Here is a 57,671-nt window from a genome sequence, read left to right as displayed (position 1 = left end):
CTAAAGTTTAAATTGTAATGTTGTGTAAAACGTTCTGGGTTCAGAAGGTATAATACCTGGACCAGGATACCCAGTAGCTCTGCGTGTAAAATAACTGTTGTTAAGTACATTATTTATACCTGCTTCAAGTTTCCAATTCTTGTATGTATATGCCAATGAAAAATCAAGAATATCATAGGCAGGTATTTCACCCTCAATACCTCTTTGGTTATCATTTATATCTTGTAGAGCATTGGTAGCATCTGTAAACTGACTTGACAAATACGTATATTGTAAACTTCCCAGTAAGTTACCATAACCAAAATTTAGACCTGTTTTTAAGTTTACAGCTGGTATAAACTCTACTTTATTACCTTCAACATTTGTCTCTTCGGAAGACAAATATTCAGATTCTGTAAGGGCGAGGTTTAAAAAGTAGTTCAATTTTAATTTATCATTTCCACTAAAAAAGGTTTCTTTAATACTCCAGTTTCCAAAACTTTCTAAACCATACATAAAAGCGGTACCAATATTTCCACGAAAGCGAATAATGCTTCCAGTCTCTACTTCTACCCCAGCTGCATTTATCTGCGTTTCACTTTTAAGGATTTCCCCAAGTCTATTATCATACAACAAACCAAAGGCACTTACATCATAAGAAAAGACATTTTTATGTCTTCCTCGCAAACCGATATCTGCAGTAAAACCATCTTCATCACTAATGTTCTCATCTACCTGAAAAGAAGGATTGACGACACGAATATCACTAAAAGTCACCGACCTGTAGTTTTGAGAAAAATTGCCGTAAAATTCTACACTTGATTTTAATTTATACGTAGCACCCAGACCTAGCAATAAAAATGTTCTATCGAAAGCCCTGTTATCTTCTACATCTTCATTTAACAATGAGTTACCCGCCAAATCTAAAACGATGTTCTTATAACTGCCTATACTTTCTGTATTAATATGCTCTAGCCTAAAACCTGGAGTTAATGTCAATTTAGAATTTATATTGAAAATATTCTCTCCAAAAAAAGCAAGGTTAGCGTTAGGAAAATTAAATTGAGACTGCCTTTCGTAATTAGGAAATTCATCATTAGCAAAATTAAAATCGGCATTTGCAGCTGTAGTACCAGGACCCTGTCTTTGGTCATTATCTGTTCTATAAATTTTAGAGCCAACCAATAATGCTGATTCAGTATCACCCAGTTTATATCTGGTAAGCAATCTTGCCTCTGCACCCCAATTTTGAAAGTTATCTATGAGTAATTCTCTTGGTTCTTCTATATCATCTGGTTGCGAAACCCTGTTGGTTCTAAACCCAAGTGCACTTCTTGATGCGTCTAAGCCAAACACATTTAAGCTAAAATCTGTTTTAGAAGAGAACTTGTGATCTAAACGTAATGAAAACAATTTCCAATCGACATCAAACCAGTTTCTATCTCGATTACTAAAGGTAGGATCTTCAATAAATTGAGCATCTGTTAAACCACCAGGTTGCTTGGCTAAATAATTTAGAAACGTTGCTTCTAATGTTACCTTAGTTTTATCTGAAAACTGATAACCTACATGAGCAAAATAATTTCTACTATTATAATCTGAATTTGGTCTAAAACCATTGCCCTCTTTATAATTAAAGTAGGTGTAGTAACTTACCTTACCTACCGTACCGCTTAAACTATTGAACGAAGTATTTAGATTGTAAGATCCTAATGTTTGTCTGGTAATCAGCTCTATTTTCTTATTAGGATTTGGTTGTTTGAATTTAAAATTTACCAAGCCACCGAATTGGGTACCATACTGTAATGAAGCAGCTCCCCTAACTACTTGTATTTCTTCTAAAGCCTCTGCCGGAGGCGTGTAATAACTCTCTGGATACCCTAAAACATCTGCACTAATGTCATACCCGTTTTGCCTTGTATTAAAATTTGCAGTTCTATTTGGATCTAAACCTCTACCACCAATATTAAGTTGCAAACCAGCATCACCATTATCATAAATATTTAGCCCAACTACTTGACTATATATTTGTCTTGGGTTGTTAGCTGCCAAATTTCCTGTGATGCCCTCTAACAAGACAACCTCAGTTTTTTTACCAGCATATATTGCAGTACCGTCTACTTTCTTTAATTGTTTTAAAGCAAAAACTTCTTCTCTTTTCTGCGTTAGAACAACTTCTGATAGGTTTTGAGTTTTTAATTGCTGTAAAACTATATTGAAGGTCGTATTACCATTGACAACGAGATCTTGTTCTAAAATTTCAAATTCATATGCAAATACGACAAGCGTATATGTGCCAAAACTTAAGTCATTAAAAATATAATTTCCTTGAGAATTGGCAGTCTCTACACGCTCTAGCTCTTTAATATATAATTCTGCATCTGAAATTGGTGCACTATCTTTATCCACTACCTGTCCAGTAATGCTAAACTGTCCTAATACGGGGAACGACAATAATACTAACAATAGTAAAAAACTAAATTCCTTTAATCTCATCTTTAAATGGTGTTATCCAATTCTTATGTGAAAAAGACTCTTTCTCCTTTGTTAAATCAATGGTAGAGTCTATATATTTTGTACTTAACCTTCCGTTTAAACTTACTTGGCAATCTACATATACTTGCACATTTTTATGCCCATCATTTTCAAAATGTTCTTTCAAAAAGTGAGCATATTCCAATATAAAGTCTGGCTGAAAAGCCATTTGTTTTTCTTGTATAGGAGATAAAAAATCTGAATTATCTACATAAAACCATCGCCCCGTATCTCCATTAACTATCTTAAATTGAGCGTAACCCGATTTTTCCATTAACATAACACGCCATGAAAAACGATAGCCCTCTTCTGTCCAAAACAACTCACCTGGATACAATACATATCTAAATGGTAACAAAAGCTGTAAACAAAAGAAAATTGTAATTACTCCATATTTAATTTTGATTTTAAAAGTCGGTATTTGCTTGAAAACTTTCGCTGTATTGAAACTATTAAGATCAATCTTTAAACGATTGGAAAAGAACCTTAATATTTTTGAATGAATATTGGCATCGAAAAATATTAAGGCAGAGATTATCATTACAAAAGGAAAAACGCCAATTGGGAACAATACTCTGGTAAGAACATGAAATATTACAACCATTACGAATGCAAAAGTTCTCGTCTTTTTATTGAGCAGTAAAAAAGGAATACACAGATCAAACAAAGCCCCGGTCCAACTAAAAGCATAGTGCACCCACTCTTCGCCAAGAAAGCTACCAATTAAAGGAGTATCAAATTTAGATGGTAACCATATTTTTAAAGGCATGGCTTTTAGTAACCAATCTGAATTTAATTTTGCCAAACCAGCATAAAAGTAGACTATGCCCAATAACAACTTTATGCTGTTTATTGTCCACCCTGGTATATACTGAAAAGCTTTTTTGGGATTTTTATAGGCATCTAAAGAGTAGTAAACATTCGCCGGTAAAAAAATCATTAAAAAACTTAAGAGACTAATAAAGTAATAATGATTTAAATACGTGGTTTTATCCATAAGCTCTATATAGGTAAAGCTTAAAAAGAATACTATAATAGCCATTTTATAACGATAACCAAGCACTACTAGAATAGCAGAAATTGCGCACACTATAAAAATCAAATAGGTAAATTGGCCTACTGGTTTCACCCATTCAAATCCATAATAGGAGAAAAAGAATTTGGGTTGAAGATAAAATTTATCTATCCACCCATAGGCCCAAAATCTTATAATGCTTAAAAGCATCATTAGGCCAAATAAAATACGAAAGACCGCCAATGGGGCGGCCTCTACAGGAGCTTTTATATATGTATCTATTATCGATTTCATTAATCACCATCGGCATCAACAAAGTCAATACTAATACTCATGGCAGAAACCATATCTACCTTTAACATTGGCACCGCTTTTTGCACTTCGTCATATGCCAAAAACATAGCCGTAGGCGGATTATTATTTTCAATTTCTTCTCTAAAGGATGCCAAATCTTGAACCATATCTCTTGCCGTATTAAATTGGCCATTTATCAAGGCAGATAAATCTTCGCCATCTTTTACTGTATTCAATGCATCTAAATAAGAAGCCAAGCTTTCCCCTTCTGTTTCGGAATTAAAATGCTTACCGTTAAAAAAATCATGGACAGCACTTAAACCCTCTAAAAACAAATCGGCTGAAATAGTACCGTCATAATATGCCTCAACATTTTGAGGTAAGGTACTACCCGAAAATACACCTAACGGGATACCCATTTTACCAGCTCTCAAATACTTTTCGTAATAAAAGATATAATCGTTTACCATTCGATCAACCGATGACGTAGAAGAAGCACCATCATTAGCAACAAATGTATCTCTATAGCCCTCTTTCCAATCAGACAGAACAGTACCTATCAAAGATTTCATATCTAATAGTACATCTTCAGTATATGTAAACACTGTATTATTTGTTCCGTTATTATAGAAAGCTAAAATTTCAGCATCATTCTCTCCTAACCCGTTCAACAAATAATCTAGTGCCGGAAAACCTTTAGAGCTTCTATTTGAAGAAAGCGACAAATCGTAAGTACCTGTAGTAATGAATTCATCTATATTATCAGTATTAGTAGGATAAATATTCATATTCAACTGAAAGCCAACCGTCTCTGCAGGTCCTATTTCAAACATGGCTACATGTTGCCAAGAACTATAAGCACTTATCCAAGAAGAACGAAACTTAACCAAGTTATCTTCATTTGGATTTTCTTTAAATGCATCGAATGAATCTATTAGCAAATCTAAATCAGTAGAAAATGCCTCATAAGATGGTATAATAATATTATCGGCCCAATTTATTAGCATAGCGCTACGCTCAAAAGAAACTTCATTAATCGGGTCTACAACCACAGTACCTTCAGTATCACTATCACTGGAACATGCCCATCCCAAGATCAAAACAATGAAAAATCCAATAATTCTCTTCATCTCTTATTTTTATTTATTCTAATTAAATGCAAAAATAAAAAAAGCTATTCATACTTTTCAGCATGAACAGCTTTTTTTTACGCTATTATTCAGCTGCTTGCGCCACCGTAAAATCAAATCGAGATGCAATTTCTTCTGAAATAGAATCTAATGTAATTTCCTCTACATTCCAAAGACCATTATCACCATCATCTAATAAATCTATTAAGAAAGCATCAACCTCATCTTTTGTGAAATAAGGATCTGTAGAATTTGGCTTTCTTGTAAATTGCAAACTATAGATAAAGCCATAAGCCTCTGAAAGGGCGTGAAAAGCACTACCGTAATTAGGAGTCTCACCTGCTAAACCTAACTTTCCATTTTGCAAGTAGAAAATAGCTCTTATTGCAATTAACTTAGAGATATTTTCTTTTATTATTTCTGCCTGCTGATCCCTTACTTCGTAATTTTTAGCAACAATTGCAGCACGACCTAATTTAAAGGCATTAAAAACGTCATCAGCCAAACCTTCAAAATCAGTATCTGAATTTGCACGTTCAATATACTCGTTCAAGAAACTGTCTGCTCCTAAATCTGCATTTGGGTTTGCTTGATCTGCATTTAAACCATAGGCATAACCATAAGCTTCATCCCATTTGTGTTCCATTGTAGTGTAACTTGATCCTTCTTCTACTACATCACCATCGTTATTAGCAATATTATCTGCCTCATCCAACACTGCCGTACTTAGATAGTTGTTCAACATTTGATCCGTCATTAAACCACCGATCAAAGATTTAGCAAATAGTTGGTTGTACTCAAGACCGTTTGCGCTTACATAACGAGTTCTATCACCATCGGCTAATTGTCCAGCGACACCTGCCTCGGCAGCAACTTCCCAATTTGGATAAACCTCTTCAACCTGAGCATTTATAAATCCCTCTAAATCAGCACGAATTAGTGCTTGATTTGTTGCGTTTGTCGAAAAATAATCGGCAGATGCAGCTACTTTGCTTCGTAGATTCTTATCTGAAACATTTAAAGCATCTTCTTCAAAATCAATACCACCCTCAACATGAGCGAACATTCCAATTAAATCATCAATAGTATTTGTTGGTGTAGTAAAGTTAGCCAAAAGCTCTTGCCCCATTTTTAATCTTATTGTTTGACCGCTAAAACTAACCGTACTAGCATCATCTCTGGTAAACACATATGTATCTGGTGCAACAACTCCACTTTCACAAGACTCACAGCTACCACCACAATCAACACCGGTCTCATCACCATTCATTACACCATCTACACAAGTAGAAAGCGCTAAACCGTCATCATCAGAACTACAAGAAGCAAACAATAAACCCGTAACCGCTATTAAAGCACCAAAATATTTTTTCATTCTATTATCCATTTTTATTTAGACTTGATTTAAATTACAATGCAAACGTATAACAAGTTTCAATGCGAAACAAGCTTATTTGTAATAAATCTAAATAAACTTAACCTTAAATTAAAGTTTGGAATGGGTACGGTATCTTGCGTACTAATGATAGGCTGTAAATAATTCTAAAGCCTTGTTATAAGAAGCTTCAAAAGCCATCCAATTAACACCAGTCTCTATTTTTTCTGATGTAAAATAGGATAACATTTTCTCTGTCGGCATATTGCCCGTTAGCTCATCTTTAGCCATAGGACAGCCGCCAAAACCTTGAATAGCACCATCAAATCGTCTACAGCCCGCAACATGAGCCGCTTCTATTTTCTCATGCCATTTGGTTGGTGTAGTATGTAAATGAGCACCAAATTCTATAGTTGGGTATTTAGGGATTAAATTTGAAAATAGATAAGAAATAGTATCTGGATCAGAAGTACCCACAGTATCTGATAAGGATAATATTTTAGCACCCATTTTCGCCAACCTTTCTGTCCACTCTCCAACGATTTCAACATTCCAAGGATCCCCATATGGGTTACCGAACCCCATCGAAATATAAGTTACCACCTCTTTATTTGCGGCATCTGCCAAATTAAAAATCTCTTGTAACGTTTCTATAGATTGCGATATGGTTTTATGGGTATTTCGCATTTGAAAATTTTCTGATATGGAAAAAGGAAATCCTAAATACTCTATTTCTGGATGTAATACTGCATCCTCAGCACCTCTAACATTCGCAACTATAGCAAGTAATTTCGTCTTTGTCTTCGATAGGTCTAGGTTAGACAGAACCTCTGCGGTATCGACCATTTGGGGTATCGCTTTGGGAGATACAAAACTTCCAAAATCTAAGGTATCAAAGCCACAACCCAATAATGACTGCAAATACCTTACTTTTTCATTTGTAGGTATAAAATCCTTTATGCCTTGCATAGCATCTCTAGGGCATTCTACTATTTTAATTTTTGAATCGGACATTACGTAAAAATACGAACTCAAATTAAGTAAGACTTAATTAAACAAGAAATAAGCTATCCGAAAAACAAAAATATAGCTATCCCTAAAAAGACGATAATTTGAACCCATTTAAGAACAAATCCTGTTTTTTTATTCCCAATTAAAAAAGTTGAAATACTACCCGATAAAAAGGCAATTCCGCTAAATACAATAGATGAAATCACAATAAACAATAGTCCCAAAACATAGAATTGAATAATAGTACTAATACCATTTGAGAATAAAAATCCTGGAAAAAAAGCTAGAAAAAAAATGGTCACCTTAGGGTTTAAAACATTCATAATAAACCCTTGTCGGAATAAACTACCTAAACTTTTAACCGGTTTATTTTCAGTTTTAATTGAAATAGAATCTCCTCCCCTATAAACTGAAATTGCCAAATACACCAGGTAAATCGCACCAAAAATTTTAATTATAGTAAAGATGGTCGGATTATTTTTTATAACCGCCGAAACCCCAAACGCCAATAATGTAGTATGCACCAAACACCCTGTCATTAGACCAGCTACGACAGCAAGACCAAATTTGCGACCATTAGTAATACTTTGTATGAGAACAAAAATATTATCAGGGCCTGGTGACAGTGCCAAAGCAAACGTAGCTATTGAGAATGCTAACAAGATTTCGTAGTTCAAATGTGAAATAAGTTGGTTAAGGACGTAAAGTACAAATTATCATAATTTACACCTATATTTAACATCTTGTTTAAAAATAATATAATCATGAAAATTAAAGCACTCGTTTTTTTAATCAGTATTTCATTTATGGCAAATGCTTTTGCCGTAACAAATGAAACTAATAATTCACCAACAATGATAAAGACAGATAGCCTTTTAAGGCACGTCGTTCTTTTTAAGTTCAAAGAAGGAACCACCAAATCACAAATAAAAGAAGTCGAAGATGCTTTTAGCGCTTTACCTTCTAAAATTGAACAAATAAAAGGATATGAATGGGGATTGAACAATAGCCCTGAAGGATTAGACAAAGGTTTCACTCATGCGTTTTTTCTAACTTTTGAAAGCGAAGAAGACCGTGCTATTTATCTACCTCACCCAGACCACAAAGCGTTTGGTGCAGTATTAACCCCACATTTAGACGATGTTTTAGTAATTGATTACTGGACCAATCAATAAGTACAAAAAGAGTTTGATAATAAAAAAGCCATTGCACATTTAAGATGTACGAAGGCTTTTTTTTACTTGCAAATTCAAGTTTATAGATTAACAATCACTTGATAACATGAATCCACTTTTAAGTATTTGCTTTTTCTAATAGTGCTTTATTAATTTTCTTCACCAATCCTGGTCCTTCATATACAAATCCTGTCCATAATTGAATTAAGTCTGCACCTGCCTCTAATTTCTCCAAAGCATCTTCTGCAGAATGAATACCACCTACCCCAATAATAGGAAACGACTTATTACTTTTTTCTGCTAAAAACCGAATTACCTCGGTACTTCTATCTTTTAAAGGCGCACCACTTAGCCCGCCAACTTCTTCAGTTAAAAGCACATGAGATTTTAAATTTTCTCTTGAGATAGTTGTGTTTGTTGCTATAACTCCATCTATCTTGGTCGTATTCACAATTTCAATAATGTCATACAGTTGGCTATCGGTAAGGTCTGGCGCTATCTTTAATAGAATAGGTTTGCGAATTGTATTTTTTCGTTTACTTAATTTCGAATTTTCCAATTGCAATTCGTTCAATAATGCCATTAAGGGCTCTTTATCTTGCAACTCTCGTAAACCAGGGGTATTCGGTGAACTAACATTAACCACAAAATAATCTACATGGTCAAACAAAGCATCAAAACAGATTAAGTAATCTTTAATGGCCTCGTTATTTGGAGTGACCTTATTCTTACCAATATTACCACCAATTAATACCCTATGTTCTTTTTTTAGTTTTTCGACTGCCTCAAAAACTCCATTATTATTAAAGCCCATGCGGTTAATAATAGCATGGTCAGCTTTTAGGCGAAATAATCTTTTCTTCGGATTACCTTCTTGAGGTTTAGGTGTCAGAGTCCCTATCTCTACAAAACCAAATCCGAAATCTGACAATTCGTTATAGAGCACCGCATTTTTATCGAACCCGGCTGCTAACCCGACTGGGTTTTTAAATTTTAGACCAAATAGCTCACGCTCTAAACTTTTATCTTCTATCAGGAATATCGATTTAAAAAGACCAGACAATCCAATCTTTGATAAAAATTTAATAGTTGAAAAACTTATATGATGAACTCTTTCTGGGTCGAAAAGAAACAAAATAGGTCTAATAAGAAGCCTGTACATTTATATATTTTAGATACCCAAAAATACAAAAGTGTATTTGAAAAAAGCGTGAAATATATTATCTGTTTTCGTTGTTGATGCTATCAGAGTAAACAGTAGGGATTACAATGAATGGAGAGCGGGAAGCTTCTTTACACAGATTACGATATAATTCATATTGCTTCGAATTAAACAAGGTCAACATTCTTTTGTCAATCATGGTTTGAACTTGAGTCATACTATCCATCACACTTTTATATTTATCCGCTAATTGACTCAACTCTTTAACATTACTTTGCGGATGTCGACTCTTTACATTCTGTAATTCATTATTCAATAAATCGTTACGATACTTCAATTCTGCGCTGAAACTTACCAATTTTTCATGTTGCATCTTATTTAACTGAAACACATCAGAAATTATCGAATCACTAGTTAAACCTACACCAAGTATACAATCTGCTTGTGCGTAAGTTTTGTTAAGAAGTAAAAAGGAACAAAACACTACCAACAATCTAAATATCTTCATCATCTAATTTATCAAATCTTACATTTACTAAATTACGATATATAACCCTATTTTTGATAAAATCATTTTTACCATGCAGGATATCATTGACCGTTTTATAAGTTATGTTACTATTGACACACAAAGCGATTCATCATCAGAGACCACACCGAGTACTAAAAAACAATGGAATTTGGCAAATAAATTGGTAGAAGAACTCCGTTCAATTGGTTTAGAAGATGTATCTATTGATCAGAATGCATACATCATGGCAACTTTGCCTTCAAACGTAAAATACGAAGTACCCACAATAGGATTTATTTCTCATTTTGATACTTCTCCCGATTTCTCAGGAACAAATGTAAAACCGAAAATTATTGAGAATTATGATGGCAATGATATCGTCTTGAACGAAGAAAAGAATATTATTTTATCTTCCTCATACTTTCACGATCTATTACAATATATAGGGCAAACATTGATTACTACGGATGGAAATACCTTACTAGGTGCTGATGACAAAGCAGGTATAACTGAAATAGTTACCGCTATGGAGTATTTGGTGAAACACCCAGAAATAAAACACGGCCCAGTTAGAATAGGGTTTACGCCAGATGAAGAAATTGGCAGAGGGGCTCATAAATTCGACATAGAAAAATTCGGTGCCCAATGGGCCTACACTATGGATGGAAGCCAAATCGGAGAATTGGAATATGAAAATTTCAATGCAGCCAGTGCAAAAATCACTATTAATGGAAAAAGTGTACACCCGGGTTATGCCAAAAACAAAATGGTGAATGCCATTCTTATTGCAAATCATATAATAGCTGAGTTACCACGACATGAAATACCAGAGGAAACTGATGGAAGGGATGGCTTTTTTCATGTACATACTATAAATGGTGATATTGAAAATACTTCTATAGAATTAATCATTAGAGATCACGACCTACAACGATTTAATGAGCGAAAAGAATTATTAAAAGTATTAGTCAAAAAATACAATCTGAAATATGATGATTGCATTTCTTTAGAAATAAAGGACCAGTATTTTAACATGAAAGAGAAAATAGAACCCGTATACCACATTGTAGAAATAGCAAAAAAGGCGATGGAAGATATTGGCATTACCCCTATCATAAAACCCATTAGAGGAGGAACAGATGGTTCGCAATTAAGCTATATGGGTCTACCATGCCCTAATATATTTGCCGGTGGCCATAACTTTCATGGTAAATATGAATATGTGCCTGTTGAGAGTATGCAAAAAGCCGTGGAAGTTATTGTTAGAATTTGTGAATTAACCGCAGAGCAATAATACTATGGAAAAGTTAGAAAAGTTAGAGGAATTCTACAACGAAACACATCATTTTAAAAGTAGTGTCGCAGAGCTAAGAAAACTTGCTTTAGATTGTGGGTTAAAAGAAACCTATAAATGGAGCTTTCCAACATACACCTTTGAAGATTAGAATATTATTGCCATTTGTAAGTTCAAGGCAGATTTTGGTGTTTGGTTCTTTAACGGTGTATTTTTAAAAGATTCTAAAAAATGCTCAAGAAGGAAAAACTAAAGCGATGAGGCAATGGAAATTTTTATCTCAGGAAGAAATTGATAAAAAAGGAATAATAGTATACATAAACGAAGCTATTGAAAATCAAAAAAAAGGACTAGAGCTAAAAATTGCAAAAAAGTCTAAAGGGAAGATTATTCTACCAACTCATTTGCTGTCTGAATTCAATAAGAACAAAGTACTCAAAGATGTCTTTTACAATCTCACCTACTCAAAACAAAAAGAATATACCGAGTATATAGATACCGCTAAACAAGAGAAAACAAAACAGTCTCGCCTCAATAAAATTCTCCCTTTAATTTTAGAAAGTAAAGGTCTTAACGACCTTTACCGAAAATAAATATATTTAAGTTTACAGGGTAGGTATATTCCAACCGTTGTTGTAATTGGCTTTTAGAAATTGATTTGCCTTCTCATTTTTGAATTTGCCTGAAATTTCATCCCAATAGATTCTATCACCCGTTTTAAAGGCTACGTTACCCATATGTGATACTAAAGCAGCATCATATCCCACTTTAATAGGTGCGTTCAATGAAGAACTATCTCTACTCTTAACTGCCTCAATAAAATTATTGGTGTGTAGGTCTAATCCACTTAATCCACCGTTATCATATGAAACAGCCTGCATTTTTGGAATACCTTCTTGTCCCCATCCTTGAAATTCCTTTTCTGGTATAACTTCCCATCCGCCTCTATCTAAGACTAGGGTTCCATTGTTTCCTATAAAGGCAATACCATGATTTCTACCGTAATTACCACCATCAATACCAGTTGCATGTTCCCAAAGAATAGAGAAGCCATCATACTCATAAACAGTCTGTAAGGTATCCGGAGTTTCCGACGCATCATTGGGGTATGCGAATTTACCACCTAAGGCCATCACAGATTTCGGGGTTTCTGCTTTCATCCCATAAAGGGCATAATCCATTAAATGAACACCCCAATCGGTCATCAATCCACCAGCATAATCCCAAAACCATCTAAAATTAAAATGAAATCTATTAGCATTAAAAGCTCTTTCTGGCGCAGGGCCTAACCACATTTTATAATCTACACCCTTGGGTGCAGCAGAATCTGCTACAATTGGCACTGGTTTCATCCAACCTTGGTATGCCCAAGCTTTTGCCAATCTAATTTCACCTAATGCACCCGAGTGCACAAATTTAATGGCATCTACAAAATGTGGCTGACTACGTTGCCATTGCCCAATTTGAACCATTCTATCTCTCGATTGCACAAAATCTAACATAATATTAGCCTCTTGTACAGAGTTCGCAATGGGTTTTTCACAATAAACATCTTTACCGGCCAGCAAAGCATCGGTCAATTGCAAACAATGCCAATGATCCGGTGTACCAATTATTACAATATCAATATCTTTATTTTCAAGTAATTTTCGATAATCGCCATACCATTTTGGCTTCTTAATGCCAGCTTTTTCTAAATCTGCGGTTCTAGCTTGCAAAACATTTTCGTCTACATCGCATAAAGCAATAACATTGATTTCACTCATCTTAAGAAAAGAAGATAAATCAGAAAAACCCATTCCATTGCACCCTAATAAGCCAACATTAATGGTATCATTTGCTCCCACTCTTTTCCGCATCATAGATAATAGCTCCATTGGAAAAACAAATGAAGCTCCTGTCATTACTAATCCGGCTGTACCTTTTCTAATAAAACTTCTTCTATTTTGTAGCATGGCAATAATTTAGTTTTACTAAATATACTGCTTTTAAGCAAAAAAAAACACCGATGTGTCCATCGGTGTTTTTATATGAAATGTAAAAATTTATTTTTCTGGAGCGTTTAATTTAGCGCTCATTTCCATGGATATGGCAGATCTATCAAATTTTAATTTACCTGCCATTGTTTCCAACACACAAGAAGAATCTTTTTCATTTAAATCTACTACCTTTCCGTGCAGACCACTTTTGGTAATTACACGATCACCACGTTTTAACTCTGCCGAAAATTTCTTTTCATCCTTCTGTCTTTTCATTTGAGGTCTAATCATGAAAAAGTACGCGACCACAAAAATCAAAATCATCGGAAGAAACTGCCCTATATCACCCATTTTTGGTATATCTGTATTTATATTTATTTAACAGGTCCTAATGGAGCTGCACCTTTTGGATTAACAAAAGCTTTAATTCTCAAAATTTCAGAACCTTTTTCAGTATTCGCTGTAACCGTAATTGTTTTAGTTACTTGATTTTGACCTGAACCATTGAAGTTCACTTTCAATTCACCAGTCTCACCAGGAGCAATAGGATCTTTTGGTGGGTTAGGTACAGTACAACCACAGCTACTTTTTGCATCTGTAATAATAAGAGGTGCATTACCTGTATTTGTAAACATGAAAACTGTTTCTTGTGGTGTTCCTTGCTCAATTGTACCAAAATCGTGTTCTGCCTTTTCAAAAGACATTACAGGCACTGCTTTTGCAGCCTCATCTCTTACTGCAGCTTCTGCTACGTTATCTGTTTTTATTTTACTCGATGCATTATCCTTACAAGAAGTAAAAGCTACCATTGATACTAGACCAACAATTAGAACTATTTTTTTCATACTATTATGATTTATCAATTAAATGTAAAATTATAAAATATTTTTATAACAGACCCCTACCTATTTTGTTAAGCTTTCCTTCTGCTTTATATTCCTTAGTAAGTTTATCTAAAATACCATTTATAAATATGCTGCTTTTTGGGGTTGAGTACTCTTTTGCTATCTCTAAATACTCATTTATAGTAACTCTTTCTGGTATTGATGGGAAATGTAATAACTCACAGATTGCCATTTTCAAAAGTATACTATCTATCTCAGCAATACGATCTTTATCCCAATTTGGTGTTTTACCCTCAATTTCCTTTTCTAAAGCTTCATTTTTCAATAAAGTTCTAGAAAGAAGTTGCAATGCATATTGCATGTCATCATCATCTTTCATTAAACTTGGCAGAAAATATGACTCTGGATGCACCTGTTTTGCTTTTTTCAAATGCTTTAACACAAAGGTATTTACGATAGGAATATCGTCTACCCATGTTAATTTATCGTCCTCAAAATAGTCGTAAATTTTTTCGTTAGGCGCAAAAATGGTCTTAAACAAGGTCAACACCAATTCCTTATCGGAAGCATAATCACTTTCTGGCTTAGACATGTATTTTTGATATGCATCACTCTCTATGATCTCTTTATAGATAAGTTTCACATATTCTTCATTCAAGTACCAATGATCAAGCTTTCTATGGTTAATTTCTTCAGCCAACATTGTATTGTCTACCATTTGTAGCAACAATCTGTTTTGAATAAACTTGTTAGGGTTAGGAAATTCTTGTTTCTTATCGCTAATGTATTTATTAGCTGAGAGAGAAATTTGGTCTGCAGCCCTTTTTTGTATTTCCACAAAAAGACTTAACCACAATAAATAAAGCGTATAGGTATTCTCTATGCTTACTTTTAAAAACTTCTCTTGTTTTTGCAAGGAATCATCCTTGGATTGAATTAGGGCGTATATGCTCTGCATTACTTTAACCCTAATATGCCTTCTTGTAAGCATTTTAAAGAACTTTTTTAAATAAATTAATTAATTAAAGCCGCAAAGGTAAGTATCTATTTAAAGGGTCACAATAGCAATCGCATTTATCTTAGCTTATTTATAACATATGGTTTTAGGGCAAAAAACTATCTTTGATCAAAGAATAGATATAATCTTCTTTTTTTAACAACCTATGAAAGAACTTAAGCACCTAAATAAATACTTCAAGAAATATCGGCTTAAACTTTTTCTAGGAATCATTATCACTGTGGTAGCAAGGCTATTTCAGTTGGTATTGCCGACGTATGTGAATAAATCAATTTCTGCGGTACAGAGTTTTCTTAATGGTGAAATAGTTAAAAATGAAGCCAAAGAATTATTATTAGAATTTATTTTTATAATAATTGGAGCTGCATTGTTATCTGCATTTTTTACCTTCTTAATGAGGCAAACTATTATCAATATTTCGAGATACATTGAGTATGACCTTAAAAATGAAATTTTCGACCACTATCAAAAGTTAAGTCTCAACTTCTACAAGAAAAATAGAACTGGCGATTTAATGAATAGAATAAGTGAAGATGTCAACGAGGTACGAATGTATGCAGGCCCAGCAATAATGTATGGTATACAAACACTTACTTTATTCGCATGTTTAATTCCTTTAATGTTTATAAAAGCTCCGACTTTAGCTGCGTACACCCTATTACCACTACCTATATTATCTGTATTAATTTATCAAATCAGTAAGGTGATACATAGAAGAAGCACCATAGTACAGCAATATTTATCAACCTTATCTACGTTTACGCAAGAAGTGTTTTCAGGCGTATCTGTAATTAAAGCTTATGCCTTAGAACCGCAGACAAATGATGAATTAGTAACTCTTGCAATAGATGGAAAAGAAAAGAGTGTAAATCTTGCAAAAGTAAATGCATGGTTTTTTCCTCTTATGATTTTGTTGATAGGTATCAGTAATATTTTGGTGATTTATATTGGTGGCAAGCAGTATTTAGCGGGTGAAATAAGTGTAGGCCTTATTGCAGAATTCATTCTATATGTGAATATGCTTACTTGGCCAGTTGCTATTGTGGGATGGTTAACATCTATTGTTCAACGGGCTGCTGCTAGCCAAGAAAGAATTAATGAATTTTTGAACGTTGCACCAGAATTAAAAAACACCCCAACTTACAATCATAAAGTTAAAGGAAAAATAGAATTTAAAAATGTTGGCTTCACCTATGAAGATACAGAGATTACTGCGTTAAGCAATTTATCTTTCACTATCGAAGAAGGAGAAACTACAGCTATTCTTGGTAAAACCGGATCTGGAAAATCGACAATTTTAGATTTAGTTGCTCGACTTTATGACACCACTTCAGGAGAAATTTTAATAGACAATGAACCAATAAAACACTTTGACCTTACTAATTTAAGAGAATCAATAGGAGCCGTTCCACAAGATGCTTTTCTGTTTTCTGATAGTATTAAGAACAATATAAAATTTGGCAAAGAAGATGCAACTGATGAAGAAATTATCAATATTGCCAAAGAAGCCGTCGTTCATGAAAATATTATAGGGTTCTCAAAAAAATATGATACCGTATTAGGCGAACGAGGAATTACGCTTAGTGGTGGTCAAAAACAACGAGTTTCAATTGCTCGTGCATTAATTAAAAAACCTAAAATATATTTGTTCGATGACTGTCTTTCGGCTGTTGATACTGAAACCGAAGAGGAAATATTGAACAATTTAAAAAAAGCTTCTAAGAATAGAACTACACTAATTGTAAGTCACCGAGTCTCATCTGCCAAAAATGCTGACAAAATATTAGTTTTAGAAGATGGAAGATTAATTCAAGAAGGTACACATGAAGAATTAAATAGCATGCCTGGCTATTACAAAGAGCTTTACCACAAACAACTTTCAGAGAAAGAAAATTAGAAAATTGTTGTCGGATAGGGTTTTTTTTTCCATTTTTGATAGTATAACGACACTAAACATAAGAAATGAGCGAAAGAGATTTATCAGATCAGGAAGAAATTCACTCCAAAGTTTTACGCGCTGGCAGAAGGACTTATTTTTTTGATGTAAGAAGTACTAAAGCTGGTGATTATTACCTTACGATAACTGAAAGCAAAAAATTTACACACGATGATGGATCTTTCCATTATAAAAAACACAAGATTTATCTATATAAAGAAGATTTTGAAGCCTTTAAGGAAAATGTGGAAGAAATGATGGATTTCATCATTAATGAAAAAGGTTCTGAAGTAATATCTGAAAGACATCAAAAAGATTTCAAAAAAGAGGAATCAGAGGTTGAACAAGAAACAGAGAACACTTCAACAGGCACCTCTAGTTTTACTGATGTAAGCTTTGAGGACATCTAATTAAAAGTATATTTTTAATAACTACCAAAACGACTTTTAGTGATAAGGGTCGTTTTTTTATTTTCTTAGTGGTACAAACTTTTTTTTAAAAACATTGTAATTACATATACTTAACGTAGACCAAATTTCACGAGTAATATATTAAAAACTGTGAGCGACCCTATACTCAAAACAGCTATTTCCATATTTTGTAAAAAAGAGATGGATAAAAAAAGAGTTAGCAAATAGATTGGAAAAAGAATAAAACTAAAAGCAAACCTAAAAGTGCCCATAAATTCAGCTTCAGGTACTTTTGGTTTTAGCCATAAACGCCATAGCAAAACAACAGGAAAATTCAATATACTAAACACCAATTTTGACAGATTGATTTTTTGTCTTTCGCTAGGAGCCTCACTCTTAGTATTTGTTACTGATTTTGAATATGATTGAACTGTTTCGTTTACCAACATAGGATCAAGAAAGCTCACATTTTCATTCATTAACCTACTAACCGTAGCCTCATAAAGTTCATCATTTGGAATATGACTTGTTAATTTTTTTAAACTCGAAGAAACTATATCTTTTATTGATTCACTAGATTTATTGACATCATTTAAATCAAAGAGGCTTTTGGTAGAAATAGATTTACCATAATGAACTGCAACTTCATCAGGAAAATGAGCCGCATTTTTATAATTTAATCCTACCGGTACTAATTGTATATCCAATTGCGGATTAAGTTCAAAGCTTCTTAAAATTATTCTTGTAAAACCTTTACTTAAAGGCCTAACCCTTCGTTGAAGGTTATGATTAGCTTCTGGGAAAATAACCAGTGCTTCTCCCCTATTTAAGATTTCAGAACAGGTGTCGAAAATTAAATTATTATTGGCCAAAGTTTCTCTTCCATCTCTCATTCTGTAAATAGGTAACATTCTGAAGTATGAAAAAATACGATTCAACCAAGAACTTGAGAATACATCTGCACGTGTTAAAAAGAAAGGCTTTCGTTGGCAGTCTGTCGCTATCAGTAAAACATCAATTAAAGCACTTTGATGATTCGGTAGAAATAACACTGGTTTATCCGTTGGTATATTGTCAAGTCCTGTAATTTCTATTTTCTTATGATAGGTATAAAGTCCGGTCTTCACCGCAAACTTAACTATTGAATATATATAACCGCTCACGCTATAGTTTCTTTAGTAATAGGTTTACCATTCCATAAAGCAGCCAAAATCAGTCCGGAAACGATATGCCAAATTCCCCAAAAAGCAGCAAGTAATGCCATTCCTCCTAATCCTTCAAAAAATGTAAATATCAATAATAAACCTAAACCCGAATTCTGTATTCCCGTTTCAATAGTAATTGACCTGATACTATCTTCTGGTAATCGAAATATCTTACCAACACTGTAACCTGTTAAAAAAGCAATAAGATTATGGATTAAAACAATCCAAAAAACATATATACTATAATCCTTGAAAATATCGAGATTATTATATAATGCGATAAAAACTAAACATATAAAAAAAAGCAGCGAAACCACTTTTAATTTTTTCGCTAATTTCAGCGCTAAATTAGGATAACGATAGTTGACATACATACCTAAAACTAGAGGTAAACCTAATAGTAGCGATACTAGTTTGAACATTTCAAAAGTTGATATAGAAATCTCTTGAATCAAATTCGAACTTGGCGCATAGAGTATTGACCAGAAATGAAAATTTAATGGCGTCAACACTACAGCTAAAAGCGTTGCCATAGAAGTAAGGCTAACAGATAACGCTATATTTGCTTTAGAAAGATATGAGATAAAATTAGAAATATTACCACCAGGGCAAGCAGCTACCATGAACATACCTAAAGCGATACTTGGTAATGGTTCTATAAAAAGAATTAAAAGATAGGTTACTGCCGGAAGTAAAACAAACTGACTAAAAAGACCTAAAATTATCGCTTTTGGCTTTAACAATAATGACTTAAAATCTTTAATCGATATCTCTAAAGCGACACCGAACATTACCAAACCCAATACTAGGTTCAAAACCCATAGGGAACCAGCATCAAAATTAATATGAACGTTATTTAAAAGGTTTTCAGTCAATAAACTAAGAAATTTTTAATCCGTTAGGCACTTTCATTTGTGGCTTAATTAAAACCACTGATTTGTTTTCAACAGCACCCAATATAAGACATTCACTCATAAAATTGACTATTTGCTTAACTGGAAAATTAACTACTGCAACAACCTGTATTCCTAAAAGTTCATCTTTTAAGTATTTAGCAGTAATCTGAGCAGAAGTTTTCTTTATACCTATTTCATCTCCAAAATCAATATGTAATTTATAGGAAGGATTTCGAGCTTCAGGAAAATCAAAAACGGCCACAACTGTTCCTGTTCTCATATCTATTTTACTAAACTCGGCCCAAGAAATGGTATCGCTCATTTAATGATTTTAAGTTTTTTAATTAAATCTCTAGGAACATTACCAGCATACATACCATATGCGTCAACCAATAATCCTTTCTCACCAGTAGTAGTTTCAATAACATACAATATGGTATTATCGTCTGGGTTACTCATACCTTCAAATCGATAAACTTTGATTACCTCTAATTCAGTTGCCTTATGAATACGTTTTTTATGTTTATGTTCAACACCAGCATTACATAAATTAAAATCTGCCGTGTACCCTTCCTTTTGTAAATCTTGTATAGCAATAGAAAGAGATGAATATGAATTTTTCATATAATTGATTTTAAGAGTCTATTGAAATTAGCAATTGTAATAACCAATTACAAGGCTTTTTAATTTCTTAACTTAGTAACATTAAATTTAAAACTATATGTCAAGAACCGAAAGCAATATGTTGGCTTTAGGCACCACAGCACCAGAATTCAGTTTATTAGATACAGTAAGTCAAAAAACGATGAATCTGCACGCTCTAAATGGAGAGAAAGGAACGGTAATTATGTTTATCTGTAACCATTGCCCTTTTGTCGTTCATGTTAATCCGGAGATTACAAAATTGGCAAGTGAATATCAGAAAAGAGGAATAAAGTTTATTGCCATTTCAAGTAACGATATTGAAAATTATCCTGAAGATGCGCCACATTTCATGAGAATTAAAGCAAAAGCCGAAAATTATACATTTCCTTATTTATATGATGAACACCAAGAAGTTGCAAAAAAATATGATGCTGCATGTACGCCAGACTTCTATCTTTTCAATGCTGAATTAAAGCTCGTTTACAGAGGTCAATTAGATGATTCTAGACCGGGTAACGGACTCCCTTTAAATGGAAAAGACCTTAGAGATGCTTTAGAAAATTTATTATCTGGAAAGGAAATCAACCCTCTTCAAAAGCCCAGTATAGGTTGTAATATTAAATGGAAACCTCAAGTTTGATTTAAATTCATTTAGCAAAAAAATATATTTCGAATAAAAGAATGAAAAGCACTATTACATTTGAACCATTAGTTGCATCACGCTACAATGACTATATAATCATAGGCACTAAGGCGTATAATCAGCATTATAGGCACCTTTGGCCAAATGGTGATACTTCGACCTATATTCAAAATAGCTTCACCAAAGAGATACTATTAAAGGAAGAGCAAGATGAAAACACTACTCTTTATCTACTAAAAATGGAAAATGTTTATGTAGGTATTTTAAAAATCACCTTAGACATGGCCATTGCCAAATTAAATAAATCAGAAGCTCTTTATTTAGATAAAATTTACATTCAAAAAGAATTTACAGGACTGGGTATCGGAAGAGAAACACTTAAATTCATAGAAACCAAGGCAAGAAAGCTTTCTAAAAAAGCGATATTTTTAGGCGCTATGCAAAATGGCCTTGCCCTATCATTCTATTTAGCAAATAATTTTTCTATTATAGACACCTCCAAAGTTCCATTTGAAAATGTCATTGAGGAAGAAAAGCCAATGTACATTTTACTTAAGGAAATTTAATTCTGTATACTATTACCAACCATTTCTAACGGCCAAATTCTTTATATGTGCAAAATGATGGTTACTATGCCAAGCGTATTTACCCAAATTCTCTGCTACTGACACATTAATATTACCTTCTGGATGAATGTAATATTTTTTGAAATCCTCTGATGAAATACCCTTTAATAGATATACTAGTTTTGCGTGCAATGCGGTAAGATAATTTAAAGATAATTCTATCGGAGCAGTTTTGGCATCGAACATTTCGCTCCAATCCTTTTCATAATAGGCTTTAATTAAAGGTCTATTTTCTGTTAAGGCCCATTTAAAACGCGTGTAGCTGTGATGGTGACTATCAGCTAAGTGATGAATTACCTGTCTTACTGTCCATCCTCCATCCCTATAAGGTGTTTCCAATTGCATTTCAGAAAATCCGCCAACAAGGTTCGACAACCTAGATGGTAGCGTTTCTAATACATTAATCCAATCTTTTATATTTTCTTCTGAAATCTCAACCGGACAATTAAAATGACCAATCGGATATCTTAACTTTTCTAATTCTTCCATGAACTAAAAGTAAAAATTTTAATAGACTTTTAACCAAAAACCTTTACACAAGTACTTATAATCTAGTAATTTTATAGGATATAACTTTTATTAAAAATCAATACACATGGCAACAATACGATTAGGGGATAAGGCTCCAGATTTTACTGCAGATAGTTCAATGGGAACCATCAATTTATATGATTATTTAGGAGACAGTTGGGGAATTTTGTTCTCACATCCTGCTGATTTCACACCTGTTTGTACAACAGAATTAGGAACAGCCTCTAAATTCAAAGATGAATTCGATAAAAGAAACGTAAAAATGCTAGCCCTTAGTGTTGATGGTGCGGCTTCTCATGCAGAGTGGATCAAGGATATTAATGAAGTTCAAAATACTACCGTTAATTTTCCTATTATAGCCGATGAAGATAAAAAAGTGTCTTATTTGTATGATATGATTCACCCAAATGCGGACAACAATTTAACGGTTCGTTCGGTATTTATCATTGCTCCAGATAAAAGCGTAAAACTTACATTGACCTACCCAGCTTCGACAGGTAGAAATTTTTATGAATTATTGAGAGTTATAGATTCTTTGCAACTTACTGCAAACCATAAAGTTGCTACACCAGCAAACTGGGAGCATGGCAAAGATGTTGTGGTTAGCCCAGCGATATCAACTGCCGATGCAAAAGAAATGTTTTCTAAAGGGGTAACCGAGGTAAAACCTTACCTGAGAATGACTCCAGACCCTACTGCATAGGCCCAAAAATGAGTTCATTCTCAACATGTTAGAATCTAATTCTTAACAATAATATAACCTGTAAGAATTTAAGATATTAAATAAAAAAAAACTATCTTCGCGCTTTAATTAATATTTAATTTTTCTATTATGAGTAAAGGAACAGTAAAATTCTTCAATGATTCCAAAGGTTATGGTTTTATCACTGAAGATGGTTCAAACGAAGATCATTTTGTACACATTTCTGGCTTAATCGATGAAGTTCGAGAAGGTGATGTTGTGGAATTTGAACTACAACAAGGTAAAAAAGGATTAAACGCCGTTAATGTGAAGGTAATTGACTAGGTAACGATTTAACTTTTTTATAGTATGAAACCCGAACCAATGGTTCGGGTTTTTTTGTGCTTTATCTTAAAATAAAAAAAATGTTCAACGAATACGCAACCATTTAGATGATTCGTTATCTAATGGTTAAACAGTTTAAAGTTCCCCGACTTTATACGTACAACCTATGAACACATTTTTTACCGTATTTCTAATTTTAATTATCGTGAATATTGCATTACTATTAGCTGGCTTCACAGCTCGTAAAAAGTAATAATAGAGAATATCAATTACGAAAGCTAAAATAAATTTACATAAAAAAACACCCCTATCATTACGATAAAGGTGTTACTCATTTATTAGAATAAATTACTATTTATCCTACTTTCATTAATTCTACATCAAAAATCAATGTAGCATTTGGTGGAATTACTCCGCCCGCCCCTGCTGAACCATATGCTAAATCAGATGGAATTACAAAACGTGCTTTATCACCAACTTTTAAAAGTGAAATTCCTTCATCCCAACCTGGAATAACTTGACCAATACCTAATTGAAAATCAATTGGTGAGTTACGCTTGTAAGAAGAGTCAAATACATCTCCTGACAAAAGTGAACCTTCATAATGAACAGATACTTGTTTACCCTTTTCAGCTTTAGCACCATTACCTTTCTGAATCATCTTATAACGAAGACCAGATGCGGTAGATTCAAAACCAGCAGCAACTTTATCTAATTCAGCATCTTGCTTTGCTTTTTCAGCAGATAAACGGGCTTCACCAGAAGAATTAAAATTCTCAAATGCTTTTACTGCATCCCAATTTTTGGCTTCCTCACCTACTCTTACTATCTCCAAAGATTCAATTATATCGTCTTGTTCTATGGCATCAATTACATCTTGGCCAGCTTCTACTTTACCAAAAACAGTATGTTTATTATCTAACCACGGAGTTGGTACATGAGTAATGAAAAATTGACTCCCATTGGTGCCAGGACCAGAATTTGCCATTGAAAGTACACCAGGTGCATCATGTTTCAAATCTGGATGAAATTCATCATCAAATTTATATCCTGCATCTCCAGTTCCTCTTCCTTGTGGACAACCACCTTGAACCATAAAATCTGGAATTACTCTATGAAATTTCAATCCATTATAAAATGGCTCTCCTTTACTTTTTGCACTATTCTCTTTATTCCCTTCTGCAAGAGCCACGAAATTACCTACCGTACCTGGAGTTTTTTCATGGGTTAATTTTACTAATATTTCACCTTTGTTTGTATTAAACTTGGCGTAAATTCCTTCTTCCATTTTACTATTTTTAAATATCTGACAAAGGTAAAGAAATTTAACGATTTGAGTGTTTCCCCTATTTTAATATACTCATAATTACTTACTAAAAGGAGATGAGCCAATTTACAAACACTTCTATCGATTAGAATAATTTATCCTTAAGAATATAGCGTTTTATGTTTACTGACATAATACATTTAATTTTTTATGCCTGTTAAACAACGAATTTACCAAATAGATTTACTATGATTTGTTGCAGCTTTCGGCATAATGTTAGATCACTATCTTTACAGAGGATTTTAAGCCGACAATTTAACAAACTTGAGTTTCTTGGAACTTGCCGGTGGATGGATAAAATATTGCGCTGTTTTTATCGATTTATTTTTCATCATCAGTGGATTTGTAACTACGCTTTCAGTATCAAATAAATCCGTTACTTACTTTTTTTAAATCTAGATTAGTACGATTATTTTCTGTGTATTGGTTTTGTGTATTCATCACCTATATGGTTACAGTTTTCTACCGAGCTCCAAGATTTCATGCCACCTTTGATCAGTTTTTATTTAATTTGACCTAACTACAAGACTTTTTCGATGTAAAACGTGTGGATGGAGCCTACTATATCGGTAGAATTACGATTTTATGCACTTGCTACTTGGCTATCGTTATCAGTAATATATCCTTTTGTTCAAGGCCATATCATCGTAAAAGTAATCGACTTATTCCTTATGTTCGAATGGTCAACTCCTTTTATTGCCGGTATGTTAATAGCAGATATTTATAAGAGTAAAAAAATCAACATTAAAAATGGTACCGCTATCTTTATCTGTTTTATTCTATCTACACTACATCGAATGATTTATGCCAAAATGGCAATGATTATTTATCAAGAAACTTTCTCAAAACCAATTATCGCAGCGGTAATATTCCCTTTATACGCGATACTGCTATTGGTAGTTTTAGGTCGTCTAAAATGGTTGAACAAATCCTATTTTCTTTACTTGGGCATTATGACATATCCACTGTATTAACTGCATCAAAGAATAGGCTATATAATTATTAATAATTTAATGGGGGATTATAATAAATACTTGATTTTGTCAAGAACTATTACGTTAATGATTACAGTTTCTTTCATTATATTGAAATATATTGCGGGACCATTATCTAATTACCTCGAAAAGTATCTGGGATTAATCATTGACTTCTTTTTGAATCTACAATATAACTCTGCCTCCTTAGATACTAAAAAGATTGAAAAAATGAGTAATAGTATATCTGATAAATAATAGCGCACCTCAAATTTATAAGGTATAACAATATGCAATTTATAATTTCATATTAAAAGCCGTAGGTGTCTACCAAATAAATTAAACTTGCCATAGAAGCTGAACCTAATTCAAGCTCTCGTTTGTTGACATGTTCGAAGGTATCATTTTCAGCATGATGATAGTCAAAGTACCTTTGAGAATCTGGTCGAAGCCCCGCTAATATTAAACCTTCTTTTTTCAACGGACCGATATCAGCACCGCTTTCACCTTTCTCAAAATAATGAACAAGGTAAGGTTCAAATAATGGTTTCCAGCTTTTAATTTTATCAAAGTCTTTATTAGAGCTGTCAAAAGTAAAACCTCTTGGGGTAAAGCCTCCTGAATCACTTTCCAATGCGAATATGTGCTTCTCATTAGTAGCATTGGCAACTTCTGCATACTTTGTGCCACCTCTTAAACCATTTTCCTCATTCATAAATAGAACTACCCTAATAGTTCTCTTAGGCTTATACCCAATCTTTTTAAATAGATTAAGAACTTCCATGCTTTGCACACAACCAGCACCATCATCATGAGAACCATCGCCTAAATCCCAAGAATCTAAATGTCCGCCAACCACTATAATTTCTTCAGGCTTAGAACTACCTCTAATCTCTCCGATTACATTATACGATTCTACATCTTCAAATTGTTTACAATTTTGTTTAAAGTAAAAATTGATTTCAGGGTTTAATAGTAAAGACGTACTCAACAAATCTGCAGCGTTTGTACTTATTGCCGCTGCAGGTATTCTATTATCAATAGGTTGTTCACCATACCCCATGGAACCTGTATGTGGAAAATCATCTAGTCGTAAATTCATTGATCTTACAATTACACCTAATGCTCCATATTTAGAAGCTTCTAACGCACCTGAATAACGCTGATCTACACAATTGGAATACGCATTAAATGTATTAATCTGAGTAGGGTCCATAGGCTTATTGAAAAAAACAATTTTACCTTGAATTTTACCCTTACCCAAAGTAGCCAATTCTTCAACACCGTTTACTTCTATAATATTTGCCTTAATACCATTAGATGGCGTCGCAACCGAGCCACCTAATGCGCAAATCGCCACATTAGTAGTTGTACCAGGTGTAGTTTCAAAATAAGCAAACTCTGGTGTGCCTCTTACCCATTTTGGCACCATAACGGGCTGCAACCAGACTTTATCGAGACCTAATGAATCTAATTGAGATTTCGTGTAATTTACTGCCTGCTGAGCTTGCACTGACCCTGAAAGCCGACCACCAATTTGATTTGATAAATAATTTAACCAATCATACCCTTTACCTTGAGTTAAGGCAGCATCGTATAACTTTTTAATTTGTTCTTGATCATTGTTTTGAGAAAACCCAAAATAGGTAAAGAAAATAACGACTAATAGTGCTAGTTTACTTTTCACGCTGTAACTGTTCTTCATAGGTGCCTAAATTAGCTAATATTTTATCGCTTAACATAGGCTCTTTAATATCTTTGTATTTTTTTAACGATTGAAGTAATATAGAAGCAATGATTATTCGAGTTGCTTTTTTATTATCTGCAGGTACAACGAACCACGGCGCATGATCATTAGTTGTTTTTGATATTGCTTCTTCGTAACAATTTTGATAAGTCTGCCATAATTTACGCTCCTTTAAATCGCCTGGAGAAAATTTCCAATGTTTATCCTTAACAGCTAACCGTCTTAAAAGGCGTTGACGTTGTTCCTCTTTAGATAGATTTAGAAAAAATTTGAATATTAACGTGCCATTTTCAGCAAGATGACGCTCAAAATCATTGATTTGTTCAAACCTTTTATCCCAAAATTTTTCATCTATATCTTCAACAGTGTGAATACCCGGAATATGTTCATTAAGTATATATTCAGGATGAACTCTGGTAACTAAAACATTCTCGTAATGGGTTCGATTAAAAACTCCGAATTTCCCCTTTGCAGGTAATACCAAATAATGACGCCATAAATAATTATGGCTTAATTCTAATTCAGTAGGTACTTTAAAACTATGCACTTCTACTCCACTGACATTAAAGTCTTTAAATATCTCACGTATTAAACTGTCTTTTCCTGCAGTGTCCATTCCTTGTAAACAAACCAGAATACTATATTTACCATGTGCATATATAGTATCTTGAAACTCCCCAAGTTCTCTTCTAATTACCGATAATTCTTTTTTTAAAATCTTTTCTGATTTACCGAAATCTTCATATGTTTTCGTTTCAGATATCTTAAAGTCATCATATGCCCTGTATTGCTGTATTTCTATCTTATTCATGCTGAAATATAAAATTTTAATTCTGTTTTTAATAGAATGAGTTATTTATCCTATAATATTCCGTTTATCGAAATTCAAACGTATTGTATCGAAAATAATATTTTCCGCTGAACAAAGCACCTAGATTTATAATTGTAAAATCCCAAATTTTACAATTTAAATAACCTACAAATGAAGAAAGCGACCTACATTTTCTGTACTCTTGCTATTTTAGTACTATCATCTTTTCGAACAAATTTAGAATGTGAATACGCGAATTCAAATATGGGATTTGCAAAATCCCAAATAAGCGCTGGACTTCTTACAGATGACATAAACCAAGCTAGGTTCTATGCATACAAGGCTGTAAACGCTTTGGAAAAATCTAAAAACCAATTAGAAGTTTGTGGTTGTACTTTTGCAAAAGCAAGTATGTATGAAAATTTAAATGCACTTGTTCTCGCCACCAAATCCACAACATTAGAAGGCACCAAAACCTATTTAGATGAATCTATTGAGCTTATCAATAACACCATTTTTGTTCTTAATTCTCACGAGAGCCATAAGAGCACATACGCTAATGACGTATTATCTATGAACACGAACACTGCTACAAAAACCGTAATTAATACCAAGGATAGTAAAACCCTAAGTTTAAATGAAAAAATCGACCTTTCATTAGCAAAGTATACGATTTCACTTGAAAAAGTTGTTGCCACTGTAAATTGCAAAGAAGCAAAGGCATTCGCACAGCGAATATTTGATGAATGTGAAAATCAATTACTGAAACCAAATTTATCTGAAGGCAGTAAATATTATAGTTTACGCACTAAAGAAATTACTGAAAATGCCATAAATAAAATAGGCGACTGCTCAGACAAAAAATAGAAAGTTCTTAATTTTAATTACTTGCTGGCAAATAATTTCACATCATCCTCAGAAACATTTTGACCACCAAGTATAATTAAACGCTCAACTACGTTTCTGAGCTCTCTAATATTTCCTGTCCAATCATATGCTTTTAAAAGCTTAATCGCGGAATCTGAAAAAGTCTTAGCCGCCATACCTTGTTCTTCGGTTATTTTATTCGAAAAATGTTCAATCAACAATGGAATATCATTCCTTCTATCGTTTAAACTAGGTACTTGAATAAGAATTACAGCTAATCGATGATATAAATCTTCTCTAAAGTTGCCTTCTTCAATTTCTTTCTTTAAATCTTTGTTAGTCGCTGCAATAACACGAACATCAACTTTTATGTCTTTGTCAGAACCTACTCTTGATATTTTACTTTCTTGTAGTGCACGTAAAACCTTAGCTTGAGCAGAAAGGCTCATATCACCAATTTCATCTAAAAATATTGTACCCTTGTTAGCAGCTTCAAACTTACCTGCTCTATCTTTTACGGCAGATGTAAAAGCACCTTTTACATGCCCGAATAATTCACTTTCAATTAATTCAGACGGTATTGCGGCACAATTAACTTCAATAAATGGTTCTGCACTTCTTGCGCTTTTCTCATGAAGCCAATGAGCTACTAATTCTTTCCCTGTACCATTAGAACCAGTTATTAACACACGAGCATCGGTTGGCGCAACTTTTTCTATCATATCTTTGATAAGGCTTATTTCATTGCTTTCCCCTATCATCTCATAGTTCTTGCTTACTTTCTTTTTTAGGTTCTTATTCTCTACAACTAAAACCTTTCTATCTAAAGCATTTCTTACGGTTGTTAATAATCTATTTAAATCTGGCGGTTTTGAAATGTAGTCGAAGGCACCTAAGCGCATTGTATTTACAGCAGTATCTAAATCACCATGACCAGAAATCATTATAAAAGGTATTTCTGGTTTTATTTTTCGTGCAGCTTCCAGAACTTCTACACCATCCATTTTAGGCATTTTTATGTCACAGAGAACCAAATCGTAATCATTGTTTTTAATTGTTTCGATTCCTTTTAATCCGTCTTCGGCTTCTTCAACAGAGTATGCATCATTCTCTTCAGATAAGATTTTGACCAATACTCTTCTAATTGCCGCTTCATCTTCTATTACTAATATTTTTGACATAATAACTTTTTAAATTCCTATTCTAAATCCTGTTCTGAAATAAAGGCCCGCTTCATCATTTAAGGTGAAAATATCATTTCGCTCCTCGTCCCTTAATACCCCATTCTGAAATAAGGAGTGACCACCTATTAAGTAAACGGACATATCCTTTGTTATTTTATATTGATAACCTAAAGTCAATAATAATGCAGTAGAAGACACATCCGTAGATAAATTATTACCAGGGAGTAATATATTGTTTTGAATATTTACATAATAACCATCTAAAAATAATTCTGTTTGAAAGAAATGTCCTTTTTTGGTGAAATATTTCATTCCAGATTTAGGCGCCCCTAAAACGTAAGACCAATTAGGGTGAAATCGCTTTTCATAATACACAAAAGGTAATGGAACATCAATAGGTGAAGTACCATTATATGAAATTCCTAAAACTAAAATAAAAGGCTTCTCTACATCTTTAATATTCTTATAGGCACCCACTGTATAATTCATGTTAAAATCATCTTGCTGTAATTCTTCCACAAAATTGGAAGACCACCTTGGGGTAACCACCCCTATCAAGCGCCATTTGTCACTTAATTTATACATGTAAGCCATGTTGACATCTACCACATGAAACTTACTTAAATCATTAGAATTGGGAAAAAGGTCATCGGGCACTTCAAAATTATACCGGTTATATTCCCCCCCTAGAATTAAGTAATCTTTTTTTTCTCGTAACGCAATCGGTACATTTAACACCAACTTTATACGCGAAGTTTCTACATCACCACTATTATCTGGCATCAGCATATACTCTACCCTAAATACATCTGGTGTTTGAGCTAAAATTGGATTGATCGCTAAGGTGAGTAATAATACCCATAAAAAGTATCCGTTAGCCTTTTTCATTATTCCCTGCATTTGAAACATCGCTATGTTGAAAAGGTGCCTGTTGAAATAAATGTACATCTCTTTGAGGGAAAGGTATCGTAACATTATTATTTCTAAACTCTGCATCGATTTTGTATCGTAATTCACTTTTTATTCTAGGATCTGAAAAACTATCAGTGATATAAAAATTCAAAGAAAACATTAATGCCGAGTCTCCAAAATCTTCAAAAAGCACAAAAGGTTTAGGACTTTTTAATATATTTCTATGTGTCTTAATTACGTCTAATAATATTTTAGTCACGAGCTGTACATCACTACCATAAGCCACTCCTAATTTTATAGACTCCCTTGTTGTTTTATGGTTTTGGGTATAATTATAAACGATATCACTAATAAACTTATGATTAGGAATAATTATAACCTTATCGTCTCTAGTAATTGCTCGCGTTGTACGTAATTTAATTTCGAAAACCTTACCGACTTTACTATCGATTTCTACAATATCACCAACTCGTAAAGACTTATCAACTATAATAAATATACCACCGATGATATCTTGAAAAATCTCTTGTAATGCAAGACCAAGACCAACAAACAAAGCGGCAGATGCTGTTATTAGAATGGTAATATTAATACCAGCAGCACTCATAGTAAATAGTATTACTACAACGTAAACTAGATACTTAATAAACTTGAAAATGCTAATAAACTTCAATTTATCATCCACTTCCATTTTCCTGGTGAAAAACCTTCTTATGCCCTGTAAAATTGTACTTGTAAGTAAAAAAGCCAATGTTAGAAGCAGAAGTAAACCTACGGTAATGTGAATAGATTTTTCACCTTCACCAAACTGAAAACCTAGGTCTAAAAATTTCTTAATAGTTCCCCAGACATCATCTTCAATTATTTCTTTAATCTTTTCTGTACTCTCTTGGATCATGATGAATATTTAAGCCACTTGTACAATTCTTTATAACTAGGTTTTTTACCGTACATAAGAATACCGACACGATAAATTTTAGCTGCCACCCAAACAATACCAATAAAAGTAGCTATTAATATCAAAATAGAACTTATCAATTGCCATACCGGCACACCACCTTCACCAATACCCCATGGTAAGCGCATTAACATAACAATAGGTGATGTTAACGGAAATAGCGAAAAGGCAACGGCTATAGGACCATTAGGATTACTGAATACAGAAAAGAAGCCAACGTAAATAGCTAACATTAATGGTAAAATAACCGGAAATATAAATTGTTGAGTATCAGTTTCATTATCAACAGCAGCTCCGATTGCCGCATATATTGAACTATAAATCAAATAACCCAAAACAAAATATATGATGAAAAAAATCAACATTGCAAAAATGGGTATTTCAAAAATTTCTTGGGCATACAATTGAATGTTCTGAGTTACAGCATCTACATCTACACTTGTATTACCTTCCATTCCTGGTGCCATTCCTCCTTTGGTTAAACTAGCGGGGTCAATATCGAAAATAGTTAAACCAATAAATAACAATAAAGCTCCAGATACTATCCAAATTGCGAATTGTGTAATACCAGCCAACGATGTGCCTATAATCTTACCCATCATTAAGTGAAAAGGTTTTACCGATGATATAATAACCTCTATAATGCGACTTGTTTTCTCTTCTATTACACTTCGCATAACGAAACCGCCGTAAATAATAATAAACATCATTATTAGGTAACCAAAAGCTCCACCTATGATAGCCTTTATTTCATTTATCCCTTTTATGTTTTGAAGTCCGTCGAAAGTTTCAATATTCATATTATAACTACGATCCATTTCAGCGTATTCTTTCGGCGATAATCCAAGTTCCCGCAATCTTTCTTGTCGTAATCTACTCGTAATGGTATTTTCAAGTTTGTCTAATACTGTTGAGCTTGGCGCTTCTTTACTATAAAAAAAAGCTCGCTGCGCAACTTGTTCCAAATTAGGCTCACTTGGTAAATAAACTAGACCATAATAACCCAAGCTTAATGTAGAATCTTTAGCTTCTGCCAAGGTTAAATCTTTAAAATTGACATATGATGTTGCCTCTGAAGCAATAAACTCATTAGAAAAATAACCACTGTCGTTTAATACGGCGATAACCCTTTTTTCATTGTCGTTAAGTTGCGTTAAATAAGCAATTAAAAGAATCATGCCTACCATTAGAATTGGGCTCAAAAAAGTCATGATTACAAACGACTTGTTTCTCACCTTTGCCAAATATTCTCTCTTGATGATTAACGGTAACTTATTCATGTGCTATATTCTTATTTTGAATAGTCTTAATAAAAATATCATTGGCAGAGGGTATAGTTTCAACAAAGCCATTTACATTGGCTCTAGTGCTTAAAAAGTCCAATATTGCTCTAGATTCTTTTGAAGGAAGTTGTAAAGTTAAATTCAACTGTTTTTCTGTGATATCATAATCATGTGACAAAAGTTGAAATTTATCTTTCACTTCACTTATCAATACATCTTGATTAGCCGTTTCTAAACCTACTTTAAAGATGTTATTCTTGTAGGCTTTTTTTATATCGGATAATTTACCATCAAGTATTTTTTCAGATTTATGTATTAAAGCGATATACTCACAAAGTTCCTCTACTGATTCCATTCTATGAGTAGAAAATATTATGGATGTACCATTATCCTTTAAACTTAATATTTGTTCTTTTATAAGATTTGCGTTTATAGGATCAAAACCACTAAAAGGCTCATCGAAAATTAAAAGTTTAGGCTCATGCAGAACGGTAACCACAAATTGTATTTTTTGCGCCATACCCTTAGAAAGCTCTTGTATTTTCTTATTCCACCAATCACCAATTTCTAATTTTTCGAACCAATATTTCAAACGTTTTTTTGCCTCAACCTTTGAAAGTCCTTTCAACTGTGCCAAATATAAAGCTTGTTCGCCAACCTTCATACTTTTATAAAGTCCGCGTTCTTCTGGCAAATAACCAATTTGAGAAATATGTTCAGGTTTTAGAAGTTTACCATCAAAATATACAGAACCTTTATCTGGAAAAGTAATTTGATTTATAATACGAATTAATGTTGTTTTACCAGCACCATTAGGACCTAGTAAACCATATATACTGTTTTTTGGAATTTCGAGGGAAACGTTCTTTAAAGCCGTATGGTTTCCAAATTGTTTGGTGACCTCATTAGCTACCAAAATATGATTCATGTACGCAATTTATTCAAAGATATTGAATTGTTTTGACTAGCTACATTCTTTATGATTCCTTTATGGAATACGCTATTTCATCAATAAATTTAACGTTCGGCATTGGCCTAAAAAGCAAAACCCACCCTTAATAAATTAAGGATGGGAAAAAATTGCTATGAAAAAGAAAATTAATATTGGTTGCCCAATATTATCTCAAATATACGTTTTTTATTTAAAAACCAAAGATTTTGACATTAAGAGAACATATCTTTTACTTTTTCAAAAAATGACTTGTCTGATTTCTCAGGTTTGGGCTCAAAATTGTCATTGCCTTGCATTTTTTCAAAAAATTCCCTTTGCTCTTTGTTCAACTCTTTTGGTGTCCAAACATTAACATGTACCAATATATCACCAGCACCATAACCATTTAAACTGGTTATTCCTTTTCCACGTAGTCTTAATATTTTACCTGATTGAATACCAGGCTCCAATTTTATACGCACCTTACCACCAACTGAATCAATTTCTTTTGAAGTACCCAATACAGCTTCAGAAATACTTACATAAAGATCATAGTGTAAATTATCACCTTCTCTTTTTAAAGTACTATGTTCTTGCGTTTCAATAGCAACTAACAAATCACCAGGAATTCCGTTTCCAGGAGCATCGTTACCTTTATTTGGTACTTTTAATTGCATGCCTTCTTCAACACCTGCGGGTATATTTATCGAGACAGTCTCTTCTACTACTTTAAGTCCCTGTGCATCCGCATCACCAGGCTTACCGTCTAAAATCTGACCGCTACCTCCACAAGAAGTACAAACTGCAGCAGTTTGCATTCTACCTAATATGGTATTCTGAATTTTTGTCACTTGACCCCTACCACCACAAGTGCTACAAGTTTTATAAGTAACACCTTCAGCTTGAACCTTTCTTCTTACTTTAACTTTCTTCTCAACACCGTTGGCTATTTCCTCTAGAGTCAATGTAACCCTAATTCTTAGGTTGCTACCTTTTACTCTTCTTTGACCGCCGCCACCGCCAAAGCCACCAAAACCGCCGCCACCAAATGCGCCACCAAAAATATCACCGAATTGGCTGAAAATATCATCCATATTCATACCGCCACCACCGAAGCCGCCTGAGCCACCTTCGAATGCAGCATGACCGAATTGATCATAACGCGCTTTCTTATCTGCGTCACTCAATACTTCATATGCTTCCGCAGATTTTTTGAACAACTCCTCAGCAGAACTATCCCCCGGATTTTTATCAGGGTGATATTTTAATGCCTTTTTTCGATATGCTTTTTTTATTTCTGCAGCAGATGCACTTTTACTGATGCCTAAAACCTCGTAATAATCTTCCTTCATTCCAACTTTTTAATTTCCTACTACAACTTTTGGATGCCTAATAATACGATCACCTAATTTAAATCCCTTTTCGATGACGTCTATAACCTTACCTTTCATCTTTTTATCTGGAGCAGGTATTTGAGTAATTGCTTCGTGAATATCCGCATTAAAAACATCACCGGCCCTAACTTCTAGAATCTCCAGCCCTTTTGACTTCAAAGTCTCATTCAACTTTACATTTATTAATTCAATACCCTTGAAAACCTCCATATCATCTGTCTTAGCCAATTCTTTAATCGCTCTATCAAAATCATCTAAAACTGGCAATAATGAAACGATTACCTCTTGACCGGCAGTCTTAAACAACTCCATACGTTCTTTAGAAGTACGTCTTTTGTAGTTTTCAAATTCTGCAAATAATCTTAAAAATTTATCTTTTTCTTTCGCTAATTCTTCTCTTAGCTTCTCCTCTTCAGATAGCTCTTCACCTTCAATCTCATTATCTTGCTTTTCTTCTTGAGTTTCGTCCTCTAAAAGCTCATTTTCCAAAAATTCATCATCGAATGTGTTTTCTTTATCACTCATAACTTATTCTAATTTAATCGCTGTTTAAAAGCAGGCAAAAGTACTGCCAATTCTTTAAAAATGTCAAAATGTCACAAAAGTTTAAAAAAAATCCGCCAAATAGCGGATTTATAATTTTCGTTTTAAATAGTTGGCTATTTAAGACACGAACTCTTTTGTTATTTTAGTTTTTTTATCTTCACATTCACCTTCATTATCATAAATAGCCCCAAGCGCTTGACAAATATTAGCATAATGAAAAACAAAACCTTCTCCTTCAATCTTCTTGCTACTGACTCGTTGGCTTGCGAATAAAATATATGCCATTTCACCAAGAATAGTGTGCATTACGAATTTCGGAATATTTGGCAAGAACAATGGTTTGTTCAAAACCTTGGCAATCTCCTTTACCAATTTTAAATTGGTCACAGGATTTGGAGCTACCCCATTATAAACACCTTCTAGTTGATGCGATGCAATATGCAAAAATATACCCGCCAAATCTGAAATATGAATCCACGATTGCCATTGTTCACCAGTTCCAAAAGCTGCACCAACATAGTATTTTACGGGCTTTGCTATTTCTGGCAAAGCACCGCCATCATTAGACATCACCAAACCTATTCTCACCTTCGCAACCTTTACACCTAAAGTTTCGAATTCATCAATTTTATTTTCCCAAACATCTACTACTTCACCCAAGAAGCTATCATCTACTTCTTCTTCGTCTTCTGTGTAATAATTACTTAAAGAATCTGGATAAATACCAATCGCTGATGCAGAAATTATTGATTTAACTGAATGGTTTTCAGTTTTAAGAAGTGTATTTTTAAGTAATTCTAACGAATTTACCCTACTGTCAATTATTTCTTGCCTATACTGCTTCGTCCATCGTTTAGATATACTAGAACCTGCCAAATTTATAATGATAGAAACGCCATTTAGGCAATTTTGGTCAATCTCTTCTGTAGTTGGGTTCCAGAAATAACCATGATAATTTAGGTCTGAAACAATCTTTTCTTTACTGGTTGTTAGGTAGTTAACGTCATATCCTTTTTCATGGCATTGAGATACCAACTCGCTACCTACTAACCCTGTCGCACCTGTTATCAATACTTTCATAGTTTAAAGGTATTGCTTTTGGTGATTCTTGATATACTATTTAATTTCAATTTAACATTGTACCAAACGTATTGATTTTTAATACTTTGAACTTTCTTGAAATTAAAAAAAGTATTTAAGCTATTTTTTTCTTGCCCTCAACATTTCTCGTTTACCCGGTGGGCCTGGCAATCGCTCAACAATAAACCCAACCTCTAGCATGGCACGCCTAACACTACCTTTAGCTGCATAAGTAACCAAATAACCACCTGATTTCATAGCCCTAAACATAATTTCAAATATCTCAACGGTCCACAATTCTGGTTGAACACGGGCACCAAATGCATCGAAGTAAATAAGGTCGACCGTTTCTATCATATCGATATCCTTAAAATCTTTCTGTTCTTTTCTAAGAATGAATTCAGAACTGATTTCAATATCTTCTTGCCATAGAGAAGAATGCATTAAATTAAAGTCATTTTTTCGTAAAACAGAATTTAATTCCTCAGGATAGTTCAATTGATCAAGCTCTTCCCCAGAAACCGGAAACGCCTCTACGCCAGTATAATTAATTTTCAAATTTCGTTTCTCAGACTCAACCAATGTAATGAAAGCGTTAAGCCCTGTACCAAAACCGATTTCAAGAATATGTAAATTTTGATTCTTGAACAAATCTAATCCTGAATGAATAAATACATGATAAGCCTCTTGAATAGCCCCATGTTTAGAATGGTATTGCTCTTGCCAATCCATTATCTGAATGGTCTTAGAACCATCACCTGTAGTAATTATTTCTCTTTTCAAATTAATTTGGAACTAACACTCCTGAAGCTTCAAAACTAAATGTTCTTTTTGGAGTTACCATTTTAGCAATTTCATCGGTAGACTTTCCTGCATCTATTGCATAATGTTTTTGGTCTTCAACACTCATTTCTTCCACAAATGCCAAACCATTTAATACGACTTCTTTCTCAGTAATATCTAAAGGCATGAAAAAACCGTAATCTTTAAAACGAACCATTGCTTGCTCGCCTTCAGGCAATTCTACAACCATCCAACATCCTTTTACTTTGCAAACTTCCTTAACCTTAGCTTTAAATTGCACATGTAAAGAATCTGAATTTACCATAGAGGTAAATTTCTGCCAAACTTCCTTCTGTTGATCAACAGCATCCAAAGCAAACTCTTCTCCATAATAAACACCAGAATTTGTTTCTTTTGAAGGTAACGTCTTAGAATCTTTCTGAGCAAAGCATGAAAAAAATCCAAATAAAAACACAAGTAAAATGTTAAATCCTTTCATAAATCTTAAAAATGATGAATTACCTACAAAACTGGTCAATTTTAATCTAAAAAAGAAGTGCTGGTAGGGATATTTGTTTAATTTTAATCAATTAAAGTTACGTATTTCATGAGTATTGAAACTAAAGATATCACTGTAGAAAAAGTAAAAACTTCTAAAATTGACCAAGTAGATTTTGATAATCTAGCTTTTGGCTCAGTATTCACAGACCATATGTTAGTCTGTACGTACAAGAATGGCGCATGGGAAATTCCTAAAATAGTACCCTACCAACCAATAGTGCTAGACCCATCTTCTAAGATTTTTCATTATGGGCAATCAATATTTGAAGGAATGAAAGCTTATAAAGATAAAAATGATGATGTATTTTTATTTAGACCTTTAGAAAATTTTAAGCGTTTTAATATTTCAGCGGATAGAATGTGTATACCACAACTTCCACAAGAATATTTTATGGATGGGCTTACCACCCTTCTTAATCTTGATAAGGCTTTTATACCAACAAAGGAAGGTAGTTCTTTATACATACGACCATTTATTTTTGCTTCCGGAAACGGATTTCATGCATCACCAGCCGATGAATATAAATTCATAATAGCGTGCGCACCATCTGGGGCGTATTTTTCAGGTAAGGTAAAAGTACTTATCGAAGAACGGTATTCTAGATCAGCAAACGGTGGTGTTGGTTTTGCTAAAACTGGCGGCAATTATGCAGGTCAATTTTACCCTACCCAATTGGCTGTTAAAAAAGGATACAACCAAGTTATTTGGACCGATGACACCAATCATGAATTTATTGAAGAGGCCGGTGCCATGAATATATTCATAAGAATTAATGACACCTTATTAACAGGCCCTACAAGTGACCGTATACTTGATGGTATTACAAGAAAAAGCATATTAGACATCGCAAAAGACCAAGGTATAAAAACTGAAGTTCGAAAAATAACAGTAAAAGAAGTGGTAGAAGCAGCCAAGGACGGTTCATTAAAAGAAATGTTCGGGGCAGGTACTGCGGCAGTTATTTCACCAATTTCTGGATTTGGTTACAGAGATACAGATTATGAATTACCAGAATTAGAAAACAGTTTTGCTCAATCTTTAAAAAAGACCATTACAGATATTCAATACAATAAATCGGAAGACAAATTTGGCTGGCGATTTAAAGTTGAAAAATAGAAAAAGGGGCCGATTGGCCCCTTTTTATTTATCAAGAATTATCTCAATATTTGGTTTAAAATAATTTGGACCTTTAAGCACTTTACCATCTTCTCTATATATAGGTTTACCATCTTCTCCTAATTTGCTCATATTACTTCTCTGTATCTCATTAAACACTTCCTCTATTTTATATTGCATACCGTGTTCTAAAATGGTGCCACATAAAATATACAACATATCACCTAGGGCATCTGCTACTTCAACAAGGTCATTATTCTGAGCGGCTTCTAAATATTCCTTATTTTCTTCATCCATAAGGTTAAAACGCAACATATTCTTTGCTTCCCCCAAGTCTGCTATCATATCCTCTGAAACACCTAGACCAAAAGAATTATGAAATTCTTTGACCGCTTTGATTTTGTTTTTCATCTTTATTTTACTGTTTTCCGTTAGCTTTGCGTAAAAATAGGAAATATGTTTAGCACAGGACAAATCATTTTTGCCATAGGATTCGCATTGGTTTTCGCCATTGTAATTATCATTTCTTATAAAAAAGACTTTAAACTACACCAAAAGAACTACAAAGGTATTAAATGGATTGGCTTATTCTTTGTATTATTCTTAGTCTCACTGCTTTGCATCAAGTATTTACTAAAAGAGTAGTTAATATTTTACCTACACCACAAAAATTAACATTTTTACAACAAAATAGCCTTTTTGCTCGTATAATATACCAAATAACGTAATTTTGCGTTATTCATCTATACATGGCAATTAATTATGATGACATTTCTTACAATTTTTTTAGTTTTAGTAGGTATTAATATAGCGATGGTTGTAGTTAGCTTGTTAAGTGTTTCACAAAAATCGAAACAATCTTCTCAAGAATTATCCAATCAACATACTTCTGTAATCTATCCTTTAGATTTACTTACATCTAGCTACAAGAAAGCAGTTTAGTTTTTACCTTTATAAGGTATGAAACATTTTTTGCTCGTTTTCTTAGGAGGAGGTTTAGGTAGTATCTTAAGATACTGGATTTCAAAAAATCTCAATTCTTACTATTCAAATTTCTATCTAGGCACTTTTTTAGTAAATATTATAGGTTGCCTTTTAATAGGCATACTTATAGGCATTTCTTTAAAGCACAACTACATTACCCAAAATCAAACCCTTTTATTAGCCACCGGTTTCTGCGGGGGCTTTACAACTTTCTCTACATTCGCATTAGAAAGTAATCTTCTTTTAAAGGAATCTTCTATTCTTTACACTTCCCTTTACTTAGGCTTAAGTGTTGCATTAGGCATTCTAGCCATCTCATTTGGCCTTTGGCTTTGCAAAATGTTATAAAACTAACAATACATACCTACTTTTTTATTATTTGATTATTTTTTAACTATTCCCTGTTTTATTAAACAATCGGTAGATAAATACTAAATTTTCTGACGATTCAATCAAAATTCATGATTATTCTCATTACCCCATTCCACTTATTTGTAAAATAATCACTTGATACTATCAATACCCTAAAATTTATAGGGTATAAATTATGATACTCATAAAAATATCTATTCACCCCCTAATTATTTTAGGGGGTGAATGTATTTAACATATATTTGGCATTATTAATAAACTTAGTCAAATGAAAAAAATTGAGGCAATTATCAGAAAATCAAAGTTTGACGATGTCAAAGAGGCATTACATCAAATAGAGGTTAACTTCTTTAGTTACTGGGACGTAACTGGAGTTGGAAATGAAAAACAAGGTCATGTTTATCGCGGTATTTCATATAGTACAACGGATATACAACGTAGACACCTATCTATAGTAGTATCTGATGACTTTCTAGAAAAAACAGTGAATTCAATACTTGAAGCTGCATACTCAGGTAATGTAGGTGATGGAAAAATATTTGTATCCGAAGTATTGGAAGCTTACCGAATTAGAACCAAAGAGAATGGTTTGGCAGGTATCAACTAAAAATTTAAAAAACTAACTAAAACGAAAAGAAATGGACGCAGGATTATTTACAGCAAATAACGTATGGATGATGTTGGCTACCGCATTGGTATTCTTCATGCATACTGGTTTTGCTTTTCTAGAAATAGGATTGACCAGACAAAAAAATACAATTAACATATTATTTAAAAACATATTTATTATCACAGGAGGTTTACTTCTTTATTATGCATGGGGTTTCAATTTAATGTACCCTGGTTTCGAAGATGGTGACTTGGGATTAATAAAATTTAGCATGGATAGCTTTGGTATTGCTGCCCCTGAAGGAGGTATGACAGCTGAATATGCAGATGGTGGCTATACGTGGTGGACAGATTTTCTTTTTCAAGGTATGTTCGCGGCAACTGCAGCTACCATTGTATCTGGAGCCGTTGCTGAGCGTATTAAAATAGGTTCTTTCATGATTTTCACCGTAATCTATGTAGGTTTAGTTTACCCTATAGTAGGAGCTTGGAAATGGGGTGGAGGATTCTTGGATTCATGGGGATTCTATGATTTCGCAGGTTCGACATTAGTACACTCTGTTGGTGGATGGGCTGCTTTGGTTGCCATAAGCTTATTAGGTGCAAGAATTGGAAAATTCGGTAAAGACGGTAAACCAAATGCAATACCAGGTCACAGTATACCAATGGCAACAGCAGGTGTTTTGATACTTTGGTTAGGTTGGTTCGGTTTTAACGGCGGATCAGTATTATCTGCAGACCCAGAATTAACTTCACTAGTATTGGTTACTACAAGTTTAGCCGCCGCAGCGGGTGGATTCGGAGCAATGATAACCTCTACTATACTTTATAAAAATTTAGATTTAACCATGTTTCTTAACGGTATTCTTGGTGGTCTAGTTGGTATTACTGCAGGTGCAGACTTAATGTCACCAAATGAAGCAGTTGTAATCGGATTTCTAGCAGGTATAATAATAGTAGGTGGTGTTGCCTTAGTTGATAAATTAAAATTAGATGATCCTGTAGGTGCCGTAGCGGTTCACTTAATCTGTGGTATCTGGGGGACTTTAGCTGTAGGTATTTTTGGAAACTTGGCAAGTGGTGCTCAATTTATGACACAACTTTATGGAGTACTAATAGTAGGTGGCTTTTGTGTCGTAACATCTGGAATAATATTAGGCGTACTTAAAGTAACATTAGGTCTTAGAGTATCTAAAGAAGAAGAGGTAGAAGGCTTAGATATTCATGAACACGGTATGGATGCTTATGCAGATTTTAGAATGAACGATCACTAAATTAAAAAATACGGAGCGCTTTGCAGAGCGCTCCGTTACATAACCTTTCAACAAATTTATTTTCTCAAACTAATTAATCCCTTGTGGGAATTAAAAACAAAATTTATGAAAACAGTTATCAATACAAAATACGTAAAAAATATCTTAGCATCAGGCCTTATGTTACTTGCTGCGTCAAGTGTCCTAGCACAAGAAGATGAAGAATCAACGCCAAGCTTTACTTTGAGCGGTTCAATTGATGCTTATTACAGAGCAAATTTAAATGGAGATAATTCTGCCCCTGGTGGAGTACCAAACGCAGCACCTGGTTCTTCTTTCGCTAATCTTCCTGGTTTCGCATTAGGTATGGCTAATGTAATTGCTGGCTATGAGGGAGAAAAAGTAGGTTTCGTTGCTGATTTGGTTTTCGGTCCAAGAGGAACAGATGCTATTTTTGCATCACCTATCTATTCTGCAACAGGAAATATTGTAAATCAATTATATGCTTACTGGAATGTTAGTGATGATGTAAAATTAACTTTTGGTAATTTCAATACCTTTTTAGGGTACGAAGTAATTTCTCCAACTGCTAATTTCAACTATAGCACATCTTATTTATTCTCATACGGTCCATTTTCACATACAGGTCTAAAAGCTGACTTTGCTTTATCTGATGACTTTAGTTTAATGCTTGCAGTAATGAACCGTACCGATGTAACCGAGCTAAACCTTGACGGTAAGTATGCCTATGGTGCTCAATTAGGTTATAGTGGTCAATACCTTAACCTATTAATGGACAATGGCGCATATGAAATAGATTATACAGGTGGTTTTGATTTAGCTGACGATTTTTTCTTAGGACTGAACGCAGCTTATTTTGATGGTGGAGACAATGCAGCAGGATTTGCAGGTGTAGCCCTTTACCCTCAATTAGCTACTTCTGAAGATTTCACAATTGGTCTTAGAGGAGAATATTTCGCAGAATTAGACGGTGATTTTGGCGCTATAGGAACAGGAGTCGATGAGTCTAGCGTATTTGCTGTAACTTTAACTGGAAGCTACTCAGTTGACAATTTAACCATCAAACCAGAATTACGTTTAGATTCTGCCTCTGATGAATCTGGATATTTCTTAGACAGCGATTTAGTTGCACAAAAAAGTCTTTCTTCTTTTGTAATTGCTGCTATATACTCATTCTAATTAAATGAATTTTATAATTGATAATTATATTAGTTTAAGTTTAAAAACTCGGCATTTAGCCGAGTTTTTTATTTCTGCAACCTAATGTTCAAATACCTTCACCCCTACTCTTATTTCCGAATCAATATTGTTTACAGCCGGTACCAAAGGGCAAGAGTATTTTTTATTGTAAGCACAATACGGATTATAAGCTTTATTAAAATCTAATACAATTTGATTTCCATCAGGAATTCTTAAATCAAGATATCGTCCACCACCATACGTTTCTTCACCATTAGTAGCATCTGTAAAAGGAAGAAATAAGTAATTTTTATATTTTTCTTGAGAAATCAATTCTGGAGTTTGATAAATTTCTAACTGTTGAATTTTCCCGTTTAAGGTGAATTTTGCAATACCATACACCACTTCAGTTGATTCACGCTCGGTGGTAGTCGGCATAGAAAACGGCAAAGCTTCTGGTGTTCTAATAAATTCTGCAACTATCACATAATTAGTATCGGGCTGAAAAAAGTCTAATGTTTCGAAATCTATTCGAAATCTATCTGCCAACGGAGACGTTTCTGGATCCTTAAATTCGGCATTTAACTTTTCTTGAAACTTTAAAATATCCGCAAGTTTATCCGATGTGACCAACGCCTTTTTATCTTGATCTGCATCATGGTACTTCTTTTCTTGCTTACAAGAAAATAACATAAACATAACCGCAATAATTACAAATAGCTTCATCCTTTATTCGTTTACGTTTCAAAAATACAATTTATTCATTGTACCATTTTTGTATATAATCGTACTTTACACATTAATATTATTCTTATGAACTTCAGATACTTTTTTATTCTTGCACTTCTTGCTACATTTAGTTGTGAGCAACAAAAGCCAACAAAAGAACCTTTACACGAAGAAATAAGAGTTTTGCCAGAGCTTAATCCTGAGCATTATAACGTGGCATTTTTAATTATGGACGGCACTTTTAATACTGAATTCACTGCGCCTTACGATATTTTTCAACATACCAAATTTAGAGATGGTATTAAGGCAATGAATACATTTACAGTAGCAAAAACACTGAAACCGATTACTACTTTCGAAGGTGTTCGCATTCTCCCAGACTTTGATTATACGAAAGATGATTTACCAAGAATAGATATTCTCGTAGTACCAAGCGCTGAGTATTCAATGGATAAAGATTTAAAAGACACCACCATGTTAAGTTTTATTAAAAAGATCGATAAAACTTCACTTTACATGACCAGTCATTGCGATGGTGCATTTCTTTTGGCTAAATCTGGTATACTAGATTCGGTAGCATCTACAACTTTCCCCAATGATGTTGAAAATTATAAAAAAATGTTTCCAAATCTTCATGTAAAGGACAATGTGCTATTTGTTCACGATGGCAAATACATTACCTCAGCGGGTGGCGCAAAAAGTTTTGAAGCTGCGCTATATTTATGTGAAGTTCTATATGGAAAAAAAATCGCCAAATCGCTAGCCAAAGGCTTGGTTATCGATTGGAATTTAGAACAAGTTCCACATCTTACTGTTCAATAATGTCGTAACGAGCATCCTTTAAGTACTTCTCCACAAGCATGTTAAACTCTGGCGTAATACGAAATATAGCGGTATTCTCGAGTTCATACAGTTCACTTTTGTTGGTATAACCATTTTTCAAAAGCTCTTCTAAATAAAACAATGCAGTACCATAATCTTCCATTTTGGCACTAGTAGAAATAACCTTTAAATAAGGAGCATAATCTGACGGATCTGTAATGGTTTTTATCATATATAATAAATTCAGTGCTTCTAAATCGACTTCTTTATCTGCCGAAATAAAATCAATATTATCAGAAATTAGTGCATTTATATATCCTCTTAATCTGCTAGACATTTGGCGTTCGTAAAGCACAGCGCTTTTGTCGAGTTTCGCCAAATCTTCCATCTGATAATTCCACCATCCTAAGTTTGCATAATTATATGTAATAATATCTTCCTCTAAATAATAGCTATAATCTTCCTTTAAAAAAGATTCTTTCAAGAAATAACTATTCTGACTTCTATTTGCCTTTTTATATGAATTACTGCGACGCAAAGATTTTTGAGAAATTTTAAGAGAATCCAATTCAACCAATGGGTTGAATACTTTCTGTATATCTGACAATAGATAGTTTGCCAAAATAGGCTTTTCGCTAGAAACAAAAATATTTGCTTTTGTCATAAACTGCTGATAAGAATCAGCAATTAAACTATCATTTCGCTGAACATCACCTTTTGCCATACTCGTTAAGGTTAGCATTCTAAAAGCGCTAGCAATTGTATTGATATCAGGTAAAATTTGATCATCATCAAAAACCAATAATTCATTTGGGAATTTCATCTTATTGAGAATTTGTTGAGTATCGAGCATGTCTCTAAAACTATAATCAGACCTATTTACAATACCTATAAATTGAAATGTTTGTTTTGAATTCAAGATTTGAATATTACCAACAGAAGCACCTATAGAAACAACACCCTTTATTTCCTTTATGAACGTTGGTAAAATTGAGGCAAACATCGCACCACTTCCAAAACCTGCCGTATATGTACGGTCCTTGGCTACAGGAACCACATTTATTGAAGCGTTTAACATTCTATTAGCTATCAGAACATTTTCAGAAATAGACAAAGAATCATTTACATTATCTGAACTTGCTAAAATATAACCTTCTTTTTCAGCAGCATTTACCATCATTGAAACAGAAGCCTTGCCCCTGCCTTTTAAATCAAATACAAAAATTATAGGCCAAGGTTTCTGAACATCAAAAGTAGTGGGCAAATAGAGTGAGAATGTTTCTTTTAAAGAATCGTTCACCACTACATTTTCTGTAATTGCACCTCTTAATAATCTCAGTTCTTGAGAAAAATTTGTGGTTGATATCAAAACCAAAGCAAAGAATAGTATTTTTTTCATCATTTAATTTGCATCAAAAATCTAGCCAAAAAATTAATTTCTCAAGAATCACTTAACTCTAATAAAGCTTTAATATCCGATTTAAATTTAATTATACTTTTTTTTAAAAATAATATTAATACCATCAAATCTATTTTATTTTATGCATCGGCGCATTTGAAATTACTTGCGATAGTACGATATGAGTTCTGGTTTCACCATATTGAATAAGTTGATCTATAAACTTTTCAAGGTGAAATTGATCCTTCAATACGACTTCCATCACAATATTTTCATTTCCTGTAATTCTATAACAATTTATGACTTCGTGTAAGGTAGGCACAATAGCCAAAAAAGGTTTTAACTTACCCATAAAAGCCCTAAGGGTTATTATAGCCTTTAGTTGATGACCTGTTAGTGCGTGTGAGACCGAAGCTTTATAACCTAAAATAACACCAAGGTCCTCCATTTTTTTCACTCGTTCAGCTACAGCAGGTGCAGTTAGCCCTACTGTACGTCCAATATTGGCGAACGATTCTCTTGCATTATTTTGCAACTGCCTCAGTATTTTCCAGTTAAGCTCGTCTATCTTTGGATTCAAAAGTATATTCAATTAAAATTAACGTAAGTAAAGCAAAATTACGAAATACATTTACAATCGATAGAAAATTATGGAATAACTAACGTAATTTTATATAGTCGCATTATTACCCCACAACATGGCATATCGTAGTTTAAAAAATTTACCTATTTATAGAAAAGCGTTGGAACTTTGTACCATGAGTAGAGAGATTGCTTCATACGTTTCTTTAAATAAGGACCTTATGCGACTTTATGAATCTAAGAGCCTTAGAGATATAATGGCTAATTCTATTTTAACTGATTCGATACTTATCCCTCAAAAAATAGCACAAGTAGAGTATTCTAATTGTAATTCTGAACGTTTAGAAACTATATCCTACATTAATATTATTATAAGGAATATAAATTCTTATTGCTTAGGCTTAGAAAAAGATGGTGTAAAAGAAACGGAATACATTAACTTACTTCGTGCAGAAATTAAGAGTTTTAGAAAATTCTATAAAAAATGGAAATCTGGGCATCTATAGATGCTATACATCCCACCAAAATTAAATTGAATACGTAGTATTTTAAGAATAATGCCCTATTTTTGGCAGCTTAATTACTACTCAATTGAAAACCACTATTTTAGTTCATTGTCCAGATCAATCTGGTATAATAAGTACAGTTACCGGTTTTATACACAGAAATCACGGCAACATTGTTTATCTCGACCAGCACGTTGATAAACCTGCCGACGTATTTTTCATGCGTATCGTTATTGAATTTGCAGACACCTTTTCTAACCTCGACCATTTTAAATCATTATTTCAAGATGAACTGGCTTCCCCTTACACAATGGAATGGAGCTTACATACCGACGATAAATTACCTAAAATGGCAATTTTCGTCTCTAAATATAACCATTGTTTATACGACTTATTAAGCAGGTATCGCTCTGGAGAATTAGCAGTTGAAATACCTTTTGTGCTAAGTAATCATACTGATTTAATGCATATTGCAGACCAATTTGAAATTCCCTTTTTTCACATTCCATTTAATAAGCAAAATAGAGTTGAAGCAGAAAAAGAACAATTGGCATTGCTTGAAAAATATGAAATTGATTTCATTGTTCTCGCACGATATATGCAAATTGTAAGTGGCAATCTTATTAGTAAATTTCCGAATAGAATAATAAATATACATCACTCATTTTTACCCGCGTTTGCTGGCGCGAAACCTTATCACGCAGCATTTAAGAGAGGGGTAAAGATTATTGGCGCTACTAGCCATTATGTAACAGAGGAGTTAGATGAAGGTCCAATTATTGAACAGGATGTTACTACGGTAACCCACTCGCACTCTATCGAAGATTTTATAACTAAAGGTAGAGACTTAGAGAAAATTGTTCTTTCTAGAGGAGTAAAACTTCATATAGCACGAAAAACAATGGTGTACAACAATAAAACCGTTATTTTCTCGTAACCAATGTAAGACCTTAATACTTTAATAATGATTAAAAAAATAAGCTTAGTTTTTAGTGTGTTCCTCATATTTTCTTGTACCGAACTTCAACAAGTAGTGAACCAATTACCAGGATCTACCAGTACCGGTTTAAGCAATGAAGCCATTGCAAACGGTTTAAAAGAAGCACTTGATCAGGGAATCGAAAAACAAGTAAGTAAACTAACCAAGACCGATGGATTTTATAAAAATGATTTGGTCAAAATTCTGATGCCTCAAGAATTACAAAAAGTAGATAAAACCTTACGGGATATAGGCTTAGGAAACTTAGCCGATGAGGGATTAAAAGTTTTAAATCGCGCTGCAGAAGATGCGGTTTCTGAAGCAACCCCAATTTTCGTTAATGCGGTAAAGGAAATGTCTTTCGTAGATGCCAAGAATATTCTTTTAGGAGACAATAAGGCAGCAACTACATATTTAGAAACTAAGACCAATACTGCTTTATATGATAAATTCAACCCTATCATTAATGCATCATTTAAAAAGGTAGGCGCTGATGAAATTTGGAGTACAATTATATCACGGTATAATGCAATACCCTTAACAACGAATGTAAACCCCGATTTAACTGACTACGTAACCAAAGAAGCGCTTTCTGGAGTTTACACAATGATTGCAGTAGAGGAAGAAGAAATTAGGACAAAACTATCATCACGTACTACGGACACACTTAAAAAAGTATTTGCCCTTCAGGATAAAAATTAGTTTTTTAACATTTACGACAATAACTTAAAGAATATTGCGTTAAAAATGATAGAGAACAATATGCCAACGTATTCATTTTCAATTTTTTGAGTTAGTTATTTTTTGAGTTAGTTAGTTAAAAACCGGTGGGAGCACCGGTTTTTTTGTTTTTACCTGAATACAAGAAATCGCAAAAAACCATAATGTTTTTAAAATAATTTAAATACCAATTTTAACTGGGAAGGATAAATATTTTATTACTTCATCATTAAAAAACTTCGGCTGTTCTACATTAACTACATGACCGCAGTCTTCAACTACTAAAAGCTTCGAATTTTGATGAAGCTCAACAATCTTTCGAATACTCGGAAGAAACAGATAATCTTCTTCACCCATTACATACAGTGTAGGTATTTTAATATCGGCAGCTCTAAAGAACCGTAGCAAAGGGTTTATCTCTGAAGTAAGCTTGAACCAACGTATAAATTCTTTTTGGTATAACTTTTTAGCCTCTCTTACAAAAAGAGAACGCGATTCCTTATGATTTTTATTAGGCATTATTATAAATGCAAAAAACTTATACAACCATAGATAAGGAATGATAGTTTTAAAAATTATACCAAGTTTCATGAGTATTTGAGAACGCAGGTTCAATTTCATTATCGCACCACCCATAACCATACTTTCTACGAGCTCTGGATGCATTTCAGCTAAATTACGTATCAAGATAGTACCAAGAGATATTCCTATAAAGTGCGATTTTTCAATATTTTCAAAATTAATGACCTCAACTATATCATTAGTAATGACATCAAATGTATATTTCTCGTCAAATACATTTTTAAAGTTTGGCTTAGAATTTCCATGACCCCTTAAATCTAAGAGCAGCACATTAAAATGCTTTTTAAACTCACGAATCTGTTTGAACCATATAGAAGAACTGCCACCTGCACCATGCACAAAAGTGACCCAGACCGTAGAAACCTTATGTTTATAAGTAATATAATGAAGCAAATCTGAATCCCTTTACAATAAGTTAATTTACAATGTATTGATTCTTTTCCACATTCTAATTAGCAAAATTGAATATTGCCAAAAATGACCGTGATTTTAAAGTTTTGATTGCATAAGTGTTAAAAAAAAGACAAATTACCTAATAATTAGTTGTATTGCCCAACATGCTGACATCCAAAAATTGAAACTGCACGTATATTTGTAAGAACTTAATTTTAGTAGTATGGAAAAGCAATATTGTAAAGTAGGATCGGTTAAACCGATAGCAGCTAATTCTGACATAATCACTTTATTAGAATATCAATATCAAAATTTTATTGATAAAGCTTCGAACATGCAATCCAATAACCAATTAGGGGAGTTTTTCGAACAAAAGGCACACAAGATTAAGAGAATTTTAGAGAATCTAGTTTAATCTAGACATTTCTTTTTCCATTGCAATTTGCAATTCCCTGGCCTTAAGTTTAGCAGCTTCCGCATAATCATGCTGATTAGATGCATAGATTATACCGCGTGAAGAATTTATTAATAGACCAATATCTTTGGTCATGCCATAGTTGCATACATCTTTTAAACTTCCGCCTTGCGCGCCTACACCTGGTACAAGTAAAAAACTATTAGGTACAATTTCACGTATTTCTTTAAGATATTCAGCCTTTGTTGCGCCAACCACATACATTAAATTCTCCGAACCCTTGTAAGTTGTAGAAACTGACAATACTTCTTTATAAAGCTCATGACCATCAATTTTTTTGGTTTGAAAATCAAAAGCCCCTTCGTTTGAAGTCAAAGCTAATAAGATGGTATGTTTATCCTTAAATTGTAAAAATGGCTCAACGGAATCTCTTCCCATGTAAGGAGCAATAGTGATAGAATCAAAATTAAGATCTTCAAAAAATGCTTTAGCATATCTTGTAGACGTATTACCAATGTCTCCTCTTTTAGCGTCAGCAATCGTAAAAATATTAGGATAGTTAGTATTTAAATATTCTATCGTCTTTCTGAGCGACGACCAACCCTGTACTCCATAAGCCTCATAAAATGCAATATTAGGCTTATAGGCCACACACAAATCATGGGTCGCATCAATAATAGCTTTGTTAAAAGAATATATTGGATCCTCCTCTTCTAATAAAAACTGTGGAATTTTTTCTAAATCGGTATCTAAACCGATACATAAAAAGGATTTCTTTTTATGTATTTGGTCTACTAACTCTTGAGTGGTCATATTTTAAAAAATCTCAGAGGCTTCCCTCAATTTCTCAGTATTTTCAACAAAACTTAATTCATCAATTATTCTTTGTACATCACCATCTATTATATTCGATAAATCGTACAATGTAAGACCAATACGATGATCGGTAACTCGACCTTGAGGGTAATTATATGTTCTAATTTTCGCAGAACGGTCACCACTACTAACTTGAGAATTTCGTTTTGCTGCATCTGCCTCCTGCTTCTTAGCCAACTCCATGTCATACAATCGAGATCGTAAAACTCTAAATGCCTTATCCTTATTCTTATGTTGCGATTTCTGATCTTGACATTGCGCCACCAAGCCGGTAGGTATATGCGTTAGACGAACTGCAGAATAGGTTGTATTCACCGACTGACCACCAGGACCAGAAGAGCAGAAAAAGTCTATTCGTACATCTTTAGGGTCTATTTGAACATCAAAATCTTCAGCTTCTGGTAAAACCATTACCGTTGCTGCACTAGTGTGCACTCTGCCCTGTGTCTCGGTTTGAGGAACACGTTGCACACGATGAACACCTGCTTCAAACTTCAGGGTTCCATAAACATCGGTTCCTGAAACTTCAAACTGTATTTCTTTATACCCTCCACTTGTACCTTCGCTAAGGTCAATAACATTAGTTTTCCATCCTTTAGATTCACAATATTTTGTGTACATTCTGAAGAGATCACCAGCAAAAATACTAGCTTCGTCACCACCGGTTCCGGCACGTATCTCAACTACTACATCTTTAGCATCTTCAGGATCCTTTGGAATCAGCATGAGTTTAATATCCTCCTCTAATTTAGGCAGGCCACCTTTGGCTTCTTCCATTTGCATTTTTGCCATCTCTAACATCTCCGCATCACTACCGTCAGCAATTATTTCCTCGGCTTCGGCTATATTATTGGTAAGCTCTAAATATTCAGCACGCTTATCCATTAAATTTTTCAGGTCCTTATACTCCTTTGTGAGTTTAACATAACGTTCCTGATCAGTAATTATATCTGGCTGAATTATAAGGTCTGAAACCTCATCAAAACGCTGTTTTACGATGTTTAACTTGTCTATCATATGCTTACTTCACTTGTACTGCAAATTTACGATAAATTTACAGAAGCCCTGAAAAGATTATGTGGGGAACGTTGAAAATTACTGAAAACCATAAGAATTCAAGGCATCTTTTTAATTAAGAATGATGCCGTTACTTTTATACATTTTATTCGTATTATCTACGATAATTACTTCAGTATCTCCTAATTGATTTATCAATGCCAGACCGGCATCTAAACCCATAACAAAGATTGATGTAGCCAATGCATCTGAAAGCTCTGCACTTTTAGCAAAAACCGATACACTATTAATACCTGTGGATGGAAAACCCGTTTTAGGATTTAATACATGCGTAAACTTTTTATCGTTTACCAACATAAAATCTGCATCGCCTCCAGAAGTTGCTACCGATGACTCTAAAATTGGAAGCCAAGAAAACAGACCTCCTTTTCGTTCAGGGTTTACAATACCGATTAGCCATTTTTCACCAGTGGCCTTAGTACCCCAAGTGGTAATATCTCCATCTAAATTTATAATACCTGCTTTCACATCTTTTGATACTAGCAAAGCCTTTGCCTTATCTGCGGCAAACCCTTTGCCTATACCACCAAAAGATATTCGCATACCTCTTTTATTAAGATAAACCGTTTGATCTTTACTATTCAATAGTATGTTTTTATACCCAGTTCTAGAAACAGCTTCTTTAACTTCAACTTTATTAGGTAACCTACTCATAGAACCATCGAACTTCCAAATGTCTTCTAAAGCCGTGTAAGTGATGTCAAAAGCACCGTTTGTAATTTCAGAAATTTGTATGGATCTTTCTATAAGTTTAAAAAGTTCCCAACTGACAGGCACTGGTTTAACTCCTGCATTTTTATTAATCAGACTAGTTTCAGAAGCTTCGTCCCAAGAAGAAATTAATTTTTCAATTCTTTGAACCTCGGCCAAAGCTTCTTGTATATAAATATAACCCAACTCTTCATCGACAGATATGACAGTTATATCAAAACCACCACCCATGACCTCAAATGTTTTCTTTACCGTAACGTACTTTTCCCCTTGACCAAATACGATGTAGGTCATAAGGCAGAAAAATATTGCACAAATCTTTTTCACTTACTTTCTCTATTTAGAGATAAACATTGGTATAAAGAATAATAAGTTAGGTTGGTGTTATTGTAATTGAGGTAGAAAATTTATTCAAAAACTCTTAATATTGAACCTTCAAGAGAGGTATTATATATTTTTAAAGCTTTTGAAGTACTATTCGGGATCTCATTTAAAGGGGTGCCAGTTTGTGAAAATCTAGAACCATGTACATCACAGTAAAAGATTCCTCCATCTTGATTTACAAAACGAACCTGATCATATTGCTCATGGCTACAAATTTGAGTGGCGGCAACAAACTCACCTTCTAAATTTTTAACGACGACAACAAGATTCTTTAAAATAAACCCGCCATTATTGGCCAATTTTGCTGCTTCAGAAGAAGTAAGGTCAATGGTAAAATCTATATTGGTCGGTGGTGTTACAATCTCACCTTCTACTTCACTGTCTTTTGAGCAGCTGCCTAAACAAGGAAATGTTATTGCAAAAGCAGCACCAGCACCGAGAGTTCGTAAAAATTTTTTTCTTTCCATAGCAAAATAGGTATATAATCAAGAACGATATATTTACACTATTCGTATGTATTAATACACAAAGGTACCGTAGCTACTTGAAATTGTAAGCTTTTTAGAATCTGAGGCTTCTACCCTTCCAACAATTTGGGCATCTACACCAAAACTTTTAGCTATCTCAATGATATCTTCCGCAATTTCTTCAGATAGATAAAATTCTAATCGATGACCACAATTAAATACTTTATACATCTCTTTCCAATCAGTACCAGATTGCTCTTGTATCAATTTAAAAAGTGGCGGCACCTCGAATAAATTATCTTTTACGACATGTAGCTCATCAACAAAATGTAGAATCTTGGTTTGTGCCCCACCACTACAATGAATCATGCCATGAATATCTTCGGAACTATATTTTGATAGTATCTTTTTAACGATTGGCGCGTAAGTTCTTGTTGGAGAAAGCACCAATTTACCTGCATTTATAGGGGAATCCTGAACCTTATCGGTCAACTTTATTTTACCTGAATACACTAAATCTTTTGGAACCTCCGCATCAAAACTCTCAGGGAATTTTTCAGCTAAATAATTCGAAAACACATCATGGCGAGCAGATGTTAGTCCATTACTTCCCATTCCCCCATTATACTCTTTCTCGTAATTCGCCTGACCGAAAGAAGCTAAACCGACAATAACATCGCCAGCCTTTATATTGGCATTATCAATAACATCAGACCTTTTTAATCTTGCTGTAACCGTAGAGTCAACAATTATAGTTCTCACCAAATCACCCACATCTGCTGTTTCTCCCCCAGTAGAATGAATGGTGATACCGAACTCACCTAAATCGCTTATTAATTCTTCAGTACCATTGATAATAGCCGAAAGCACTTCACCTGGTATTTTATTCTTATTTCTCCCTATCGTAGAGGAAAGCATAATATTATCGGTGGCCCCTACACAAATAAGGTCATCGATATTCATTATCAATGCATCTTGGGCAATACCTTTCCAAACCGAAATATCTCCGGTTTCTTTCCAATACATATAGGCTAAAGAAGATTTTGTACCTGCACCATCAGCATGCATTACTAAGCAATAATCTTCATCTCCTGTTAGATAATCAGGAACGATTTTACAAAAAGCCTTTGGAAAAAGACCTTTATCGATATTCTTAATTGCATTGTGAACATCTTCCTTTGAGGCAGAAACCCCTCTTTGCTGATATCTTTCACTGCTCGATGTAGACATAACTTAAATTTGTGGCAAAAATAAGAGAATCATTAAAACTGTAACCCCTCATCCGATTAATATTCCCTCTATTTTCTGTAATTAGAAATAAGTACTTACTTAATAAATAATAATTCTCGGTATTTGGTCAATGGCCATAACTGATTATCCATTAATTTTTCAAGTTTATCGCTATGTAATCTTATTTCAGAAAAATAGGGTTTCACATTAGTACAATACGCTTCCGCTTTCTTTTTAGTGTCCTTCAAAGCATTTGCCTTTTTACGTGCATCTGCCATAGCATCAACCATTTTCTTTATGCTAACGATATGTTCGGCAATCTCTTCAATCATGGTCAATTGACCCTCAGAGAATTTTTTATGAGCAGCACCGTAAATCTCCTTTAATCCTGATACATTTTTAATCAATGTATTTTGATAAGCTATACCAGCAGGCATAATATACCCATAGACCAATTCATTATAAACCCTACCTTCTATCTGGGTATGCAGAATATAATTCTCTAAATCGACTTCTTGTCGTGCGCGAACCTCAATATCGCTCATCACTTTCATAGATTGAAAAAGTGCTAAACTTTCTTTTGAGGTCAATACATTGAGCGCTTCAGGAGTGTTCCTATTATTACTCAATTTTCGTCGCTTAGCCTCGCTCTCCCATTCTGCACTATACCCATCACCATCAAAACGTATACGTTTAGATGTTTTAATATATTCTCGAAGCACATTAAAAATGGCTTCATCTTTCTTCAAGCTTTTCTTATCTATCAATGCATCGACCTCTTTTTTAAAATCTTTCAGTTGTTTTGCAACGATAGTATTTAAAATGGTCATAGGCTTAGCACAGTTGGTTTTAGCCCCTACGCCACGCATTTCAAATTTATTGCCGGTAAATGCAAAAGGTGATGTTCTATTACGATCCGTATTATCCATCAAAATCTCAGGAATTTTACCGACCACATTTAACTTCAATTCGGTTTTCTCTTCTGGTGATAATTTTCCTTTCGAAACTCCCTCAAGCTCATCTAGTACACTACTTAATTGCGTACCGACAAAAATTGAAAAAATGGCCGGTGGCGCTTCATTTGCACCCAAACGATAATCATTACCTGCCGATGCTATTGAAGAACGCAAAAGTTCTTCATAGGTATCAACAGCTTTAATCGTATTTATAAAGAAGGTAAGAAATTGCAAATTTTTCATCGGCGTAGAACCCGGACTCAACAGATTAACTCCTGTATCGGTAGCCAATGACCAATTATTATGTTTGCCCGACCCGTTTATTCCGGCAAATGGTTTTTCATGAAACAATACCATAAAATGGTGTTTATCAGCAATTTTGTCCATAACATCCATTAGAAGAAGATTATGGTCAATCGCAAGATTGGCCTCTTCAAAAACAGGTGCTAATTCAAATTGATTAGGCGCAACCTCGTTATGTCTTGTTTTTACCGGTATGCCCAACTTGGTACACTCTTTTTCCAAATCGCTCATAAAACTCAATACACGACTTGGTATCACTCCGAAATAATGATCATCTAACTGCTGACCTTTTGCGGGTGTTTCACCAACCAAAGTGCGACCTGTCATCATAATATCTGGTCTAGAATGCGCGAGAGCCTTATCAATTAAGAAATATTCTTGCTCCCAACCTAAGGTGGCATTAAC

64 protein-coding genes (1 of these 64 running past the window's edge) are annotated in these 57,671 nt (G+C 33.8%); 23 read left to right on the top strand and 41 right to left on the bottom strand.

Annotated elements, in window-relative coordinates; all coding sequences use genetic code 11:
- From BMY56_RS08890 to BMY56_RS08865, 6 genes are all read right to left on the bottom strand, one after another.
- Entirely contained in the window at positions 1-2,475 is a 2,475-nt protein-coding gene (locus tag BMY56_RS08890; protein ID WP_091622825.1) for a TonB-dependent receptor domain-containing protein, read from the bottom strand.
- Positions 2,456-3,823 carry an HTTM domain-containing protein gene (locus BMY56_RS08885; RefSeq protein ID WP_091622822.1) on the bottom strand — a complete coding sequence of 456 codons (1,368 nt, stop codon included), beginning with the start codon at positions 3,821-3,823 and terminating at the stop codon, positions 2,456-2,458. Before BMY56_RS08885 ends, BMY56_RS08890 begins: the two co-directional genes overlap by 20 nt.
- The gene (locus BMY56_RS08880) at positions 3,823-4,953 is read right to left on the bottom strand and encodes an imelysin family protein (RefSeq protein WP_091622820.1); all 1,131 of its coding nucleotides are present in this window, start codon (positions 4,951-4,953) and stop codon (positions 3,823-3,825) included. The genes BMY56_RS08885 and BMY56_RS08880 overlap by 1 nt, the downstream gene beginning before the upstream one ends.
- An 85-nt stretch (positions 4,954-5,038) precedes the next feature.
- On the bottom strand, positions 5,039-6,328 hold the full coding sequence (locus BMY56_RS08875; protein WP_091623265.1) for a DUF4856 domain-containing protein: 1,290 nt from the start codon (positions 6,326-6,328) through the stop codon (positions 5,039-5,041).
- A 144-nt stretch (positions 6,329-6,472) separates the two neighbouring features.
- Entirely contained in the window at positions 6,473-7,342 is an 870-nt protein-coding gene (locus BMY56_RS08870; RefSeq protein ID WP_091622817.1) for a hydroxymethylglutaryl-CoA lyase, read from the bottom strand.
- Positions 7,343-7,395: 53 nt separating this feature from the next.
- On the bottom strand, positions 7,396-8,016 hold the full coding sequence (locus BMY56_RS08865) for a LysE family translocator (protein ID WP_091622814.1): 621 nt from the start codon (positions 8,014-8,016) through the stop codon (positions 7,396-7,398).
- Positions 8,017-8,145: 129 nt separating this feature from the next.
- Here BMY56_RS08865 and BMY56_RS08860 point away from each other — a divergent pair, with 129 nt between their 5' ends.
- On the top strand, positions 8,146-8,514 hold the full coding sequence (locus BMY56_RS08860; protein WP_245737195.1) for a Dabb family protein: 369 nt from the start codon (positions 8,146-8,148) through the stop codon (positions 8,512-8,514).
- 118 nt (positions 8,515-8,632) lie between these two features.
- On the opposite strand, the gene BMY56_RS08855 is transcribed toward BMY56_RS08860, so the two are convergent.
- Positions 8,633-9,676, bottom strand: a complete 1,044-nt coding sequence (locus BMY56_RS08855) for a quinone-dependent dihydroorotate dehydrogenase (protein ID WP_091622808.1) — start codon at positions 9,674-9,676, stop codon at positions 8,633-8,635.
- Between the two features lie 58 nt (positions 9,677-9,734).
- Complete coding sequence (locus tag BMY56_RS08850; protein ID WP_091622805.1) at positions 9,735-10,187, bottom strand: hypothetical protein; 453 nt, start codon at positions 10,185-10,187, stop codon at positions 9,735-9,737.
- Positions 10,188-10,257: 70 nt separating this feature from the next.
- Here BMY56_RS08850 and pepT point away from each other — a divergent pair, with 70 nt between their 5' ends.
- The 3 genes from pepT (at position 10,258) to BMY56_RS18860 (ending at position 12,074) form a co-directional block, all read left to right on the top strand.
- Positions 10,258-11,481, top strand: a complete 1,224-nt coding sequence (gene pepT / locus BMY56_RS08845) for a peptidase T (RefSeq protein WP_091622803.1) — start codon at positions 10,258-10,260, stop codon at positions 11,479-11,481.
- Between the two features lie 4 nt (positions 11,482-11,485).
- Positions 11,486-11,632: a hypothetical protein gene (locus tag BMY56_RS18865; protein ID WP_245737189.1), complete on the top strand. Its 147-nt coding sequence runs from the start codon at positions 11,486-11,488 to the stop codon at positions 11,630-11,632.
- A gap of 106 nt (positions 11,633-11,738) precedes the next feature.
- On the top strand, positions 11,739-12,074 hold the full coding sequence (locus BMY56_RS18860; protein WP_245737188.1) for a YdeI/OmpD-associated family protein: 336 nt from the start codon (positions 11,739-11,741) through the stop codon (positions 12,072-12,074).
- Positions 12,075-12,086: 12 nt separating this feature from the next.
- Here the strand turns inward: BMY56_RS18860 and BMY56_RS08835 are convergent, their stop codons facing one another.
- From BMY56_RS08835 to nusB, 4 genes are all read right to left on the bottom strand, one after another.
- Entirely contained in the window at positions 12,087-13,436 is a 1,350-nt protein-coding gene (locus tag BMY56_RS08835; RefSeq protein WP_091622800.1) for a Gfo/Idh/MocA family protein, read from the bottom strand.
- Between the two features lie 90 nt (positions 13,437-13,526).
- Positions 13,527-13,811, bottom strand: a complete 285-nt coding sequence (yajC, locus tag BMY56_RS08830; RefSeq protein WP_091622797.1) for a preprotein translocase subunit YajC — start codon at positions 13,809-13,811, stop codon at positions 13,527-13,529.
- 23 nt (positions 13,812-13,834) lie between these two features.
- Positions 13,835-14,305 (bottom strand): DUF1573 domain-containing protein, encoded by a 471-nt coding sequence (locus BMY56_RS08825; RefSeq protein WP_091622794.1) that lies wholly within the window; start codon positions 14,303-14,305, stop codon positions 13,835-13,837.
- 43 nt (positions 14,306-14,348) lie between these two features.
- The gene (gene nusB / locus BMY56_RS08820; protein ID WP_245737187.1) at positions 14,349-15,263 is read right to left on the bottom strand and encodes a transcription antitermination factor NusB; all 915 of its coding nucleotides are present in this window, start codon (positions 15,261-15,263) and stop codon (positions 14,349-14,351) included.
- Between the two features lie 205 nt (positions 15,264-15,468).
- On the opposite strand from nusB, the gene BMY56_RS08815 reads away from it, so the two are divergent.
- Together BMY56_RS08815 and BMY56_RS08810 are read left to right on the top strand one after the other, a co-directional pair.
- Entirely contained in the window at positions 15,469-17,220 is a 1,752-nt protein-coding gene (locus BMY56_RS08815; RefSeq protein WP_091622789.1) for an ABC transporter ATP-binding protein, read from the top strand.
- Between the two features lie 65 nt (positions 17,221-17,285).
- Positions 17,286-17,669, top strand: coding sequence for a PUR family DNA/RNA-binding protein (locus BMY56_RS08810; RefSeq protein ID WP_091622786.1), 384 nt, complete (start codon positions 17,286-17,288; stop codon positions 17,667-17,669).
- 110 nt (positions 17,670-17,779) lie between these two features.
- On the opposite strand, the gene BMY56_RS08805 is transcribed toward BMY56_RS08810, so the two are convergent.
- From BMY56_RS08805 to BMY56_RS08790, 4 genes are read right to left on the bottom strand one after another with little or no spacing between them, the layout of a single operon-like run.
- Positions 17,780-18,832 (bottom strand): lysophospholipid acyltransferase family protein, encoded by a 1,053-nt coding sequence (locus BMY56_RS08805; protein ID WP_091622784.1) that lies wholly within the window; start codon positions 18,830-18,832, stop codon positions 17,780-17,782.
- Positions 18,829-19,749, bottom strand: coding sequence for a bile acid:sodium symporter family protein (locus BMY56_RS08800; protein WP_091622781.1), 921 nt, complete (start codon positions 19,747-19,749; stop codon positions 18,829-18,831). Before BMY56_RS08800 ends, BMY56_RS08805 begins: the two co-directional genes overlap by 4 nt.
- 4 nt (positions 19,750-19,753) lie before the next feature.
- A complete protein-coding gene (locus BMY56_RS08795) occupies positions 19,754-20,092 on the bottom strand; it encodes a tRNA-binding protein (protein ID WP_091622779.1) in 339 nt (112 codons plus the stop codon).
- Positions 20,089-20,394, bottom strand: a complete 306-nt coding sequence (locus BMY56_RS08790) for a phosphoribosylpyrophosphate synthetase (protein WP_091622776.1) — start codon at positions 20,392-20,394, stop codon at positions 20,089-20,091. Before BMY56_RS08790 ends, BMY56_RS08795 begins: the two co-directional genes overlap by 4 nt.
- A 97-nt stretch (positions 20,395-20,491) precedes the next feature.
- On the opposite strand from BMY56_RS08790, the gene BMY56_RS08785 reads away from it, so the two are divergent.
- Positions 20,492-21,055 carry a thioredoxin family protein gene (locus tag BMY56_RS08785; RefSeq protein WP_091622773.1) on the top strand — a complete coding sequence of 188 codons (564 nt, stop codon included), beginning with the start codon at positions 20,492-20,494 and terminating at the stop codon, positions 21,053-21,055.
- Positions 21,056-21,096: 41 nt separating this feature from the next.
- Positions 21,097-21,624: a GNAT family N-acetyltransferase gene (locus BMY56_RS08780; RefSeq protein WP_091622770.1), complete on the top strand. Its 528-nt coding sequence runs from the start codon at positions 21,097-21,099 to the stop codon at positions 21,622-21,624.
- Positions 21,625-21,636: 12 nt separating this feature from the next.
- Here the strand turns inward: BMY56_RS08780 and BMY56_RS08775 are convergent, their stop codons facing one another.
- Complete coding sequence (locus BMY56_RS08775) at positions 21,637-22,173, bottom strand: YfiT family bacillithiol transferase (RefSeq protein ID WP_091622767.1); 537 nt, start codon at positions 22,171-22,173, stop codon at positions 21,637-21,639.
- A gap of 106 nt (positions 22,174-22,279) precedes the next feature.
- On the opposite strand from BMY56_RS08775, the gene BMY56_RS08770 reads away from it, so the two are divergent.
- Positions 22,280-22,918: a peroxiredoxin gene (locus tag BMY56_RS08770; protein WP_091622764.1), complete on the top strand. Its 639-nt coding sequence runs from the start codon at positions 22,280-22,282 to the stop codon at positions 22,916-22,918.
- Between the two features lie 129 nt (positions 22,919-23,047).
- Positions 23,048-23,242: a cold-shock protein gene (locus tag BMY56_RS08765; RefSeq protein WP_027064347.1), complete on the top strand. Its 195-nt coding sequence runs from the start codon at positions 23,048-23,050 to the stop codon at positions 23,240-23,242.
- 355 nt (positions 23,243-23,597) lie between these two features.
- Here BMY56_RS08765 and BMY56_RS08760 read toward each other — a convergent pair whose 3' ends face one another.
- Positions 23,598-24,530 (bottom strand): peptidylprolyl isomerase, encoded by a 933-nt coding sequence (locus BMY56_RS08760; protein ID WP_091622761.1) that lies wholly within the window; start codon positions 24,528-24,530, stop codon positions 23,598-23,600.
- Positions 24,531-25,120: 590 nt separating this feature from the next.
- Between BMY56_RS08760 and BMY56_RS08755 the strand changes: the two genes are divergently transcribed.
- Positions 25,121-25,543: a hypothetical protein gene (locus BMY56_RS08755; protein ID WP_091622759.1), complete on the top strand. Its 423-nt coding sequence runs from the start codon at positions 25,121-25,123 to the stop codon at positions 25,541-25,543.
- 310 nt (positions 25,544-25,853) lie between these two features.
- On the opposite strand, the gene BMY56_RS08750 is transcribed toward BMY56_RS08755, so the two are convergent.
- Both BMY56_RS08750 and BMY56_RS08745 read right to left on the bottom strand, forming a co-directional pair.
- A complete protein-coding gene (locus BMY56_RS08750) occupies positions 25,854-27,248 on the bottom strand; it encodes a M28 family peptidase (RefSeq protein ID WP_091622756.1) in 1,395 nt (464 codons plus the stop codon).
- Complete coding sequence (locus tag BMY56_RS08745; RefSeq protein ID WP_091622754.1) at positions 27,220-28,101, bottom strand: PPK2 family polyphosphate kinase; 882 nt, start codon at positions 28,099-28,101, stop codon at positions 27,220-27,222. Before BMY56_RS08745 ends, BMY56_RS08750 begins: the two co-directional genes overlap by 29 nt.
- A 171-nt stretch (positions 28,102-28,272) precedes the next feature.
- Between BMY56_RS08745 and BMY56_RS08740 the strand changes: the two genes are divergently transcribed.
- Positions 28,273-28,968 carry a hypothetical protein gene (locus BMY56_RS08740; RefSeq protein WP_091622751.1) on the top strand — a complete coding sequence of 232 codons (696 nt, stop codon included), beginning with the start codon at positions 28,273-28,275 and terminating at the stop codon, positions 28,966-28,968.
- A gap of 17 nt (positions 28,969-28,985) precedes the next feature.
- Here the strand turns inward: BMY56_RS08740 and BMY56_RS08735 are convergent, their stop codons facing one another.
- The 10 genes from BMY56_RS08735 to BMY56_RS08690 all read right to left on the bottom strand — a co-directional run bounded on the left by BMY56_RS08735 (position 28,986) and on the right by BMY56_RS08690 (position 38,538).
- Positions 28,986-30,149 carry a sigma-54-dependent transcriptional regulator gene (locus BMY56_RS08735; RefSeq protein ID WP_091622748.1) on the bottom strand — a complete coding sequence of 388 codons (1,164 nt, stop codon included), beginning with the start codon at positions 30,147-30,149 and terminating at the stop codon, positions 28,986-28,988.
- Between the two features lie 9 nt (positions 30,150-30,158).
- Positions 30,159-31,040, bottom strand: a complete 882-nt coding sequence (locus BMY56_RS08730) for a DUF6268 family outer membrane beta-barrel protein (protein ID WP_143057801.1) — start codon at positions 31,038-31,040, stop codon at positions 30,159-30,161.
- Entirely contained in the window at positions 31,027-31,962 is a 936-nt protein-coding gene (locus tag BMY56_RS08725) for a mechanosensitive ion channel family protein (protein ID WP_091622743.1), read from the bottom strand. Before BMY56_RS08725 ends, BMY56_RS08730 begins: the two co-directional genes overlap by 14 nt.
- Positions 31,959-33,302: an ABC transporter permease gene (locus tag BMY56_RS08720; protein WP_091622739.1), complete on the bottom strand. Its 1,344-nt coding sequence runs from the start codon at positions 33,300-33,302 to the stop codon at positions 31,959-31,961. The genes BMY56_RS08725 and BMY56_RS08720 overlap by 4 nt, the downstream gene beginning before the upstream one ends.
- Entirely contained in the window at positions 33,295-34,233 is a 939-nt protein-coding gene (locus tag BMY56_RS08715) for an ABC transporter ATP-binding protein (RefSeq protein WP_091622736.1), read from the bottom strand. The genes BMY56_RS08720 and BMY56_RS08715 overlap by 8 nt, the downstream gene beginning before the upstream one ends.
- A gap of 236 nt (positions 34,234-34,469) precedes the next feature.
- The gene (gene dnaJ / locus BMY56_RS08710) at positions 34,470-35,588 is read right to left on the bottom strand and encodes a molecular chaperone DnaJ (protein WP_091622733.1); all 1,119 of its coding nucleotides are present in this window, start codon (positions 35,586-35,588) and stop codon (positions 34,470-34,472) included.
- A 9-nt stretch (positions 35,589-35,597) separates the two neighbouring features.
- Positions 35,598-36,155, bottom strand: coding sequence for a nucleotide exchange factor GrpE (locus BMY56_RS08705; protein WP_091622730.1), 558 nt, complete (start codon positions 36,153-36,155; stop codon positions 35,598-35,600).
- A 138-nt stretch (positions 36,156-36,293) separates the two neighbouring features.
- Positions 36,294-37,256 carry a TIGR01777 family oxidoreductase gene (locus BMY56_RS08700; RefSeq protein WP_091622727.1) on the bottom strand — a complete coding sequence of 321 codons (963 nt, stop codon included), beginning with the start codon at positions 37,254-37,256 and terminating at the stop codon, positions 36,294-36,296.
- Positions 37,257-37,376: 120 nt separating this feature from the next.
- Positions 37,377-38,039: a tRNA (5-methylaminomethyl-2-thiouridine)(34)-methyltransferase MnmC2 gene (gene mnmD, locus BMY56_RS08695; protein ID WP_091622725.1), complete on the bottom strand. Its 663-nt coding sequence runs from the start codon at positions 38,037-38,039 to the stop codon at positions 37,377-37,379.
- A gap of 1 nt (position 38,040) precedes the next feature.
- Positions 38,041-38,538, bottom strand: coding sequence for a DUF4920 domain-containing protein (locus tag BMY56_RS08690; protein WP_091622722.1), 498 nt, complete (start codon positions 38,536-38,538; stop codon positions 38,041-38,043).
- Positions 38,539-38,646: 108 nt separating this feature from the next.
- Between BMY56_RS08690 and BMY56_RS08685 the strand changes: the two genes are divergently transcribed.
- Entirely contained in the window at positions 38,647-39,717 is a 1,071-nt protein-coding gene (locus tag BMY56_RS08685; protein WP_091622719.1) for a branched-chain amino acid aminotransferase, read from the top strand.
- 24 nt (positions 39,718-39,741) lie between these two features.
- Here the strand turns inward: BMY56_RS08685 and BMY56_RS08680 are convergent, their stop codons facing one another.
- On the bottom strand, positions 39,742-40,128 hold the full coding sequence (locus BMY56_RS08680; protein ID WP_091622716.1) for a pyrophosphohydrolase domain-containing protein: 387 nt from the start codon (positions 40,126-40,128) through the stop codon (positions 39,742-39,744).
- Positions 40,129-40,479: 351 nt separating this feature from the next.
- On the opposite strand from BMY56_RS08680, the gene BMY56_RS18500 reads away from it, so the two are divergent.
- The 5 genes from BMY56_RS18500 to BMY56_RS08655 all read left to right on the top strand — a co-directional run bounded on the left by BMY56_RS18500 (position 40,480) and on the right by BMY56_RS08655 (position 44,135).
- A complete protein-coding gene (locus BMY56_RS18500; RefSeq protein ID WP_143057800.1) occupies positions 40,480-40,659 on the top strand; it encodes a hypothetical protein in 180 nt (59 codons plus the stop codon).
- An 18-nt stretch (positions 40,660-40,677) separates the two neighbouring features.
- The gene (gene crcB, locus BMY56_RS08670) at positions 40,678-41,049 is read left to right on the top strand and encodes a fluoride efflux transporter CrcB (protein ID WP_091622711.1); all 372 of its coding nucleotides are present in this window, start codon (positions 40,678-40,680) and stop codon (positions 41,047-41,049) included.
- Between the two features lie 292 nt (positions 41,050-41,341).
- A complete protein-coding gene (locus BMY56_RS08665; protein ID WP_079510788.1) occupies positions 41,342-41,680 on the top strand; it encodes a P-II family nitrogen regulator in 339 nt (112 codons plus the stop codon).
- A gap of 31 nt (positions 41,681-41,711) precedes the next feature.
- Positions 41,712-42,956 (top strand): ammonium transporter, encoded by a 1,245-nt coding sequence (locus BMY56_RS08660; protein WP_091622708.1) that lies wholly within the window; start codon positions 41,712-41,714, stop codon positions 42,954-42,956.
- 105 nt (positions 42,957-43,061) lie between these two features.
- Positions 43,062-44,135: an outer membrane beta-barrel protein gene (locus BMY56_RS08655; protein ID WP_091623263.1), complete on the top strand. Its 1,074-nt coding sequence runs from the start codon at positions 43,062-43,064 to the stop codon at positions 44,133-44,135.
- 81 nt (positions 44,136-44,216) lie between these two features.
- Here BMY56_RS08655 and BMY56_RS08650 read toward each other — a convergent pair whose 3' ends face one another.
- Positions 44,217-44,861: a DUF1684 domain-containing protein gene (locus tag BMY56_RS08650; protein WP_091622706.1), complete on the bottom strand. Its 645-nt coding sequence runs from the start codon at positions 44,859-44,861 to the stop codon at positions 44,217-44,219.
- An 87-nt stretch (positions 44,862-44,948) separates the two neighbouring features.
- Here BMY56_RS08650 and BMY56_RS08645 point away from each other — a divergent pair, with 87 nt between their 5' ends.
- Positions 44,949-45,686: a DJ-1/PfpI family protein gene (locus BMY56_RS08645; protein WP_091622703.1), complete on the top strand. Its 738-nt coding sequence runs from the start codon at positions 44,949-44,951 to the stop codon at positions 45,684-45,686.
- Here BMY56_RS08645 and BMY56_RS08640 read toward each other — a convergent pair.
- Together BMY56_RS08640 and BMY56_RS08635 are read right to left on the bottom strand one after the other, a co-directional pair.
- Entirely contained in the window at positions 45,673-47,088 is a 1,416-nt protein-coding gene (locus BMY56_RS08640) for an alpha/beta hydrolase family protein (protein WP_245737185.1), read from the bottom strand. The two genes, BMY56_RS08645 and BMY56_RS08640, sit on opposite strands and share 14 nt — an antisense overlap.
- A 127-nt stretch (positions 47,089-47,215) precedes the next feature.
- Positions 47,216-47,665: an Lrp/AsnC family transcriptional regulator gene (locus BMY56_RS08635; protein ID WP_091623258.1), complete on the bottom strand. Its 450-nt coding sequence runs from the start codon at positions 47,663-47,665 to the stop codon at positions 47,216-47,218.
- A gap of 118 nt (positions 47,666-47,783) precedes the next feature.
- Between BMY56_RS08635 and BMY56_RS08630 the strand changes: the two genes are divergently transcribed.
- The 3 genes from BMY56_RS08630 (at position 47,784) to BMY56_RS08620 (ending at position 49,854) form a co-directional block, all read left to right on the top strand.
- Complete coding sequence (locus BMY56_RS08630) at positions 47,784-48,173, top strand: hypothetical protein (RefSeq protein ID WP_091622700.1); 390 nt, start codon at positions 47,784-47,786, stop codon at positions 48,171-48,173.
- Positions 48,174-48,258: 85 nt separating this feature from the next.
- Positions 48,259-49,110, top strand: a complete 852-nt coding sequence (gene purU / locus BMY56_RS08625) for a formyltetrahydrofolate deformylase (RefSeq protein ID WP_091622697.1) — start codon at positions 48,259-48,261, stop codon at positions 49,108-49,110.
- A gap of 27 nt (positions 49,111-49,137) precedes the next feature.
- Complete coding sequence (locus BMY56_RS08620) at positions 49,138-49,854, top strand: DUF4197 domain-containing protein (RefSeq protein ID WP_091622694.1); 717 nt, start codon at positions 49,138-49,140, stop codon at positions 49,852-49,854.
- 198 nt (positions 49,855-50,052) lie between these two features.
- Here the strand turns inward: BMY56_RS08620 and BMY56_RS08615 are convergent, their stop codons facing one another.
- The gene (locus tag BMY56_RS08615; protein WP_091622691.1) at positions 50,053-50,847 is read right to left on the bottom strand and encodes an alpha/beta fold hydrolase; all 795 of its coding nucleotides are present in this window, start codon (positions 50,845-50,847) and stop codon (positions 50,053-50,055) included.
- A gap of 223 nt (positions 50,848-51,070) precedes the next feature.
- Between BMY56_RS08615 and BMY56_RS08610 the strand changes: the two genes are divergently transcribed.
- On the top strand, positions 51,071-51,262 hold the full coding sequence (locus BMY56_RS08610) for a hypothetical protein (protein ID WP_091622688.1): 192 nt from the start codon (positions 51,071-51,073) through the stop codon (positions 51,260-51,262).
- Here the strand turns inward: BMY56_RS08610 and pyrF are convergent.
- The 6 genes from pyrF to BMY56_RS08580 all read right to left on the bottom strand — a co-directional run.
- The gene (pyrF, locus tag BMY56_RS08605) at positions 51,254-52,075 is read right to left on the bottom strand and encodes an orotidine-5'-phosphate decarboxylase (protein WP_091622686.1); all 822 of its coding nucleotides are present in this window, start codon (positions 52,073-52,075) and stop codon (positions 51,254-51,256) included. The genes BMY56_RS08610 and pyrF overlap by 9 nt on opposite strands.
- A 3-nt stretch (positions 52,076-52,078) precedes the next feature.
- The gene (prfA, locus tag BMY56_RS08600; RefSeq protein ID WP_091622683.1) at positions 52,079-53,155 is read right to left on the bottom strand and encodes a peptide chain release factor 1; all 1,077 of its coding nucleotides are present in this window, start codon (positions 53,153-53,155) and stop codon (positions 52,079-52,081) included.
- 111 nt (positions 53,156-53,266) lie between these two features.
- Positions 53,267-54,220, bottom strand: coding sequence for an FAD:protein FMN transferase (locus BMY56_RS08595; RefSeq protein ID WP_091622680.1), 954 nt, complete (start codon positions 54,218-54,220; stop codon positions 53,267-53,269).
- 113 nt (positions 54,221-54,333) lie between these two features.
- Positions 54,334-54,777, bottom strand: coding sequence for a QcrA and Rieske domain-containing protein (locus BMY56_RS08590; protein ID WP_091622677.1), 444 nt, complete (start codon positions 54,775-54,777; stop codon positions 54,334-54,336).
- A 51-nt stretch (positions 54,778-54,828) separates the two neighbouring features.
- Positions 54,829-56,007 carry an AIR synthase related protein gene (locus tag BMY56_RS08585; RefSeq protein ID WP_091622674.1) on the bottom strand — a complete coding sequence of 393 codons (1,179 nt, stop codon included), beginning with the start codon at positions 56,005-56,007 and terminating at the stop codon, positions 54,829-54,831.
- A 95-nt stretch (positions 56,008-56,102) separates the two neighbouring features.
- Positions 56,103-57,671, bottom strand: the 3' portion of a protein-coding gene (locus BMY56_RS08580) for a glutamine synthetase III family protein (RefSeq protein ID WP_091622671.1). It continues 618 nt past the right edge of the window; 1,569 of the gene's 2,187 nt are visible here — the last part of the coding sequence; its start codon lies off the right edge, out of view; it ends in the stop codon at positions 56,103-56,105.

This window comes from Maribacter orientalis (assembly GCF_900109345.1).
Classification (GTDB): domain Bacteria; phylum Bacteroidota; class Bacteroidia; order Flavobacteriales; family Flavobacteriaceae; genus Maribacter; species Maribacter orientalis.
Note: the sequence above shows the minus strand (reverse complement) of the source record. Positions and strands in the feature narration are given on the sequence as shown.

Bases quoted from the DNA above. Each gene is read 5' to 3' on its own strand.
- BMY56_RS08890 (WP_091622825.1), bottom strand. From the start codon at position 2,475: ATGAGATTAAAGGAATTTAGTTTTTTACTATTGTTAGTATTATTGTCG.
- BMY56_RS08885 (WP_091622822.1), bottom strand. From the start codon at position 3,823: ATGAAATCGATAATAGATACATATATAAAAGCTCCTGTAGAGGCCGCC.
- BMY56_RS08880 (WP_091622820.1), bottom strand. From the start codon at position 4,953: ATGAAGAGAATTATTGGATTTTTCATTGTTTTGATCTTGGGATGGGCA.
- BMY56_RS08875 (WP_091623265.1), bottom strand. From the start codon at position 6,328: ATGAAAAAATATTTTGGTGCTTTAATAGCGGTTACGGGTTTATTGTTT.
- BMY56_RS08870 (WP_091622817.1), bottom strand. From the start codon at position 7,342: ATGTCCGATTCAAAAATTAAAATAGTAGAATGCCCTAGAGATGCTATG.
- BMY56_RS08860 (WP_245737195.1), top strand. From the start codon at position 8,146: ATGGCAAATGCTTTTGCCGTAACAAATGAAACTAATAATTCACCAACA.
- BMY56_RS08855 (WP_091622808.1), bottom strand. From the start codon at position 9,676: ATGTACAGGCTTCTTATTAGACCTATTTTGTTTCTTTTCGACCCAGAA.
- BMY56_RS08850 (WP_091622805.1), bottom strand. From the start codon at position 10,187: ATGATGAAGATATTTAGATTGTTGGTAGTGTTTTGTTCCTTTTTACTT.
- pepT (WP_091622803.1), top strand. From the start codon at position 10,258: ATGCAGGATATCATTGACCGTTTTATAAGTTATGTTACTATTGACACA.
- BMY56_RS18865 (WP_245737189.1), top strand. From the start codon at position 11,486: ATGGAAAAGTTAGAAAAGTTAGAGGAATTCTACAACGAAACACATCAT.
- BMY56_RS18860 (WP_245737188.1), top strand. From the start codon at position 11,739: ATGAGGCAATGGAAATTTTTATCTCAGGAAGAAATTGATAAAAAAGGA.
- BMY56_RS08835 (WP_091622800.1), bottom strand. From the start codon at position 13,436: ATGCTACAAAATAGAAGAAGTTTTATTAGAAAAGGTACAGCCGGATTA.
- yajC (WP_091622797.1), bottom strand. From the start codon at position 13,811: ATGGGTGATATAGGGCAGTTTCTTCCGATGATTTTGATTTTTGTGGTC.
- BMY56_RS08825 (WP_091622794.1), bottom strand. From the start codon at position 14,305: ATGAAAAAAATAGTTCTAATTGTTGGTCTAGTATCAATGGTAGCTTTT.
- nusB (WP_245737187.1), bottom strand. From the start codon at position 15,263: ATGCAGAGCATATACGCCCTAATTCAATCCAAGGATGATTCCTTGCAA.
- BMY56_RS08815 (WP_091622789.1), top strand. From the start codon at position 15,469: ATGAAAGAACTTAAGCACCTAAATAAATACTTCAAGAAATATCGGCTT.
- BMY56_RS08810 (WP_091622786.1), top strand. From the start codon at position 17,286: ATGAGCGAAAGAGATTTATCAGATCAGGAAGAAATTCACTCCAAAGTT.
- BMY56_RS08795 (WP_091622779.1), bottom strand. From the start codon at position 20,092: ATGAGCGATACCATTTCTTGGGCCGAGTTTAGTAAAATAGATATGAGA.
- BMY56_RS08790 (WP_091622776.1), bottom strand. From the start codon at position 20,394: ATGAAAAATTCATATTCATCTCTTTCTATTGCTATACAAGATTTACAA.
- BMY56_RS08785 (WP_091622773.1), top strand. From the start codon at position 20,492: ATGTCAAGAACCGAAAGCAATATGTTGGCTTTAGGCACCACAGCACCA.
- BMY56_RS08780 (WP_091622770.1), top strand. From the start codon at position 21,097: ATGAAAAGCACTATTACATTTGAACCATTAGTTGCATCACGCTACAAT.
- BMY56_RS08775 (WP_091622767.1), bottom strand. From the start codon at position 22,173: ATGGAAGAATTAGAAAAGTTAAGATATCCGATTGGTCATTTTAATTGT.
- BMY56_RS08770 (WP_091622764.1), top strand. From the start codon at position 22,280: ATGGCAACAATACGATTAGGGGATAAGGCTCCAGATTTTACTGCAGAT.
- BMY56_RS08765 (WP_027064347.1), top strand. From the start codon at position 23,048: ATGAGTAAAGGAACAGTAAAATTCTTCAATGATTCCAAAGGTTATGGT.
- BMY56_RS08760 (WP_091622761.1), bottom strand. From the start codon at position 24,530: ATGGAAGAAGGAATTTACGCCAAGTTTAATACAAACAAAGGTGAAATA.
- BMY56_RS08755 (WP_091622759.1), top strand. From the start codon at position 25,121: ATGGAGCCTACTATATCGGTAGAATTACGATTTTATGCACTTGCTACT.
- BMY56_RS08750 (WP_091622756.1), bottom strand. From the start codon at position 27,248: ATGAAGAACAGTTACAGCGTGAAAAGTAAACTAGCACTATTAGTCGTT.
- BMY56_RS08745 (WP_091622754.1), bottom strand. From the start codon at position 28,101: ATGAATAAGATAGAAATACAGCAATACAGGGCATATGATGACTTTAAG.
- BMY56_RS08740 (WP_091622751.1), top strand. From the start codon at position 28,273: ATGAAGAAAGCGACCTACATTTTCTGTACTCTTGCTATTTTAGTACTA.
- BMY56_RS08735 (WP_091622748.1), bottom strand. From the start codon at position 30,149: ATGTCAAAAATATTAGTAATAGAAGATGAAGCGGCAATTAGAAGAGTA.
- BMY56_RS08730 (WP_143057801.1), bottom strand. From the start codon at position 31,040: ATGAAAAAGGCTAACGGATACTTTTTATGGGTATTATTACTCACCTTA.
- BMY56_RS08725 (WP_091622743.1), bottom strand. From the start codon at position 31,962: ATGATCCAAGAGAGTACAGAAAAGATTAAAGAAATAATTGAAGATGAT.
- BMY56_RS08720 (WP_091622739.1), bottom strand. From the start codon at position 33,302: ATGAATAAGTTACCGTTAATCATCAAGAGAGAATATTTGGCAAAGGTG.
- BMY56_RS08715 (WP_091622736.1), bottom strand. From the start codon at position 34,233: ATGAATCATATTTTGGTAGCTAATGAGGTCACCAAACAATTTGGAAAC.
- dnaJ (WP_091622733.1), bottom strand. From the start codon at position 35,588: ATGAAGGAAGATTATTACGAGGTTTTAGGCATCAGTAAAAGTGCATCT.
- BMY56_RS08705 (WP_091622730.1), bottom strand. From the start codon at position 36,155: ATGAGTGATAAAGAAAACACATTCGATGATGAATTTTTGGAAAATGAG.
- BMY56_RS08700 (WP_091622727.1), bottom strand. From the start codon at position 37,256: ATGAAAGTATTGATAACAGGTGCGACAGGGTTAGTAGGTAGCGAGTTG.
- BMY56_RS08690 (WP_091622722.1), bottom strand. From the start codon at position 38,538: ATGAAAGGATTTAACATTTTACTTGTGTTTTTATTTGGATTTTTTTCA.
- BMY56_RS08685 (WP_091622719.1), top strand. From the start codon at position 38,647: ATGAGTATTGAAACTAAAGATATCACTGTAGAAAAAGTAAAAACTTCT.
- BMY56_RS08680 (WP_091622716.1), bottom strand. From the start codon at position 40,128: ATGAAAAACAAAATCAAAGCGGTCAAAGAATTTCATAATTCTTTTGGT.
- BMY56_RS18500 (WP_143057800.1), top strand. From the start codon at position 40,480: ATGATGACATTTCTTACAATTTTTTTAGTTTTAGTAGGTATTAATATA.
- crcB (WP_091622711.1), top strand. From the start codon at position 40,678: ATGAAACATTTTTTGCTCGTTTTCTTAGGAGGAGGTTTAGGTAGTATC.
- BMY56_RS08665 (WP_079510788.1), top strand. From the start codon at position 41,342: ATGAAAAAAATTGAGGCAATTATCAGAAAATCAAAGTTTGACGATGTC.
- BMY56_RS08660 (WP_091622708.1), top strand. From the start codon at position 41,712: ATGGACGCAGGATTATTTACAGCAAATAACGTATGGATGATGTTGGCT.
- BMY56_RS08655 (WP_091623263.1), top strand. From the start codon at position 43,062: ATGAAAACAGTTATCAATACAAAATACGTAAAAAATATCTTAGCATCA.
- BMY56_RS08650 (WP_091622706.1), bottom strand. From the start codon at position 44,861: ATGAAGCTATTTGTAATTATTGCGGTTATGTTTATGTTATTTTCTTGT.
- BMY56_RS08645 (WP_091622703.1), top strand. From the start codon at position 44,949: ATGAACTTCAGATACTTTTTTATTCTTGCACTTCTTGCTACATTTAGT.
- BMY56_RS08640 (WP_245737185.1), bottom strand. From the start codon at position 47,088: ATGATGAAAAAAATACTATTCTTTGCTTTGGTTTTGATATCAACCACA.
- BMY56_RS08630 (WP_091622700.1), top strand. From the start codon at position 47,784: ATGGCATATCGTAGTTTAAAAAATTTACCTATTTATAGAAAAGCGTTG.
- BMY56_RS08620 (WP_091622694.1), top strand. From the start codon at position 49,138: ATGATTAAAAAAATAAGCTTAGTTTTTAGTGTGTTCCTCATATTTTCT.
- BMY56_RS08610 (WP_091622688.1), top strand. From the start codon at position 51,071: ATGGAAAAGCAATATTGTAAAGTAGGATCGGTTAAACCGATAGCAGCT.
- pyrF (WP_091622686.1), bottom strand. From the start codon at position 52,075: ATGACCACTCAAGAGTTAGTAGACCAAATACATAAAAAGAAATCCTTT.
- prfA (WP_091622683.1), bottom strand. From the start codon at position 53,155: ATGATAGACAAGTTAAACATCGTAAAACAGCGTTTTGATGAGGTTTCA.
- BMY56_RS08595 (WP_091622680.1), bottom strand. From the start codon at position 54,220: ATGACCTACATCGTATTTGGTCAAGGGGAAAAGTACGTTACGGTAAAG.
- BMY56_RS08590 (WP_091622677.1), bottom strand. From the start codon at position 54,777: ATGGAAAGAAAAAAATTTTTACGAACTCTCGGTGCTGGTGCTGCTTTT.
- BMY56_RS08585 (WP_091622674.1), bottom strand. From the start codon at position 56,007: ATGTCTACATCGAGCAGTGAAAGATATCAGCAAAGAGGGGTTTCTGCC.